The sequence below is a fragment of the Salicibibacter cibi genome (genome assembly GCF_016495865.1).
Classification (GTDB): domain Bacteria; phylum Bacillota; class Bacilli; order Bacillales; family Marinococcaceae; genus Salicibibacter; species Salicibibacter cibi.
The window spans coordinates 1,437,299-1,493,558 of the sequence record NZ_CP054706.1 but is presented as its reverse complement, the minus strand read 5'-3'; the positions used below and the strand labels follow the sequence as shown (position 1 = coordinate 1,493,558).

Genomic DNA, 56,260 nt, shown 5'->3' with positions numbered 1-56,260 from the left:
TCCCGTTCTTCACGCAAGCGATCCATTCGATACTGGCGAAACACCGGAAACTCCGAAAGATTATCCGGGATTTTATTATTTTCCAGCAAAATAATCTTTACCATGTTTTTATTTCTGGCCATATGGTAATGATCATCGTACTCATTCTCTTTCGTGAACTTCTTAAGGTTTTCATAGTCGTCTTCCTGAATCGATACCGGGTATGGATTGTCTTCAGAGGCTTCTTCTTCATACCCAATTTCAAATTCCACAATTTGTATATGGTCATTTTTCAAATTGCGGGTTTGTTCCAAAACGGCTTTGGCGCCTTCCGTCAAATCATTCCATTCCATGTAAAAGAACCTCTCCTTACTAAGTACGGTGCGTTAATTCCTGAGGTTAGACATCGGAAGCTTAGAAGATGAGTCCTCGCTTCCCGAAAAAAAGCTTTTTCGACTGTCACAGGACGTGACACTTTTAATATGAGGGATGAATCCCCTCAGATGGAAGTTCCACTTTATATGATTGATTATAGCACGTAGCGATATTCATTTCATCCTTTGAATGTGGATTCTTGCAACGGGAAAACCGTCATAGCGAACCCTTTCACCGTGAGCGGACCGTCATTGGAAAACCTAAACTGCCAAAAAAAGGACCCGCTGGCGGATCCCGAATAAGTCAACCTGTTTCATTTTCATCAAAATGATACCCTACAGAAACCGGGCGTTCACCCAGCTCCTCGCTGGCAATCCGGTTAATTTCCACGACTTCGGTTCTGGATAGTTCTTCCGATTCAACAAGAATTCTGACTTCATCTGCTTCACTCATGACAATCACATCGTTATAGCCTTGGGATTGGATGGTTTGCTCTAGCGTATGTTCTTGATCGGCAATTGATTGAAGCCTTTCCCGCTCTTCCTGCGCTTCATTTTTTTCTTCCGTTGTTGTATCGCTTGAAGCTAACACATCCGTGTACTGTTCTCTCGTCTCGCTACGATTTTCCTCGCGTTGAATTCGCAAGGCGCTGAACCAGTCGCTGCTATCCGAGGCGTCTGCGGATACTTCTGCATCTTCGTTTGTTTCTTCTTCGGATGGAGCATCTTCATCAGCCGGCGTTTCCTCATCTTCCTCTCCCTTGGCAGGCGCTTCTTCTGTGCTTTCTTCAGATTCGCCGTCTTCCTCTCCCCCGGCAGGCGCTTCTTCCGTACTTTCTTCAGATTCGCCGTCTTCTTCCCATTCTTCTACAACGACGGCGCTGTCAGGATTTTCTTCCAAAAATTGTTCCCATAGGTCGCCTTCAAATTCTTCCAAAGACGCTTCCTCATCACTGACAAGGTCCGTTTCGTGCTCCGCCGGGCCATCCGGTGTGAAGAAGTAAACACCGAGAACCGCAACTAAACTTAGCATCGTCAACAGCCAAACCGTTTGTTTTTTCAAAACCAAATCACTCATCCTTTCTTTACTGTTTAGGCAATACAGATACGCGATGGGCAGGGACATCCAGAGTACGGGTGACAGCCTCGATCACGGATTCTTTACGATCAAGATCATCTACACCTTCGGCAACGACGAGAACCCCGGTGACGTCCGGTTTCTCCGTACGAATGAGCAAAGGTTGTTCCGAATCTCCTTCTTGGACAAGGACGAGTGTTTCTTCGTCCGTTCCTTCCTCCAACGTGCGAGTGCCACCTTCCGTATCAGTCTCGTCCGTTATTTGTTCTCGGCTGGTCGTGTCTTTTTCATACACTTTGCTTTCCGAGGCTTCCAAATTCACAACGATGTCAACGCCGGATAATCCGCTCATCGATTCGAGCGCCCCTTCCAATTGATTGGCATATGCATGCTCAAGCTCCGAAATATCTCCAAGGGGGTGCTGCTGATCATCGTTTCCCCCTGTATCATTACCTGGAACGTCCGCTTCCTCCCGCTCCTCATTCATCCCGGTTGAGGAGGAAGGGGAGCCGCCGGGCTGTTCCTCTTCATCACCTCCGCTCGTGCCCAAAAACATAAATAGGATGCCAACGACAAGCAAGCCACCTAAATAATACCAACGAAATTTACGGGGACCATCGGCGGACGGAAACCACTTGGAGAATAATGGGTTTTTTTCTTCACTCATTCAGCCTCTCCTCCTCCAGGCTGACGTCAATACGCTCTTCATCGATTTGCCATACTTCAGCAAGACGTGCACGCACCTCCTCGGTCTCACGGTCTTCTCCTCGTCGTGGGGAATCAGCAGTTTCGGTTGTACGGTCCGTGGATATTTCTTCAACAGGTTGAACGGAAACCGTTTCAGTTTCCTGCTCGTCTATTTCTCCGACAACCAAAGCTACTTCCAGCTCGGCATCAGAGGAAACTGAAATTTCTTTTATGCCAAGATCGAAATCCTCTTCCAGGACCTGTTCAGCCTCACTGTCAAGACGAGCACCTACTTGTTCTGAAATATATGCATCATGGCTGGCTTGTATTTCACTTTTCTTCTCATCAATAGCAATCTCCATTTCATCGACACCTTCCGTCACTTGAAAATCCCCCCAATCGAACCATGTCTCCGGTTCCCTGTTCAGCAAATCAAACACCGGCTGCAAAATTAAAATCATCATAATTAAACCGAGGATCAAATCCGCATACCGTTTCATCGTTGATGTAGGCAACAATAATTCAAGAATGACGGCAATGAGCAAAAAAACGATTAACGTCGTTATCCATTCATTAAAATAGGCGATTGTCCCTCACCTCACCATTAGCGACAAGTTTCCGGATGTGATAATAATTGTGATCGCGAGAAAAAACATTAAACTAACGACGGCCACGGCCGCAAACATAAACAAAACGGTTTTTGCAAATAAACTTAGACACGTTGCGAGCGGACCGCCTCCAAGTGGTTGCATAACGGCTGCGGATAATTGGAAAATAATCGCTAGGGCAAGAATTTTAAGCGCCGGAAAGGCAATAATGACAAAAAGAATCGCCAGCCCAGCAACCCCGACTGTATTTTTTAATAGCAAGGACGCTCCAATCACGGTATCGGTCGCATCCGTGAACATACGGCCGACGACCGGCACGAAGTTTCCGGCGATATATTTTGCCGTCCGCACCGTGATCCCATCGGTAACGGCTGCTGTTGCCCCCTGAACGGAAATCGCTGCCAGAAATACCGTTAAAAAAGCACCTAGTATCGCCATCGCTGCATTGCGAATAAGACCAGCCAGTTTCGATAATTGAAATTTTTCACTCATCGTGCTGATGACGCTCAAAAGTGCCGATACGAATAATAAAGGCAGAACGAGACGATCGATTAACAACCCGCTCGTATTCACGAGGACGATGATTAACGGATGAAACAGGGCAGCAGATGTTGCGGCACCGGTGATGGCCAACAGAGACAGAAGCATCGGCAACAGGGCAATCAAGAAACTCACCATGCTTTGCACGGCTTCTTGTGCGTAAGACATGGCTACATAGAAACTGTTCATTGCAATAATGATGAGCACCGTAAACGTTACACTGTAGGCAATTTTGCTGATGGCTGCATGTTCGAATGCATTTTGTAAGGCTCGCAAAACCATCGTGAAAACGGTCAATAGCAGCAAAGTGCCAAGCAACGCCAAATTCGAGGTAATTTCATGGAAAATAAAGCGAACAAAAGCTTGTCCCCAATCAGCAGGATTGAACTGCCGCTCTCCCTGAATGAAATCGCTCAATTCTCCGCGTTGGCTTTCCGGCAAAAACGACTCGTATTCCGTGCGAATATCTTCCCAGAACGTTTCGATCTCCGAGAGACCAAGCCTGTCCATCTGCTCGTCCATTTGTTCATCGAGCATTTCTTCTGCCGAAGGGACTTCTTCTTCATCTTCGATGGGCAATCCCTGTTCCAATTCGCCATCCTCTTCTGCCGATACCACGAAGGGAACACTTAACAAGATGGCGATCAAAAACAAAATTGCCCATTGCTTTTTCATATCAACCCACTCTTTCACCCCGGAATCAAGGAAATGACCGTTTCTATCAAAACGTTAAAAATGGGGATCGCCATCACAACGATCAAAACCTTCCCGGCAAGCTCTATTTTTTGTGCAATTGCGCCTTGATCCGCATCCCTGGCAATTTGCGCCCCAAATTCGGCAATGTAAGCAATTCCGATAATTTTCAGCATCGTCTCAAGGTAAACCATGTTGATGTTTGCTTCATTTGCCAATGTTTCAATCAGTTGAAATGCGGTCACGATATGATCGAGCAAAAACAGAAAAATCATTGCACCGACAAATAGCGTTAACAAAAAAGCAAATGCCGGCTTTTGCTCTTTGATGATCATTGCCAGAAATACAGAAATCAAGCCGATTCCAACGATTTGAATCATTTCTGCGGACATTGGACTACCCTATGAAAAGAAAGATGCCGCGGATTCTTTGGAACAGGTCGTCCACAATGGTAGCGACCATGTAAAGCACCACCACAAACCCGATCAACGTTACCCATTGTGCCCAGTCCTCTTTGCCCATTTGCTTTAAAACAGTGTGAATCATGGCAACGACGATGCCAATTCCGGCAATTTGAAAAATCGTGTCCACATCATATCCCACCGCATTTCCCCCCTTCGAAGCGCCCTTATGCTCAAATCATGACAATGATGGCGAGTAACCCTCCGAGAAAACCTAATGATTTCGCCATTTTTTCATATTTTCGTTGTTCTTCAATTGCTTCAAATTCCTCGGCCCGCAAATGGGCAAGTGTGAGTTGAATATATTTACGCTGCTCTTCACGTCCGTGCCGGCCAAGCGTTTGCCCGAATTGTAAAAGCGCTTCTTTTTCTTTGTGGCGTAAAGCGGTTGATGGCCAATGCCATTCAAGGCTTCGATCCCAAGCCTCCTTCACATCCGTGCTTTCTGTCTCCAAAAAGTGCGCAAAGGTGGCAAAAAACCGGGAAAGTGGCGGCTCCAGTGTCTTTTCCAGCTTTCGGGATATAACCGGGAGCGGTGTATGGCCATACATCACTTCCGCTTCTAACATTTGTAAAGCAGTCGTAAACTGGCGGATTTGTCGCGAACGTCCGGACAGCCGCCGAGACCATTCAAACCCGACAGCCGTTAGGGAAGCCAAGACGAAAAAGGCGCCGATCCACCTCACGCTCTCACCTTCCTTGGCATGATGATCTTTCCGCGTTTGTCTTCATCGAGGAGCAGCAAGCGGTCAAAAAGCGGACGACCGGACGATGTTCGAAGGAGGTGCCGGTCTTCCATATCTTCAATCGTGCGCCCATGAGCGCTGCAAATAACGGAAACTCCGGCGTTCATCGCTTCCCGCAACGCGGATTTATCGCGTTCATTTCCGATTTCATCAACGATAAGAAGGTCGGGGCTCATCGCTCTGACGAGCATCATCATTCCTTCTGCTTTCGGACAACGATCCAACACATCGGTCCGTGGCCCGAGATCATGTTGCGGTACTCCTTCGAATGCAGCTGCAATTTCCGAACGCTCATCAGCGATAGCCACTTTTCGCGGAGGAATTTGTTTTGCTTGATGGCCGTAGCTGGCTGTACGCGCAATATCCCGCAAAAGCGTTGTTTTTCCTGACTGAGGCGGCCCAACAATTAAAACATTCCGCCATTTCTCGCGAAACAACTCCGTCAAATAACGACCGGCAACGCCGTTCATCTCCCGTGTGATCCGTATATTAAAGGAACGCACATGTTTTAATGTTTTCACCATTCCTGCTTCTACGATTGTCTCTCCGCCTAGTCCTACTCGATGACCTCCGGCCAACGTGAGAAAACCATTGCGCAATTCTTCTTCAAAGGCGTATACGGAATGTTGGCTTAATTGATTCATGACAAATTCTGCATCATGCTTTGTCAGCATTTCAGCACCTATAAAATAAGCGTCATTTCGATAAACAAGTTCAGGCGGGCGGTTCACGCGCAAACGAATTTCTTCTAAATCATTCGATCGTAACGCAGCGCTAATATTTTCTTTGAATCGCTTGGGAATAAGCGCAACAATCGTTTGTTTTGAAACGATGGTGCTCTCCTTTCGCGTGTAAGGCATTTTTCGCCACCCCCATCTATCAACTTAAGGGATCATCATCGATTTCCATTAAAAACCACATGGGAGTCTGCTTGTACAATGTATGATACTAGCTCTTTATTAGAACCATCGGTTGGAGTTGTTGAGTTGTTCATCCATCACTTATCGCCTTTACCCCCTTGGCAATGGAGCACTTCTGTTGTACATGTTTATGAAAGATTAGCCGGGTTCATGCGAAAGATTCTTCATCGATCGCCGCGGTTTGTTGTGATGGTAGATGATGATATTATTTCGGTACGTGAAATTTTAAGATGCAGTTCAAGTTTCCGCTGAAAGCAGTCATAGCGAAGTGCCCATGGAGACCATATCTTCGCTTGTTCCATGCTTTCGGGCTTTATGAAGCACTAAAAGAAAGACCCCTCATCGGAGTCTTTCTTCTCGCCGGTCTAGCTACTCTGCGCTAGGCTCTTTGCGAATACTCCCCTTTGCGGGTGTCGATGAGTAGCGTCTCGCCTTCGTTGATAAACAACGGCACTTGCACGGTGTACCCTGTTTCGAGTTTTGCCGGTTTTGATCCGCCGGACACCGTATTTCCTTTAATGCCGGGCTCTGTTTCAATCACCGTCAATTCAACGGTGTTCGGGAGCTCAATGCCAAGCGTTTCGTTTTCATAGGAAATCATTTGTACTTCCATGTTGTCTTTTAAAAAATTAAGTTCATATTTGAGCTGCTCGCCAGAGAGCTCGATTTGTTCAAACGTTTCCATGTTCATGAACGCGTGGCTGTCGCCATCTGCGTACAAATATTGCATGCGGTTTTTTTCAATATGTGCCCGGTTGACTTTCTCGCCGGCCCGAAATGTTTTCTCTTGGATGTTTCCCGTACGCAAGCTACGGAGTTTGGAGCGGACAAACGCTGCTCCTTTTCCCGGTTTTACATGCTGAAAGTCAACGACGGTCCAAATATCGTTGTCGACTTCTATTGTTAAGCCGGTGCTGAAATCATTTACCGATACCATTTCTTCCTCTCCCTTTTATGACTCAATCTTTTTCAATGTTTTTTCCGCTAACGTTAAGCGTTTATTTCCATCTTCGGTAATGACGATGTCATCTTCGATCCGGACGCCTCCCTTGCCCGGGAGGTAGATTCCCGGTTCAACGGTGACGACCATCCCGGGTTCCAATTGCAAATTTCCTTTCGGCGACAAACGGGGTTCTTCGTGAACGTCCATTCCGAGACCATGGCCAAGCCCATGTCCGAAATAGCCTTCATACCCTTCGGCATAGATGTAATCTCGGGCTATTCTATCGGCTTCCGCTCCCGTCATGCCGGCTTTAATGTGTTCCAAACTTTTGAGTTGCGCCTTTAAAACCGTATCATAGACATGTTGCAATTCATCACTCGGTTCCCCAACGGCCACGGTTCGGGTAGTATCGGAACAATACCCTTCATAATAAGCGCCAAAATCCATCGTGATCATGTCGCCATTTTCGATCTGTTTGTTGCTCGCGACCCCGTGCGGGCGTGCACCGCGCTCACCGGAAGCGACGATGATGTCGAATGATGAAGATACCGCTCCGAGATTGCGCATATAAAATTCAAGTTCGTTGGCAATCTCACGTTCACGAACACCGGGCTTTATGTACGTAACAATATGGTCAAAGGCCGCATCAGCGATTTCCGCCGCTTTTTGCATCGTTTTTAATTCATCCTCATTTTTAAACAAGCGAAGATTTTCAATGATGCCGGCAACCGGAACCAGCTCCGCGTGAAATGCCTCTTGATACGTATCATATTTCTCATACGTCGTGTACGCTTTTTCAAATCCGACGGAAGTTATTTTTTGGGTTTCCAGTAGCTTATTTATTTCTTTGCTCAGCCCGTTTTCATGCTGAACGACCGTAAAACCTTCGCATTGATTTTTCGCTTGTTCCACGTAACGAAAGTCGGTGACAAAGAAAGCTTCACGGGAGGTAATTAGTGCAGCACCTGCCGTTCCCGTAAAATTCGTTATATACCTTCGGTTTGTCGGACTTTCCACCAAAAGCCCGTCAATGCCTTCCTGTTCCAATTGCATACGAACCAGCTCGAGACGGTTCATTGTTTTTCCTCCTTTTGCTAACGATCAACATCCCCCATTTTAGCATATATTTGTTAACACTGCGATTTAATTGCTACCGTACTTTCGCTCAAATTGCAACAACTCGTATTCGTAGGAAATGGAGTACCCGATAAAAAGGCCATACATAATAAATAGGCAAAGGGTCGTAACAATCGTAATTCCTTCCATTTCGAGCAGTGGGTCCAAATCAACAAATAAGGGGTTGGCAACGAAAAATACGAGGATCCATAAAATCACCCCGAAAAAAAAGCCCATCCACATTCCTTTTATACGGGCAAAAACATACCGATAGAAAAACGCAACACCGATAGACAAGAGCGTAAAAATGCCGACGGCCGTCCATTGGCCAACCATCTGATCTTCCCAATCACCCAGTGACCAAGCCATCCAAAAGAGCGAAGGGCCCACATCGGTAAAATTGAAAAAGTAAGCGACATACCAAATCGATCCCCATAATAAGCCACCGAAAAGGCCTGTAAGCAACACTTTCAATGCAAAGGACATCCCTTTAGGTTCATTGCGATTTTCGCTCATGTGATCACCTCATCGCTTAGTATGATCGTTCATCGATAGAATCATGCTTAACAATTCTTTTTGCGAAAAGATGGAGGTTGAAGGGTCTTTCATGTAAAATGGGGGGCGATACTCCTGAATAGGCTGGTGAGCGTCTTGAGTCAACAATCCCAAAAGCCTGCGTATGGCGGACAAGCAATCATCGAAGGCGTAATGTTTGCCGGTAAGCGAATTACCGTTTCCGCCATTCGCAGAAAAAATAATGCGATTGAGTATTACGAAGAACGAAAAGTTAGTCGCCCTGTACTCCAAAAGCTTAAAAAAATCCCATTTGTAAGAGGAACCGTCGCCTTAATTGAAGCCGCTTCGGTTGGCAATAAGCATCTAAATTTTGCATCCGACCGCTTGGACGTCCATCCTGATGACGATGGAGAGATCGAATCGACGGAAAAAACTTCAAAAATGGCCATGATCTTCGGCGTTGCCGCTGTAGGCGTATTTGCCTTTCTGTTTGGCAACATTCTGTTTACCGCGATCCCTGTTTTTATCGCGGAATTGTTTTCCCCTATTTTTCCGGGGCACGTAGGCCAGAACTTGCTCGAAGGTTTCTTTAAATTTCTCATTCTCGTCGGCTACATTTACCTGATTACATTTTTGCCGTTAATCAAACGTGTTTTTCAATATCACGGGGCCGAACACAAAGTGATCAACACGTATGAAGCGGGAAAACCGTTAACCGTTGAAAATGTTCAGGAACACTCCCGGCTCCATTATCGCTGTGGCAGCAGCTTCATGCTTTTCACTGTCATTATCGGTGTGATGATCTACTTGCTTATCCCTTTTGACAATATCATTGAACGGGTGGTCCATCGTCTCCTGCTTATCCCCGTTGTATTGGGCGTTTCCTATGAAGTGCTGCAAGGAACGAACAAATTGAGAAACATACCCGTATTGAAATGGCTAGGCTTGCCCGGTTTATGGTTGCAACTCTTAACGACCAAACAGCCAAAAGACGATCAAGTCGAAGTCTCTATCGCTTCGTTTGAAAAAATGCTGGAACGTGAAAAGACACTGGAAGAGGAGGAAAAGGTTGGGGGTCGTATCGTCTAATCAGCACGGAGGTGAATGTATGGCTAATGTTATCCGGAATCCGGTGATCATCGTGATTTTGGGATTGGCGGTGCTCGGGCTTATTTACCGGCTCACCACCAATCCGGGCGGTTTTTTCCTTGGTCTCGTCATTACCGCATTGATAGCCGCCGGTCTCTTTCTTTTATTAACGCGTCTGGTATTGCCGAGGCAAAGAAGCGGCATGGACAGCAATTATCGCAAGGCGTTAAAACAGAGCAAGCAACGGCAAAAACAAAAAGAATCTGCGAAAAAAAAGAACAAAAAAAAGAAAAACCATTTAAAAGTGATCGACGGCAATCGTTAGAAAACTTGGCTTTTCGCCAAGCTTTTGTGGCGAAAAGCCTTAGTCGCACTTATGCAGGTAATAAAGTTGAGACTAGTCTCGCGTGTTTCTTTATTACCCGCTCCAGCTTTTTAAATACTTTTGTGTTGCATCCCTCCCGAGTTGAATGAGTCGCTTTCGATCTTCTTTTGTGAGGGAAAAGGAAGTTGTTTTTATACGATTCACGGGGATAAAAACGACATTTTCTTGCTTATGTTTTTCAACATAACGGGCATCATGGCCTTTTTGCATCGTCTCAAACACGGAACTGTACAGTTCCAGTGCATTGTTAATCGTATTTTTCATGTCATCGGGCTCGGGATTCAACTGAAAACCAAGGAGGGGACGCTTCACCCGCTCTTCTTTCCGAAAAAGCCACATGGGAAAATTGCTTAAAATTCCGCCATCTACAATGATTGCCGCTTCCCCGTTTTTATCGAAAAGTTTTACCGGCTGGAAAAAATACGGCAAGCTACAACTCATTCGCACCGCTCGCGCGATTGGGAACGTCTCGGGAATGATCCCGTACACATGCAGATCATCAGGGATAACGAGCAATTGCCCCCTCGTTAAATCCGAAGCCACAATCCGCAGCGATTTTGACGGCAAGTCGTTAAATGTGCGAATGCCTTTCGCTGCCAATTTTTCTCCGACCCACTCTTCCAAACGATTGCCTTTATATAAACCCAGCCCCCAATAGACACCGAGCCATTTCAGCAACAACGGAAAGTGTTGCGTCCAAGGGGTCGGATCCAATAAGGTTTGCGGATTCAATTCTTCCATCATGTCGTTTAATTCCTCGCTCGTATACCCGGCCATAATTAAGCTGGCAACCAAGGCCCCGGCACTCGTGCCAGCGATACGTTTAAAGCGATAATTTCGTTTTTCGAGTTCCTCCAAAGCACCAATAAAGGCGAAACCTTTTACACCTCCACCCGCAAATACACCGTCAATGAACACGTTTCAATCACCTGCCTCTACACATCTAGCCTATGCGAACCGTCGGATTTTGCGTGTTGTCCGATGGAAACCCCAACCGTATTAAAAAAAGCTATGCCAAACGCACAAAGTCCGGCATAGCGAATTCTGAATTCATTTTAGGTGTCCCGAGTGCTTTTTTAAAGTTAAAAAAGTTCCAATCGGGCATTTACCTGCATATCCTAGAGAATATCTAAGGTAACAACAAGGGCGACTAATATTTGCAACAAGAGTTGGATGTTAAGCGCCACTTGCACATCTGTAGAAGTCACATTCACATCACGGGAATTCTCAACAATGGTCTTTTGCGATGTTCTTTGTTTGATTTTCGATGTTTGGAAGAGTTCTTGTGTGACGTCTTCAGCATCATCCGAACCGGCTAGCGAGATTCGGACCACCAATACAATCGCGGCTTGCAGAGCTGCTTGCAAATTGACGGCAGCTTGAACGTCCGTAGTGGTAACATTAACATCACAAGAATCTTTAATCAGCATAAAATCTTCCGACACTTGCACCTCTTTATTGGATTGGGGGGCCTCTTGTGTGATGCCTTCATCACCTTCTGCGGGGCACGCCATGGGATGCTTCCCCCGGTCATCGCACAACGCGCTCCATTTTTGATCATCCTGATACGGTTTTGGATCATAGCAGCTTCGGCCTCGGTGTTGCCCTAAATGGATGGACATATGATTTTCCCTCCTTTTTGAAAGTCTACTACACGATATGACACTCACCTGTCATTTGCGTGGACAGAACGCCATGTTCATTCGTTGATTTTTATTTGAAACCTTAGCAAATCGTTATGAGCCGTTGTTCTCGTCCGCTTCTTCATCCGTTACGGTTGTCGTTTGGTTTTCTAAAAAGTCGTTTACTTCTTCCTGAATGCTTTCCACAACTTCGCGAATACGCGCTTTTTCTTCCTCCGTCATATCTACGGATTCTTTTGTAATATTGCGTTTTGCCAGCACTCGTTCTACCATTACATTCATCAGCTTTTGCATATCCATACAGATCCCTCCCTCAAAATCAAGATTCTCCACAATATATGTCACCGGACCACGATTCGTTTGGGGAGATGAGGAGGGACATGGAGAAATAGGCCTCTATATCACTGTATGAATCATCGGGTTAATAACGCTGCGAATTTTTTTGAGTCAACACCATAATTAATGGCTGAAACTTTGTTGTGCCTCTGATGGGGCTCGAACCTTTTTAAAGGGACAATATATGAATAAAAGTGGTAATGAAAACTAGCTAGTGCATATTGGTGAATTTCCCCGCTCCCACCATTGCTCATCGACTTACCCCATATATCAAACAATAGATTGCCAAGACACTGTATACGTCCAAAGCGCCCTTTACAGTTATGACCACTTATTTCAGCTGTTCTGCACTAGCGGAGGGAAAAACGGAGACTCCCGTGGGAAAGCGTAGTGTTTTTCCGCAGCAGGTGAAGAGCTAATTTTTTTCAATGGTTTTTTCAATCAACTACGTTTATATGTTAAGTTTGTTATAATAAAGCACGGTCGAGTACGAAGCCACATCATTTTCCCTGGAGGTTGTCATTGATAAACAAACCACTCGTTAAACGAATATTAATCATTATTGCGCTCATCCTCGTTGGACTATTCGTCTATTTTAACCTGTCTGCCTTTATGCCGGTGATGCTCGCGTTGCTGACGGCGATGATTTTTGAACCCTTTGTTCGTTTTTTAATGAAAAAGTTAAACATTCGCAAACGCCTTCTCTCCGTTTCCATTGTTTTCACCGTTTTTCTCATCGTAAGCACTTTTTTGATCTACATCATGTTGACCTACTTAATTGAAAGTTTGATTGATTGGTCCAGGCAAATCCCGGCATACATAAATGAGATCGAACTGGTTATAGATGAGCTTATTCAAGCATTCGATCAATTCATTGCTGAGTTCCCCCAAGGACCGCAAATTGTGCGTGCGGTAGATGAATTAGCCAACAATGCGATTAACACGGCACTGAACTGGTCTACCAACTTTGTTGCCTATTTATACGAGATCATCATGTCCGTCCCGAACATGCTCATTATCGGTCTCGTCTATTTAATTACCTTGTTTTTGTTCAGCTTGGACTTGCCGAGGTTATTGGGCAATTTCTTCAATATGTTTAAAAGGGAAACCTCCGATAAACTACGTTACGTTTTTCAGCGGATGGGGAGTGTTTTTCTCGGCTGGTGGAAAGCTCAATTTATTATGAGCCTGGGGATCTTCATTCTTTCTTATCTAAGTTTGCTCTACATCGCACCCGGGCCGGCATTAATTGTTTCCCTTCTCGTTTGGCTCGTTGATATTATTCCTCTCTATGTCGGCCCTGCCTTGATATTAGTGCCATGGGGCATCTTCGCAATGATCATCGGGGATATGACGATGGGGATTCAATTAACGGTTTTGGCTATCATTTTGCTTGTCATTCGCCGTATTGTGGAACCGAAAGTACTTGGAGATTCCATCGGTCTTCATGCGCTGCCAACGATTCTTTCCATGTATTTCGGCTTTGTATTTTTCGGCGTGATGGGATTGATTCTTGGACCATTCGTGTATATGGCGTTTAAATCAGCGAAAGAATCCGGATTGTTCGAGTTGAAAATGACAGAGGAAGAAGAAAAGCGAGACCAACCCTGATGAAGGGCGTCTCGCTTTTCTTGTTTTCGACATTTATTGGTTCATTCCGGGTTTTTGTGATGTTCCTGCAATGCTTTCAATCGATTTTCATCCTCTTGAAAATACTGAACGAGATCCCCAATTCGATCAATCGAGTCCCAGCTGAGATGGTGTTCAATGCCTTCAACATCTCGGTAAATATAGCTCTCATCAACACCGATCATATGTAAAAAATCTTCGAGCAATTCGTGCCGGTAAACCAAACGTTTGCCGATTTTATTTCCTTTTGCGGTGAGTACCAAACCTCGATATTTTTCATAAACGAGGTAGCCGCTTTTATCCAGTTTTTGAACCATTTTCGTCACTGAAGATGGATGAACCTCAAGTGTGTCCGCAATATCGGAAACGCGAGCATATCCTTTTTCTTCTATTAATTGATAAATACGCTCCAAATAATCTTCCATACTGGCCGTCGCCATTTAAGCCCCTCCAAATCTGCATATCGATAGCTGTGATATATTCTATTGTACATAAATCGATGACAAGCGGCAACAAAGGGCTCGCGAATCCCTTCGAAAAAATGTTATTATAAAGGAAAACTTTCGGGAAGCGGACTTCAGAGGCCAGATGCATGATAAATCGAAGAAGCAAAGGATTGTCCGGGAAATAACTTTCGTCTGCTTTCCGGCATCCGATGTCTGGCCTCCGGAATAGCGGTTGTTTACCACCGGGAGAAAAATAAATTTCTTCACTAACGTTGGTGAGAAAGGGATGGTGTACATGGAAAAAGTCCTTTTTAATGACAAAATGATTGATCGCGAGAACGCTCTCTTTTCATTCGATGACCGTAGCATGTATTTTGGCGATGGCGTTTATGAAGTGATTCGCGTTTACAGTGGGCACCCTTATAAGTTGGAGATGCATTTGCAACGACTGCAAAGAAGTGCGGATGAATTGGACATCCCTTACTCCATTAAAGAGAAGCAAACGTTAAAAAAAAGAGTGACTGAATTAATCGATACGAATGACCTTACCCATGACGGCTATGTCTACATTCAATTGTCACGTGGGGCTGCTGCCCGTGATCACTTGTATGAGCGGCATATTGATCCGTTTATTTTTGCTTTCACAAAAGAGATGGAAACCCCTGTAAACCAACAAGAACAAGGGATAGCGGTTTATTTAACCGAAGACATCCGTTGGTTGCGTTGTGATATCAAAACCGTAAACCTGCTCGGCAATGTGTTGGCGAAACGGCAAGCAGCCGACCATGACTGCTCGGAAGCGATTCAACACCGGGGGGACACGATCACGGAAGGTTCTTCGTCCAACTTATTTATCGTCAAAGATGGACGTTTGCAAACGCATCCTGCCGACAACCTGATCTTAAATGGCATCACCCGTCAAATCGTCGCCGATTTAGCGGAAGAACAAGGGCTGCCCGTTTCATTTACCCCGTTTACAACCGCGGAATTACTCGAAGCCGATGAAGCCTTCATCACAAGCACCATTAATGAAATTACGCCAATCATAGAATGGCGAGGAACCCGACACGGGATGCTGAACATTGGTCCAATTACGGCGCAATTGCAAAAAGCGCTGCAAGCAGATATCGAAAGAACTCGAAGCGGGGAGTGATGGGCACACTGAAAAGTCCCTATCGACGGTACGTCCATTCCTCATTTTCATAACGTGATTTAGCCAGCGCCCGCACATCTTTTTCCTGTGCGGGCGTTAAGGTGTAACGGGATAAGTTAATCTCCAAACCGCGTTCAAAGCCTTTCGTAAAAGCCGATCGTATATCGTCAACGTCCAATTTTTCATTCGTTAAGTCATTGATGGGCACGGCTTTCTCCGCAAACGCTTTTTGCATTCGTCTGCGCACGCGTTCACTCGGATACAAAAAGACATCAAAAAGCTGTTCTGTATCCAAGTCGATCAAGAGGACGCCATGCTGCATAATCACGCCCTTCTGGCGCGTTTGGGCACTGCCTGAAATTTTACGCCCTTCGACAACCATCTCATACCAGGAAGGCGCATCAAAACACACGGCAGACCTCGGTTGTTTCAGTTCCTCCCGCGCGCTTTCGGATGAGGGGACCGAAAAGGAAGCATCCAATCCCAAGGCTTTAAACCCTTCCAAAAGCCCTGTCGAAATTACGCGATAGGCCTCGGTAACAGTCGCGGGCATGTACGGGTGATCTTCGGACACGATCACGCTGTACGTTAATTCCTTATCATGCAAAACGCCTCGACCGCCCGTGGGACGCCTCACCAACCCCAGTCCATGCCGCTCCACCGCTTCCAGGTCGATTTCTTTATGTATCTTTTGAAAATAGCCGATGGAAAGCGTGGCCGGATTCCATTCATAAAATCGAATCACCGGCGGAATAAGCCCCTCGCTATGCCAATGTAAAAGCATTTCATCCAAAGCCATATTATACGAAGGAGAACAAGCTCCGGAGTCGATGAACAACCATTTTTCTTTTTCCATATTGTATTCACGCCCTTCTGTTCTCTTATTAGTTTATCAAATTCAGCCGTACATAAAAAATAATAAGGATATTGTTTTGCGTCTCGGCAGTAAGTTTCTTATAATATGAAGGGGAACGAAAAGGAGGAGCAATTTAGATGGATTTTTTGGAGATCTTATCATTCATTCTTTGGGGCGGGCTCATTGTTTTCGCCGCTACAATGCTTATACGCCGTTTACGAACGCCTTCATACCTCACACCACTTACCCAAGATGAATTTATCCAAGGGTACAGAAAAGCGCAATTGATCGATGTGCGTGAACCGAAGGACTATGATGGCGGCCACATATGGGGCGCACGGAACATCCCCATGTCACAACTCAAACAGCGCCTGCAGGAAGTGCGCAAAGACCAACAAGTCTATCTTTATGACAATTCAGGCGCGAAAAGCCGCCAAGCCGCACGCATTCTAAAGAAAAAAACCGGCAACGATAACCTTCACTATTTGAAAAACGGATTTAAAAAATGGACAGGCAAAATAAAGAAAAAGAAGAAATAGAGTTTGGAAACCCTTGTTGTTTTACTTGCTAAGGGTTTCCAAATACATCATGTTAACATAATGTATTTATTGTTTATTAAAAAAGCCTGCATTTTGAAAAGAGATGGATCTAAACGCGCATCATTCCACCAATGGAGAGGTTTACATTATGTTTAGTTACGATCAGCGTTGCTTCGTGTCATTGATTTTCACCACTGACCGGACACCAATAATACGGTTAGTGACCCTTTAACCGATCCCCTCGGCTATTCGGGTGTTAATTGCCTGATTAGTGACCCTTCGAGCATGTCTTTGCCTCTGTTCGGGTGCTAATTACTCGGTTAGTGACCCTTCATCCCGGTTTTAACTGCTGTTCGGGTCCTAACCCGCAATTATACATGTAGATAAACCGCCGGCGCAGGCACCTAGCGGTAATGGATCCTCCAAAAAAGGGTGGACAATCGCGAAATTTCCCCTTCTATAACCCCTGATGAGCTTTACTTTATAATTTCCCAGAACAACACCACCCTGTATGAATGATAGCCATAAATTGTCCAAATTCCAATTCGGTTTTATCCGCTGCATCTCGATCTACTTCAATTTGCCTGCCAAAGACATGTGAAACAATTGTTGAACCAACGTTTATATATTCTCCGTCTATTTTCTGTTCAATTTCTGCTTCATTAGGAAAAAGTTTAAACTTAATCCTTATTTGAGTATTTCCCCATTGGACAACAAGCCTAAGACGTAACATAGAGTATTCCACTTTCAGATGAGCAACTTTCCTATCCTTTTCGTCATAAACTCCCCATCCCTGTTTTTTAAAAAAGCCACCGTAGTCTTGGTTAATCATATATTCTCTGCTATTCAGATAATCCTTAATCATAAAATTTACATATTTTTGTTTCTGCCTCATTTGAACTTGGTTACTAGGACTACTACCAAAATACCTCGTCATTTCTGCAGCCAAGTTAGGCCCTAAATAAACATGTGATGGAGTTGTTGGCTTTAATGCAAATGGGAATTTATAAGTGATGGACATAAAACACAGCGTCTTCCCTTCCTTTATGTAATTAAAACTAAGCACTGATAGATCACACGATCACAAAAAGAATTATACCGCTTTTTACTATAAAAATACCCTTAAGACGAACTACCCAAACTACATCCAATGGTATAAAAGCGGCACATCTTTTTTATAAACAGGATTACATTTATTCCCAATAGCCTTCGCCCATTAAAAATGTTTCCTTTAAAAAACGGCCCACCATAGGATGATGAGCCGTTTCTAACTATTGATCCAAATATGTCAATACCGGCTTTCTCGCGGCCTGTGTTTCGTCAAGCCGAGAAATAACCGTTTCATGCGGCGCCTCCAGTACAAGATCCGGATCTTCCTCTGCTTCTTTGGCAATCGCGATCATTGCGTCCGCAAACTCATCGAGCGTTTCTTTCGCTTCCGTTTCGGTAGGTTCGATCATCATACACTCTTCCACATTGAGCGGAAAATAGATCGTTGGTGGATGCATCCCGTAATCGAGCAAACGCTTGGCGATATCAAGCGCGCGCACACCCAGTTTCTTTTGCCGTTTTGCCGATAAAACAAACTCATGCTTGCAATATTGCGGGTAAGGAATATCGTAATAAGGTTCCAGCCGTTTTCTTAAATAGTTGGCATTTAAAACGGCGTCTTCAGATACTTGGCGCAGGCCGTCCGGCCCCATGGAACGGATATACGCATAGGCACGGACATTAATGCCGTAATTGCCATAGAACGGTTTAATGCGCCCAATAGACTTCGGACGGTCATAATCCCATTTATACTGCCCGTCTTCTTTCACAAGCAATGGCCGGGGCAAATATGGAACAAGTTCCGTTTTCACGCCGACGGGGCCGCTTCCCGGGCCGCCACCGCCATGCGGGCCGGTAAACGTTTTATGCAAATTCATGTGAACGACGTCAAAGCCCATGTCTCCTGCCGTTGCTTTTCCTAAAATCGCGTTGGAATTGGCACCGTCGTAATATAACTTGCCGCCCGCGCCGTGAACGATTTCAGCCATTTCCGCAATGTCTTCTTCAAAGAGTCCGAGCGTATTCGGATTCGTAAGCATTAATGCTGCTGTATCCTCACCGGTCACTTCCCGCAAATGGTCCATATCAACGAGTCCTCGTTCATCCGTCTTAACCGTCACCGGGTCAAAGCCAGCCACACTTGCCGAAGCCGGATTCGTACCGTGCGCAGAGTCCGGGACGATCACTTTCGTACGGTTAAAATCTCCGTTCGCTTCATGGAAGGAGCGAATCATCATGAGCCCGGTCCATTCCCCGTGGGCACCGGCTGCCGATTGTAACGTAACTTCTTTCATGCCGGTGATCGCAGCGAGCGACTCCTGCAACTCGTGCATTAATTGCAGTGCCCCTTGCACGTGCGATTCCGGCTGATAAGGATGAAGGTGGGCAAGGCCCGGCATCCGGGCGATCACTTCATTGATTTTCGGATTATATTTCATCGTGCAGGAACCGAGTGGATAAAAGCCGGAATCCACACCGAAATTTCGTTTTGACAGTGCCGTGTAATGGCGCATCAGCTGTAGCTCCGACACTTCCGGAAGTTCAGGTTCCGTTTTTCGCACATAATCATCCGGTAATAACGCTTCCACATCGACCTCCGGAACGTCATTTTCAGGCAACGATGCTCCGCTGCGGCCTTCTCTGCTTAATTCAAAGATGAGCGCTTGTCCTTTCCTTTTCATAAGGGATGTCACTTCCTTTCCGTCTTATTGGGTTGCCGTTTCTTTTAACGCTTCCACAAACTGATCGATTTCCGCTTTCGTGCGCAGTTCCGTCACGCAAACGAGCATGTGATGATCTTGTTCCCCATTAAAGCGACCCAAGTCCAATCCGCCGATCATTCCCTTGGAAAATAACGCTTGATTTACGTCTTTTACCGAAGAACCAACGTCGATGACAAATTCGTTAAAATGCGGACCGTCATACACGAGGCTAAAGCCGGCGGCCTGCAAAGACGTTTTTGCGTAATGGGCCTTTTGCATATTTTGCACAGCCATGTCTTTAATGCCATGTTTCCCGAATGCAGCCAAGGCTACCGACGAAGCGAGTGCGTTTAATGCTTGGTTGGAACATATATTAGAGGTGGCTTTGTCCCGTCGAATATGCTGCTCGCGTGCTTGGAGCGTTAACACATATCCGCGTTGCCCTTCTTCATCGACCGATTCACCGACAAGTCGGCCCGGCACCTTTCTCATAAAAGCTTTTTTCGTGGCAAAATAACCGCAGTGCGGACCGCCGTACTGCCCCATAATGCCAAACGGTTGGGTGTCGCCTACGACGATATCCGCTCCAAATTCACCGGGTGGAGCGAGGACACCGAGCGCAAGCGGGTTGCTTTTTACGATCAGCAACGCATCCACGGCATCTGCCGCTTCACGAAGTGCTTTCAAATCTTCGATCGTTCCGTAAAAGTTCGGATACTGCACAACAACACCGGCAACATCATCATGAAGCATATCTTTTAACGATTGGACATCTGTTTTTCCTGCATTGCTTGGGATCGTATTCAAGGTAAGCCTCGGACCGTTCACAAACGTTTGCACCACGTCTCTTGCTTCCGGATGCACGGTTTCGGAGATCAATATCGTCTGCTTTTTCATTCTCTTCTGGGTGGCGGCCATCAATGCTCCTTCGGCAAGGGCGGTGTGGCCATCGTACATCGATGAATTCGCAATTTCCATGCCGGTGAGGGTTGCAATCATGCTTTGAAACTCAAAAATCGCTTGCAATTCTCCTTGCGAAATTTCAGGTTGATACGGCGTATATGCCGTGTAAAATTCGGATCGTGAAATGACCGCGTCCACCGTCGACGGGATATGATGGTCATATACGCCGGCACCGAGAAAGGAAGGGTAATCTTTCACCGCTTCATTTTTAGAAGCCAACGATTGGAAATGCTCGACAAGTGCTCGCTCCGACAAAGCCTGTCGTATGTTCAATTCCGACCGGGAACGGACGTTGTCCGGTATATCGGAAAATAATTCGGGAACGTCACTCGCTCCCACCGTCTCCAACATTTCCCGGCGATCATTTTTTGTCATCGGTAGATAGCGATGGGTTTTTTCCATCTTGAATCCCTCCAGTTATCTTTTATCCATCTGCATCCCAACACTTATCATCGGGAATAAAACGGCGTCAGTACCACTTTGGCTCTTCGTTTGCGTTTTCGGACATCTACGATAATTTCGGTATCGTTGGAAGCATACTCCGTTTTCACGATCGCAAGACCGAGATTTTTTCCGAGCGTCGGTGACTGCGTCCCGGAAGTAACATGTCCGATTTCATTATCGTTGTCATCAAAAATGGGATAATTCGTGCGCGGAATCCCTTTGTCTATCATCTCAATGCCAACAATCTTACGAGCCGGTCCATGTTCTTTTTCTGCTGCCAGCGCTTTCTTCCCTATAAAATCAGCGTCTTTGTTTACTTTCACCGCAAAGCCGAGCTTTGCTTCCAAAGGGCTGATCGTCTCCGTAAGTTCTTGGCCGTACAACGGCAAGCGAGCCTCAAAACGAAGCGTATCCCTGGCACCTAACCCGCAAGGTTTAATGCCAACGCTTTCACCGGCGGTAAGCAACGCGTCCCAAATAGCGCCGGCATCTTTCGTCCCGCAGTAGATTTCATACCCGTCTTCCCCGGTGTAACCGCTACGGGACACGATTGCACTTCGGCCGTCAACAGCTACGTCCGTCTGAAAGCGAAACGTACCGATCGCCCCCACGTCTTCATCTGTTAATGATTGCAATACCTCAACCGCTTTCGGGCCTTGCAGCGCAAGCAACGCGTAATCATCGGAAACATCCGTCACCGTCGTACCCGCTTGCGCGTGTTGCTTGAGCCAAGCGATATCTGTCTCGCGATTGGCGGCATTGGGGATGACCATGTATTTTTCGGGTCCCATTTGATAGACGAGAAAATCGTCCACTATTCCGCCATTTTCATTGCACATCAATGAATACTGAGCTTTGCCCACTTCCAATTTGGAAGCATCGTTCGTCAAGATTGTTTGTACGGTGTTAAATGCAGATTCCCCTGCAATCAATGCCTCCCCCATATGGGAAACATCAAAAAGGCCAACCGCCTCCCGCACCGCACGGTGTTCCGCTTTGATGGAATCGTATTGGACAGGCATTTCAAAGCCTCCGAACGGAACCATCTTCGCCCCCAACGCCACATGCCTATCATAAAGAATGGTGCGCCGCTTTTCTGTCAAGTCAATCTCCCCTTTTTATATTTATTAGAAAACTTGGTCTTCACAAAGCTTTTATGACGAAAGCCTTCGTTGCACCATGCAGATAAAAAAAGACAGAACTCTCCAACGTTTATCGTTGAAAAGCTCTGTCGGTCTACCAGAAAGTTTCTTTTTCGCCGCATTTGGCAAAAATTGTCCTCGTTGGTGGCCGCGAGGGCGCTCTCCAGAGTCGCGTCAAACAGAAGTACATGTGCCTGAGAGATTCACCATTCCGGTTTGCTCCTTCGGCGCCGTTCTGGGAAGAACGGTCTCTCCCTCTGTCATCATTCGCTTATTCCAATGTATAAAAACGCTCCACATTCACACACTAACATAGTTAGGAAAGCCTGTTGCATTTAGTGTAGCACGTCATTTATCCATTGCCAATCTTTTTTATACTTTAAAATAAAAATAAAGGGAAAAAGGGGTAATTATGTACATAGATATCCATTTCTCCGCCGACTGGGAGGACCAATTTAAACAAGCATTGCATCATGAAGGCCCATGGTCTTCATGGGAAATGTATCAACTTGCTTATGAAGCACAAACGCACAAAGCGGTCCCATCCTTCGACGGACTCGTCGCTCCCACGCATTTGCCGGAACTTTCCTTGTATGATCATCAATTTGAGACAGCAAGGCGTGTCGTTGAAGATATGAACGGGAAAGCCATCCTCGCTGACGAAGTAGGGCTTGGGAAGACGATAGAGGCCGGTCTTGTTTTAAAGGAATACATGATACGAGGCCTCGTCAAAAAGGCGCTTATTCTATCCCCGGCGTCCCTGGTGAATCAATGGACGCAAGAGCTTAATGAAAAATTTTACATTCCTGCCGTCTCCCAAAAGAAAACGTATGTATGGGATCGGTGCGATGTCGTCGTCGCTTCGATGGACACCGCCAAACATTCCCCCCATCGGGAAATCGTACTCGAGCAACCTTATGACATGATCATTATTGATGAAGCACATAAGTTAAAAAATGCCAACACGAAAAACTATGCATTCATCAAAGCGCTGAAAAAACGCTTTTGTTTACTATGTACCGCCACCCCTGTGCAAAACCGGATCGAAGAACTGTTTCACCTCGTTTCGATTTTGAAACCCGGACATCTTGGCGATGAAAAAAGCTTTAAAGCCAAGTACAAAAACGATACAGAAGCAACCGAAGACATTCAGAAACTCGTGCAAAACGTGATGGTCCGCAACCGCCGCGACAATACGAACGTGTCCTGGACTCATCGGCATGTTGAAAATGTAAACGTGGAAATGTCGAAAGAAGAACGCGCCATGTATGATGCCGTGTGCGATTTAAAACAAACAGTGCAAGACCTCCACGGTTTTTCATTAACGACGTTACAAAGGGAAGCATGTTCCAGCAAAGAAGCCTTGGGGGTGACAATTTCAAACATGATGAAAAACGGGATGTTAAACGAAGCACAAGCTACTCCCGTTGTTCACGCCATGCATGAAATCCAAACAAATGCAAAAGCGGAGCAAATGTTGAAACAACTCCGGGCTTCTTCGGAAAAAACGATTATTTTCACGGAATACCGGGCAACCCAACTCTACCTGCAGTGGTTTCTTGCCCAACATAAAATAAAATCGGTCCCGTTTAGAGGCGGATTTAAACGCAGCAAAAAAGACTGGATGCGCATGCTCTTTCGTGATCACGTCCCGGTCATGATTGCCACTGAAGCCGGCGGCGAAGGGTTAAACTTACAATTTTGCCACCATATGATTAATTATGACCTTCCCTGGAATCCGATGCGCGTGGAACAACGCATTGGAAGGATTCACCGCCTCGGCCAAGAACATGATGTACACATTACGAATTACGCAATTGAAAATACAGTAGAAGCACGCATCCTCAACCTCCTTTATGAAAAAATCAATATGTTCGAAGGCGTCATCGGGCGTTTGGACGACATTTTGGAACGCTATTCCGGACAGGAATTGGAAAGATACGTAGAGGATGCTCTGGATTCCGGCACAGAAGGCGAGGCACGGCTCAAATTTCATCATTTAACCGAGCTCATGAATCAGGAGGGAGATCAACATGGAACAGGCAGAAGTTCATAACTACCTTCGCCGTTTTTTTCACGCCGGAGGAGCAGGGCTGTTACAAAACACACCGTCCAAACTGGAAGTTCAACTCAATAAAATGCTCGATCTCGAGCTCATGAACCGCCCATTTTACTGGCATTATTTAGAAAAAACCGGCGGGGAACCGAAACCATTGAAATTGAACTTGTCTACGGATATAAGGGCTGATACACCTTCTGCAGAAAAAGTGCATTTCGGCTCTCCCCGTCTTCATCAAATTTTTTCTTCCGCTGCTGAAAAGGGCGCAGTCACACGGCTTTACGAAAATCATCATGAAAAAAACCAGACGCCCCTATACCCTTGGCTCGGGTTAAACGTGCGCATTTCCTACACTTGCCACCGCAGACGCGATATCATCCGCAGCTTTGGCATTCAATTAATTAGCGGGGAAACCATTGATCTTTTCATGAAACGACTGGCGCCACTCCCGCTCGTTTCTGCGATCCCCGATTATACGTTTACAATGGCCCATTTGATTCAACCGATGAGCGCCGTACAAAGAATCAAAAAATACCTTCTCAATGATATTCGCAACCAAAAACACGCTTGGGCTAATGAAGCCACCAATCGAATGGAAGACGATTTAGCCTTGCTCGATCGCTTTTATGAAACGTCCGATAAGGAAAACGATGATGCATATAGCTTGGAAAAAGAAGCGATCCATCAACAATATCAACCGGCGATCGAGCTAACCTTTATTAACGGTGGCATCTTTTATTTGCGAAAGGATACATACTAGTACAGCATGGCTGAAATAAAAGGTCGCACCTGCAAAGGCCACTGAGGCACGGGTTGATTTGGGTTGCCCTTCTTTGCACAGGCTTCTATCGTTCTGAAATCTGGGTGATCGCCGAAAATAGATCGATGGGCGGCTGCTTGCGGTCGATTGACACGGACCTTGCCCGATACTGGGTGACCGAGTAATTCAACCACTCAACACTAGATGAGAGTTTGGAAGTTAGAAGTGAGAAAAACCCTCTCTGTCCAGCCTCTAACTTCTAACTCTCCAATCTTTAGAAAAGAACACCCGTCATTGCGACGAGTGTTCCTCTACATTTCCGGTGCTCCACTTACAAGCAAAGTCATTAAACCAAAAAAACCAAAGACAAGAATGCTGAGTGCCGAAAATCCGACCCCGATAAAGTTTCTTCGTTTTAACTCACGGAAAAAAGCAAAAACCGAAAGAACAGCCACTGCCGTAACGATTGATCCCACTGCCATATCCATTCTCTCCTTTTCGTATCAATGATGTCCATACATACGCTTTGCTTATGTTTCGTTTCTTTCATTTTTTCATGTACAATGGTTTATAGATTTAAGAAGGAGTTGATTTTCATGATGAATTGGAAGCAAGCCCCGTTGGGCCCTGTACAAACCAACGCCTTTGTCCTTTACAACGAAGAAAGGGAAGCGGTTATCTTTGATCCGGGCGGGGACGGCGAGTCCTTTGCAGCTGCCTTGAAAAAAGAAAACCTAAAAGCCCTTGCCATTCTTTTAACCCATGCACATTTTGACCACATCGGTGCCGTTGACCATATCCGCGATACGTTTAACATCCCGGTTTACCTTCACCAACGTGAAGCGCACTGGTTACAAGATCCCGCGAAAAATCTTTCGGTCAACATGAGTCCCGAAGGTATAACCGCGCGTCCTGCCGAGCATTTAATCGACAGCGAGCAAAGCTTAACCGTAGGCCCTTTTGCTTTTCGGATATTTGAAACCCCGGGCCATTCACCGGGAAGTGTCTCATACTATCACGAACCTACCGACACGGTTTTCTCCGGCGACGTCCTCTTTCAAAGCGGCATCGGACGCACCGATCTCCCCGGCGCCGATGAAACCACCCTTCTCAGCAGCATCCATCAAAAACTTTTGGAACTCCCGGAAGATACAACTGTTGCTTGTGGCCACGGACCGGTTACAACGATTTCCGCCGAAATGGACGGCAATCCGTTCCTTAATGGTTTATAGGGAGAAGGCGGTTAAAGAAGCCGCCTTTCATGGTCATGCTTTAATGACCAAGGGTTGGTTCCATGAGAAAAATCGTATAGTAAGAAAAGCCAACCATAAATAAAGTTAAGTAAGCACCGAATATGTATAAATATGTGCGTTCGGTAAGCCCCATAAAACCAAGCCCTACGAATGCCGCCGTATTAGCAAAGAATAACAGGGACACTTCATACATTTCTCCCACAAAAAATAATACGGCGAAGACCCCTGTCCAAAAAGCCATCACACGGTACATGCGACTCATCTTATTTTCCTCCTCCACTTCTCATCATGTTCCTGTTCTTATTATATATGAGTGATGGATCAATTGTAAATTACTTTCTCCTGTTTCACGTGACAAAACGACAAATATTTGTCACCTTGATTTGCGCATACTAATTTTTATCGCAGTGGGAATTGCTCCGAATACAGTGAATAACCGCGATTTTTCTTTTTTCTTTAACTTCCGCCGCTGTTTTCGGCTCATCTCTTTTGGAGCGGCAAATCGGTCAAGCCTGCGTAAAAAGGATTCAACGAGGTATTTAAAATAAGGGTTTGGATTCATGAGATGGGCACTCCTTCCATTCCTTTTGGTATATAGCTTGCCCGTTTATTTCTTATTTTATCCGGATCATGAATGCAACACTTTCCATGCGAAATTGGCTAAGGTTTTGTACGGCGCGGGCAATAGCGCAAATAAACGTACAGCGCTGACCTTGATCAGCGCCGTCATTTATTTCATTCGTCCTTTTTTCCATTTTCACTATCGGTTTTTTTTACGTAGTAGTAATGCTGCACATTCCCGCCCCCGTCGACTTCCGCATTCAATATCACCACTTCATAATCGCTTCCGTTTACCGAGGACAAGCGATAATCAACGGTACCCTCTTCAAACTCCCAAAAGCCACTGTCCGACGTACGATCGTCTCTATATGCTTCCCACCATTGCTCTTCCCCTTTCTCCAACAACAGATTTGCGACCATAAACATTCGCTGGGCCTCTAAGCCTTCCCGTTCGAATGTGAGCAACACAGCCTGATGACCGACCATGCCGGCTATTACAAGGCATAGAACGAGAACAAACGGCATTATAGCTCCCTTTTGATCCAAATGTCTTCCTCCTCGGGTGCCCTGGTCGGACGCAACCACTTCTTATATTGCTTCTCGTTCGCGTCAACGGTAATCATCACCCCGTCCGATACAAGTTGGGCATGAAATCCGTCGATATTTTGCAAAACCGAATGGCCGCCGATTCTTCCGCTTCTGATCAAACTGCTTCCGCTTCTTCTGTAGCTGCGTTCTACACCGTCGATATCCGTGATGATCAACCTGTTTTGTTCGACTGCATAGCCACGCGCATATTTTGTCTCTTTTGAGATTTCTTGAAACCAGGTCTGGATTTCCTGATCATTGCGCGACAAGTCTGAACCCGGGGAAGTCGCCGTTTGCAAAAAGACAGGGACTACCGCGATCACAATGAAGAACAAAAACATAGCAATGACCATTTCCAAAAGTGTAAAGCCCCGGTCGTTTACAGAGGAAACTCGAGACATAAATCCTTTTCCCTCCCTGCCGGCCCTTGCCAATAAATACAGGTCATTCCGTTTTCATTACGAACAACATAAGACGTATCGGCAACCGTAACAGTTTCAATGTCGTGATCCTCAAGCTCGTAGCCCACTCGCTCGATGATGCGATAAGCGTCGCGCTCCGCTTGCACTTCCGCCCGTTCGGTATACAAAATCGATACTAAAGGAATGATGCCGGCCGTTGCTACGGATAAAAGCAAAAGAGCCGTTATGACCTCCATTAACGTAAATCCTCCATCAGCTATTTTTTTCAACTTTTTCAACGTAAAACCTCCCGGAACCAACGAGAAACATCGCACGGTAAAATTGATCGCTGCTTCGTATTGCGATTTCACCGGAATCGTCCGTATTCCCACTCGGTCGAAAACGAATGGTTTCCGGGGACATCGACACGCCTTGAAAATAAACATGCTTCGGAAACGGGACACGCTTCATGGTTTCTCCATCTACCACAACTTGATAACTGCCCGTGGCATTCTGGATATCGAGCCGAGCATTAACCGTTTTCCCCATCGCCTGTTGTTGGGCATAATGGAGATCTTGCTCAAATTCGGAAACAAACGCCTCCATTTCCCGCCCTTCGTCTTGCTGAACATAGGAGAGTGTCGGTATGCCTAAGCAGATCGAGAAAATAAGCAAAACGACGACGAGTTCCATGAGCGTGTGGCCATACTCGTTGTTATTCATTAGCGCTGACATTTCCATTATCATCGAGGTTCAAACGGCTTCCATCCGGACATGTAACGCTGTCCACATAATCGTTGTCGACTAAAACACTTAAACTGCTGGGATAATCGCCCGTTTCTACCATGTAACTTCCGACTTGCGCCTGCACCAAATCAACGGTTGCTTCACAGCCTTTGCTTTGGGCGACGTTGCTGTTTTGCACCATGTTTGGGATTGCGACAAGCAGTAATATGGAAATTATTAACAAAACGATCATCATCTCGATCAGCGTAAAGCCGTCATCCTTTTTTTTCACCGTGTGCCTCCTCCTTTGCGGTTGTACACGAGTGTGACCAGTTTTTTGGTATCGTCATGTTGTTGATATTCCAAGCAATTGATACATTTTTCCAAATAAATCATGCGGGCTTCCATCTTGTCGCATTTTCGTTCCAAGCGTTGGATTCGCCGCAATAGATTCTGTTCGTTTGTAGCCATTGTTTTACACTCCATCCAATGATGAAATTAACTGAAAAATCGGCACGAATATGGACAGGAATAGCAATAACATAAACCCGCCGATAGCAAGAAACAAAATCGGTTGAATCATGACCGTCGTTTTTGTTGTGCGTTCGTTAAGCTCTTCCCAAAGCATCTCGCTGTATTGGACGAGATCTTCAGCCAATTGGCCTGCCGCTTGTCCGTGACGGATAACGTCGGCAAATTCTTTTTGATAGTAAGACGCGTTTTCAATCGCTGCGTGTAAGCTTTTGCCTTCGTTTAATTCTGCTTGTAAACGTTCTCCTTCCGCTTGCAAAAACGGCATTTGCGTCTGTTTGACAAACACTTGCAATGCATCATGCGCACTCAACCCGCCTTTTAAAAGTTGGCTCATTTGCAAGCTGACCGTGTACGTAATATACAAGTTGATCCAAGGCTTGACACCGGGAATTTGCCGGATTCTATTCATTTGTTGAAAAGCTTTTAGTTTTTTAAACCTCCGTTGATAATAAACATAGAAAAGAAACGCTAACATGATCAGAACTGCAAAAACATATGGAAGGACTCGAAAAACGGCAAAAGCAAACGTCGTGATCGCCGGGTAATCCATGTCCATCGTCATGAATAATTCTTCGAATTGGGGGAAAACAAACAACGTCATAAAGAGGAAAAGCGTGGCGATAATCCAGATAAGAAGAATCGGGTATCTTGCGAGGTTACGCGCTTTATCTTTGAAGCGCTCTCTTTGCTGAAGCATGCGGCCCGCGTAGTAAAAACCTTGGGATAGCATGCCGTAGCGTTCGGAAAAGTACAAGTAGGCACGAATATCTGAGGGGATATTTAAGAGATCTAACGACTCTGCCCACGGCCGCCCTTCTTGCAACGTTGCAACCCATGAGGAAACCGTCGCTCGCGCTTCCGGACGCTCTCCGTACATCATCAATTGCGCCCCGTGATTTAACGTGTACCCTCTTTGCAACAAGCGTCCTACGTTCAGGAAAAAACGGGCTTTATTGATCGCTTTCCATTTATCTTTGCGTTTAAGCATGATTGAGACGCCCCGCTTCCTTTGGCAAATAGCCGAGTGCGATCCCTTCCATGCGTTGGTTCTCCAAACCGTCATCATAGAAAAGCGGGATGTTTTGCACGCAATCATCGAGTAACGATTGCAACGGTTCATTCGCCAAAAAGCCGAAGATCGCCTTTCGCTGTTCGCGCTCGTCATGCACAAGGCGCTGGGCAACGACGGCAGCTATGCTTTCATATAAATAATTCGCCGGCACGCCAAACTCCAATAATCGCACGAGAGCGCCACTCGTGTTGCGTGTGTGAAGGGTCGTTAGCACGAGATGACCGGTCATCGCCGCGCGCACCGCTATCTTTGCTGTTTGTTCATCCCGGATCTCTCCAATCATTAATACATCCGGGTCATGGCGAAGCGCTGCTTTTAATGCCTCTGCATAATAAAGACCCGCTTGTTCATTCACTTGCATTTGCGTAAACTTATGGCGTGGTTTTTCAATCGGATCTTCCACGGAAATGACATGGCGATTCGTTTGTTTGGTAATTTCATGCAGGAGGGCATACAACGTCGTGGTTTTTCCCGAACCTGTAGGACCGGTAAAAATAATTAACCCATGCTCGCGTTCAGCCAACGCATGTAGGTCCCGGGAAGTCGTTTCCAAAAGCGGGAGTTGCGCCAATGCAACATCTTCATTGGCAGGAAGGAGACGGGCGACGAGGCGCTCCCCTTCCCCAATCGGTACGGTTGATAACCGTACGGATAACCGCCCGATCTGTTGAAGCATCAGCGAACCATTTTGAGGTAGACGGCGTTCACCAATATCCATCCCGGATTGAAATTTCAGGTGCGCCACCATTTTATCCGCATCTGCGCGGGGAATACGGCGTATCTCCTTTAAGTCGCCTTCCATCCGGAACAAAATTATAGTGTAGGCGGGATAGGGATGGAAATGAATATCTGTGGCGTAACTTTCGTAGGCAAAGCGGAAGAGTTTCGTACATTCTCCTTGTGTGGTCGTCAATCGGGCACCTCCCTGATTATCGTCAAGGGGCTCTCTCACAATAACACTATTCGACAACAAAAATTTTTTTCCTTCTTTTTTCGCAAAAAAAGTATAAACTTTTTTTTGCTGCCTATAATAATGTATGTAGACTGGGATGTAGCCAAGTGGTAAGGCAATGGACTTTGACTCCATGATGCGTAGGTTCGAATCCTGCCATCCCAACCATTATTACTGCTATATATGATAAAATATAGATGTATGTAAGAAGGTGAGGGAGCTTGCGGAGGCTCCCTCTTTTTATTTACACTATCAGAAAGTATAAATGTTCGTATGTAGGAAAGACCTTTGACTTTCGCCATCCTTGGCGAAATGCCAAGTTTTCTAAAATAATTTGAGCGATTGGTGACTAGATTTCATTTAATAATCGTTGAGGTCGTTTCAGTGACCTCTGTATAAAATGGTTATATGCACAAACGCTATGATGGAGACGAAATCGTATTTACGTTCGAGGTGGCTTCATTGTTCATTGTTGAAATTATTGTCCTATTCCTTTTAACCCTATTCATCATTCGCATGTTTGGCCATTCCGCTTTTTCACAAATCACTCCTCATGACTTAGTCGCTGTCTTTTTTTTGGTTATCATTGCTACATCTCCCATTGAAATAAATACCCTGGGCCAGGCAATCTTGGGGTTATCACTGTGGGGAGCTTGCACTACTTTATGGCGAGATTAAGCCTACTTCGAAAATTTCATTACTTAGTAGTAGGAGAGCCTGTGATTTTCATCAAGCATGGAAAAATCATCAAGTCAAATTTAAAAAAAACCCGTTATTCCTTAATTGAGTTGCTTTCAAGTCTCAGAAGCAAAGGATATTTAAACATAAAAAACATTCAATATGCTATTCTTGAGCCTTTTGGAGACCTTAGTGTTGTGCTCAAGGAAGAATCCCACCCTGTTACACGCAAGGATTTACATTTGAATGTTGAAAAAGCGGGATTCCCCATCACTGTTGTGGTGGAAGGGAATATTCAACATGAAAATTTAAAACTCCTTCACCGAGATGAACAATGGCTAAGATCCCGATTGAAAGAAAAAGGGTATAAAAAACTGGAAGATGTCTTTTTTTCATCCGTGTGGGATAAAAATCATCAAGTTATGGTTGACGACGGAAAAGGAGACAACGCTTAAAATAAAGAAGAGATAAGACTATATCGGATGTGAAATGTAGTGGAAAATTGTTTGCAAGGTTGTGTCAAAGGAAAGAGGCGGCGCCAACACATTTGGTATCGCCTCTTTTTCTAATACATTTCATGAGACAAGGAGACACGTTCATTGTGCGAATAAAAATTTATATTGTTTTTTTATTGTTCTTTGTGTTCATCCTGACAGGCATTTGGATTGTGAAAATAGTAAATGGTACGGTTCCTTATGTTGATCAGTGGACAAGAGATCTTGTTGCACACCTAGATAATACCTTTGTATATACGTTTTTCCGGGGAGTTACGGAATTAGGCTCTGGGACTTTTCTTGTTCCGTTGAACATTGTGATGGCCATCATTCTCTGGGTGCTTTTTAGGGACTGGTTGCCGGCACTCATCCTTTCTGGAGGTTCGCTCAGCAGTCACTGGATTAATTTACTTATTAAAGAACTTGTCGAAAGGGAGCGCCCAAGCATACTGGTTGCTGCAAATGCAGAAGGGTATAGTTTTCCATCCGGTCATGCAATGATATCCATGGTGTGTTACGGGTTATCCGCCTATTTTATTGTTAAAAAAATAAACTCTTCCAAGGCTATTTTTTTCACACAATTGTTTTTTTCCATGCTTATTTTGCTTATCGGTATGAGCCGCTATTTTATTAATGTTCATTATTTAACGGATGTCACTGCCGGATTTTTCTTCGGATTTATCTACCTTGTTGCACTGATCTATTTGTACAGGGATATTCAAAAGCGGAGATCGCCGACCTAATCTACCGAAGATAACAGAGCTATACATTTCTGTTTTTGAACATATCCTCTAGAAGTGCTCGCAGTCGGAAAAATGTATAAAAATGGTATTTATTGTTGTTACGTAGGGAATGCTGAACAACTTGCAGCTATCAGTTGAAGCCGGGATGCCGCTTCCATGGCTTCGCTTTCCGCGGACGAACGGTCAAGCCTCCTCGCGCAAAACCGGCGCTGCGGGGGCTTGACGCGTCCGTTTTTCCGCTGGAGTCTCGCCATTGCAGCACCGTCCCTCCGTACGTTGCCAGAAGTGCAAGGTTTTTTTTGCTTATAGGATGGATTTCCTTGCATCTAGTTTTGACAACACCAACGGAAAACGCTTATGTGAAGCAATCCCTACGTAGCCGCACCCGATCGTATTGCTTAAAATTGTTTTGCCTTAATTTACACCACCCGATTGAATCTAATCGGGTAGTGTAATAGCCTTTATTTTCATCGGTTAACAAAACACCATTTATCATCGGCCTTTCTATACGGAACTTTTGTCAATCACTCGCCGTTTCGCTAATGACCCACCAGAAATTTTCATGGTCATCCATTCCCGGGAATGGCGGATCGCTAAAAGACGGATCCTCTCCGCCTTGACCTGCATGATTCATCCACGTATGCAAGTAATAAACATCAACCTCATCGGCACCATCCGGCAACTGCGCGGATACCGCGCCCTCATATCCGTAAACGTCATTTTCCTCCATACGGTTCGGGAATTCAAAAATCAAACCATCCTCAACTGCCGTGCCTTCACCTTCATAAATGACTTCTCCATCTTGCCTGAGTTCCAGTTGCCGTTGATCAAATTCATCGCCCGATAAAATTTCCCCATTCTCGTAGGCGATAATACCAATATAGTCTTCGCCTATCAATTCTCCTTCCGGCAAGGCCGTCCAATTCCAACCGGCACTAAGGCCTCCGTTATCCATATTGGCATTGATTTGCGTATAATCCCCGAGATCCTCGTGTTGGATCGTATCCTCTTCGGTAACATAAAACCATCCACCAATAAAAAGGGAAATCATCAAAAATCCGGGGATAATGACCATCCATGCGTTGCCGTTCTTAAACATCTCTCTCCCTCGTCTCCGTCAATATTTTCGTGAAGTGCCTGCATGTATCCTCGATATGTTCACTCATTACGACTTCACTAATGACCGCTAGCCCGCTTACACCTGTAGCAGCCACTTTTTCGGCGTTGTTCAATTTGACACCACCGATGGCAACGGTAGGAATCGATACATGACCGACAATCTCTTTTAATCCGGCCACCCCGATTTCTTTTTCCGTATCGTCTTTAGAGTCTGTAGCAAAAACCGGTCCGACTCCAATGTAATCGGCGCCATGTTGTTCCGCTTCGATCGCCTCATCTTTCGTGTGCGTAGATATGCCGATGACTTTGTCTTCTCCCAACAACTTTCGTGCTTCCATAAGCGGAAAATCATCTTGGCCAACATGGACACCATCGGCATCAATCGCCAGCGCAACATCTAAATGATCGTTCATAAGAAAGGGGACACGATAACGGCGTGCCAATTGCTGTAACGCGCGCCCCTTCTCAATCAGCACTCTTTTATCGCTTCCCTTATCCCGCAGTTGTATCGCGGTTGCGCCCCCTTTTAAGGCAGGTTCCATGACTGACAACAACGAGCGGTGCGGATGTAAGTTCTCAGCAGATATGACATAAAGACCTGATGACCACACAACGATTCCTCCTAAATCATTCCATATGACACTTGAAACCTCTTACCCATTCTGTAAAAATTGTAGAAGATTAAGAAGCAAGGCGCAACAAAAAGGAGAGATTGCTTAGTGAGCACAAGCCAAACATTGATCGACTGGCATGATAACTACGGCGTCAACAATTATTCCCCATTGCCTGTCGTCATCACCAAAGGCGAGGGGTCCTGGGTGGAGGACACGGACGGATACCGTTATTTGGATATGTTAGCCGCTTATTCTGCGCTCAATCAAGGGCACCGGCATCCGGCCATCATCGAAGCATTGCATAAACAGACCGAACGCATAACCCTAACGTCAAGGGCCTTTCATAACGACCAAATCGGACCTTTTTATAAAAAACTTTCCGAACTGACGGGGATGGATAAAATATTGCCGATGAACACCGGCACCGAAGCAGTGGAAACAGCACTAAAAGCAGCAAGACGATGGGGATATCGTGTAAAGGGCATCCCGGAAAACAAGGCTGAAGTCATCGTTTGCACGGATAATTTCCACGGACGAACGCTCGCTCCCGTTTCTTTGTCATCGAACCGTGCGTACCAGTCGGACTTCGGCCCGTTGCTTCCGGGCATAACCATCGTTCCTTACGGAGATATTCAAGCACTGAAAAGCGCAATCACACCCAACACAGCCGCATTTTTATTTGAGCCGATCCAAGGAGAAGCAGGCATCCGCATTCCTCCGTACGGCTATGTACGCGATGTTCGCACGCTCTGCGACGAAATGAATGTCCTCATGATTGCCGATGAAATTCAGTGCGGTCTTGGGAGAAGCGGGCGCATGTTCGCCTGTGACCACGAAGACGTGACGCCCGACATGTTTATTCTCGGCAAAGCTTTGGGCGGAGGGGTAATACCGATCTCGGCGGTCGCTGCCAACGCAAACATTCTCGGTTTGTTTGAACCGGGGTCCCACGGGTCAACGTTCGGCGGCAACCCATTGGCATGTGCAGTCGGAAGCGCCGCCCTTGATGTCATCGTTAACGAAAACCTGCCGGTTCGGGCTGAAAAACTTGGGCGCTCTTTTTTGGAACGTTGTCAAACCATCAACTACCCCGCCATTAAAGACGTCCGCGGCAAAGGATTATTCATCGGCATCGAGCTCCATGAACGGGCACGCCCTTATTGTGAACAACTGATGAAAGCCGGATTGTTGTGCAAGGAAACCCATGAAAATGTTCTCAGGCTTGCTCCCCCACTTACGATTTCACAAGAAGATTTGGATTGGGCGTTCGATCGAATCGAAAGCATTTTTTCCTAGGAAACTTGGCTTTTCGCCAAGCTTTTATGGCGAAAGCGTTCATTGCACATATGCAAAAAAATCCGCCGTGATAAAGTTATATCACAGCGGATTTTGCTTATGGGGACCCTTTTCTATTATTCCATAAACCTCGCTCCCGCGATGCCGGGGTTGGTCATCTCCTGAGGGTCGAGAATCTCTTCCAACTCTTCCTCGGATAAAATTCCGCGTTCAACGCAAATCTCTTTCACTGAACGGTCGGATTCAAGGGCTTCTTTTGCTACCCGGGAAGCGACTTCATAGCCTACGTGGGGATTGATGGCTGTAATAATCCCGACGCTTTTGTGCACCATTTCTTTCGCTTCTTCCCGATTGGCCGTGATACCTTCCAGGGCATGGTTTCTGAAAACGTTCAACCCGTTTTCCAATACGGATAACGATTGTAATAGATTAAACACGAGCACGGGTCCCATCACATTGATCTCTAATTGCCCGGATTCAGAGGCCAAGCTAATGGTATGGTCATTTCCGATAACTTGAAAAGAAATTTGATTAACGACTTCACACATGACGGGATTCACTTTACCGGGCATAATCGATGATCCCGGTTGGCGAGGGGGAAGATTGATTTCATTTAATCCTGTCCTCGGTCCCGAGCTCATCAAACGTAAATCATTCGACATTTTTGAGAGATTAATCGCCAATACTTTCAAAGAACCGGAAAGTTCTGTGTATGCATCGGTACTTTGCGTAGCATCGACAAGGTCTTCGGCACTTTTTAATTTGAGTCCCGTCAAATCGGCCAAGTATTTTGCTACCGTTTCAATGTATTCGGGCTCGGCATTCAATCCCGTACCGACAGCTGTTGCGCCCATATTGACGACATTTAAGTTATCCACTGCCCGTTCAATTCTGTGAAGATCCCTTTCTAGCATGCGTCGATAGGCGCCCATTTCCTGTCCAAGGCGAATCGGAACAGCATCTTGAAGGTGGGTGCGCCCCATTTTTATCACATCATCGAAGGACTTTTCTTTCTTTTTCAGTGTGTCAATCACTTCTTCAAGAACATTTTGTAATCCTACGGAAAGCTTTAATGCCGCGATATGAATGGCTGTCGGAAAGGCGTCATTCGTCGATTGCGCCATGTTCACGTGCGTGTTAGGGCTCAACCGGTTATAATCCCCTTTTTCATATCCCATTATCTCAATCGCCCGATTCGCGATGACTTCATTTGCATTCATGTTAAACGAGGTCCCGGCCCCTCCCTGAATGGCATCCACGACAAACGCGTCGTTAAGATCGCCTGCGATGACCTCTTCTGCTGCCTTTATAATCGCGCTTGCAAGTGTTTCGTTCAATCCGCCAACGTCCCTATTCGCCATTGCAGCCGCTTTTTTCACGAAGCCGAACGCTTGAATCAATGATTTGTGAGGCGGGTAGCCCGTGATCGGAAAATTTTCTTGTGCACGCACCGTTTGGATCCCATAGTAGGCTTCCTTCGGCACTTGTTTCTCTCCCAAATAATCCCGTTCTATGCGATATTCCATGGCTTTGTATCCTCCAATTCTAGATGTGAAAGACTAAAAACGCTCACCGTATCTTTTCACCAAATAATGACCCAATAAGTGCAACAGCCGCTTCTGCCGTTTTGTTTTTTTCATCAAGGATCGGATTCACCTCCACAAACTCGCACGAGGTCACGTTTCCCGTTTCCTCCAACATTTCCATGGCTAAATGGCTTTCCCTGTAAGATAAACCGCCGACGACCGGGGTCCCCACTCCAGGGGCATCAATGGGGTCAAGGCCATCCAAATCCAAGCTTACATGAATGCCGTCACAATCGCTCAAATAAGCGTTTGTCTGATTAATCACTTCACTCATCCCCAAACGGTCGACTTCATGCATGGTAAATACCTTGATTTTGTAGTCTTGAATGAGCGCTTTTTCCGCATCATCCAATGCACGCGCTCCGATAATCACGATGTTTTCGGGCTTAATCGCCGGTGCCTGTCCGGCAATGGCCGTTAGGGATTTGTGGCCAAGCCCTAAACTAACGGCCAATGGCATTCCGTGAATATTTCCGGAAGGGGAAGTTTCCATCGTGTTCAAATCTCCGTGGGCATCGTACCAAATCACACCCAGATTTTGATAATGCCGAGTGATTCCCGCGAGGCTTCCGATGGCAATGCTATGGTCCCCGCCAAGCACAAGCGGAATAGCATTTTCTGTTGTGATGTCCCCCATTTTTTTCGCCAATGTTCGATTCGTCTCGACAACGGCGTGCAAATGCTTCAAATGGTCTTCGGATTCATGCCCATAGCGATTCGGAACCGTCAAGTCCCCATGGTCGCAGACATCGTAACCGAGCGCTTCCAGACGCTCGCGCAACCCTGCATAGCGAATCGCGCTCGGCCCCATATCAACACCCCTACGGTTTTGCCCCAAATCCAAAGGCACTCCCAACATCGAAATGTTTTTCTTTCGCAAATTATGTACCCCTCTATTTTAACGACCAACTTCAGCCATCAAAATAACCAAGCCGTTTCATCACGAGCCATGCTGCCCCGTAATACTTGCATCATTGCCGATTTGGGCAACTTTCAACGCTAATTTTCGATCGGCTTCTTTTAAAACAACCGGTGCCAATCGTTACAAAAAAAGTTGACGTATCCTTTTTTCCGGCGGTTTGCCAATGTTCGTCCGCAACCCCAAGATTCGCGTCATTATTGATACAGGCACATGAAGCGCACCCGCGAGGACGGAATGAAATGGATAATTTCCCCATCCAATATTAGGGGCTGATACAACCGCTTCGTACTCATCGATACACCCCGGAACACCGACCACTACACTGAACAATTGATTTTTCGAGATTCCATGCTTCCCTAAACGCTCTTCGATGCCAACAATGATTTGGGGCGGAAAGCCGTTGCCGCCATTTTCTTTGTCCGTAGGGATCTTCCGTTGATCCCGACATTCGCCCTTGTTCGTCAACAGTCCGAATTTCGTTGTTGTGTCTCCGACGTCAGCACCTACAATGTACGATGCCATGCTGACACGCTCCCATTTTCCGGCTATTTGCGATTGTTTTGTTCCAACATTCGTTGCTCCGCTTGCAAAACAAATTTGCATGCATAATAGTCCTTCGCTTCCAATAGCCGCGCTTCTTTTAACATCGACAATTCTTCTTCCATCAGGATAATATCCGCTTCCGGATCTCTTGTGTAGATGACCGAATGATAGCTTAACAACAGTTTGCGTATATCATGGATTGAATCAATTTTCATCGTTTTTTCGGCAACTCCTCCGTTTTCATTTCACTAATCGTCTATAATAATAGTAGTGCAAGGTGGTCATCACCGTTGTAACTGACATTGACCGCGAAAATAAAAATCAATCCTGTTAAGACTCATACGTGCCTATCGGGAAGCCTGCAACGTGGTATCCGATGATATCATCTCTGATGTTGTTGAGGACCGGTGTGCGAACCGCAACAAAAAAAGTTCGTGTCAACGACCGTTCTCAAACGGTATCGTGGTCCTGCTATGACCTAAGGGGAAAAATGAATATAAAATAAAACTTTCCATCAGAAGGTGTGTTTCCCCTCTAATGGTTAGTTGAACCAATCGGGGTGTTAGTCGCCCGCTTTCCCGTAAATCGGAAGATCATTCTTTGCTTACTGAAAAAGATCTTTTCCAACCTCTGGTATTGCGGGCGCTCCTGCTCCAATGTGACACCATGCTAAGATAGTAGATCGCTAGATCGCTCGCACTACTGGGCTGTCACAAACCCTCCCGCTTTAATACCTATTAGGGTTTAAGTGATGTAGTTGATAGCAGTATTATTATAGCAACTTTCCCGCGGAAACAAAAATGAGTACGAGCAACGGCACGTAAGGAAGCCATTCAAATCTTGGCCAGTAGGAATACAAATAACTTTGCGCCAAAAAACCGATCAATAACCCTGCCGCAAATACAAGAACGGAAAAGATATACGTGAAGACTGCGGATATCCATACGTTCACAAGTGCACCACTCAAAAAAAACAAGGCAATCACACTTGCCCACATACGAAAATCATAACGCCCGAAAAAACCATGCCTTGGACGGTAAGCCATGATTGCCGACACCATAAAAGCAAGCACACCCACAAACCAAAATGCGCGGACCCAAGCCTCCGTAACGAAACTTAAATAACCGTTGCTTAGTGAGAAGCCCAAATAGCCCATACCCGCGAAAATCACGAGCATAATCAGCATCCATCTCTCCCACTCGCCAAGACGTTGGTAAAAAAGCAATGCTCCGGTCACAGCCCCGATGACAAAAACAGCCAGCATCCTTTCCCACCTCCAATTTAGCCGGTACAACCTTAACATTAACGTATGCGAAACCTAGGTTTTCCATGAGCTTAAAGGTGGGAATAGGAGCCGGGGTTAAGCGTTCAAGAAGCGTTCAAGTCCCCTGAAGTTCTTCCAGCAACTCTTCGTATTGTTCATTATCGGGTTCTAATTCAAGGGCGCGTTCCGCGTATTCAAGCGCCTGTTCATCTTCTCCCATTTCTCCGTATACAAGCGCAAGATTATAGGCAGCCTCGTGAAAATCCGCATTCTCGGCCAATGCTTCTTGATAAAAACCTTCGGCTTCCTCATAATCCTCGCGTCCAAACGCTGCATTGCCGATCATGAAATATGCCTCGGGCATTTCCGCCCTCTCGATCACACTTGCCATCGTTTCATAGGCTTCATCATACGCTTCTTCTTCCATGAGCTCCTGGGCCAGTTGAATTTCTACGATCGGTTCCGCCGAATCGTTCCCCTCGCCATAATAGCCGTAGGCGAATAAAATTGCGATAAGGGCGGCAATCGCGGGAACCACGCAGAGCTGTCTTAATTTGTACGTCTTATCAGGCATGCCCACCGTTGCGGCAGCAAGAAATCCTCCGACTAAACCTCCCATGTGGGCACCGTTGTCAACCATTGGAACGACCGTCCCGAAAATAACATTAATCAACAGAATGACAATGACACTTCTTCCGATCGTTCGGAAAAAAAGACGGCGGTGATTGATCCCGAAGAAAACCAGCGCACCGAAACAGCCAAAAATCGCGCCTGATGCCCCCGCTGAAACTTGTTCGGTGAACGCATAACTGGCCGTCGAGCCAACGATGCCGGCAACCATGTAGATCCAAATAAACCGTGTTGTTCCAAAAATACGTTCGACTGCCGTTCCCAGAAAAAGAAGCGCCAATGAATTCATAAATAAGTGAAAGATGCCGATATGCAGAAACATCGACGTAAAAATACGCCACCACTCGCCATCATCGATGAATGGATTGTATTTTGCGCCAAATTCGATTAGCGCCAACATATCCGTCGAGTCTGCGACCGCTTCCATCCAGACAAAAACCATTAAAATCAATGCGAGCAAGATATAGGTGAAACGAGACTTCCCATATGTAAAAACCTTGACGGCTTCCTCTTGCTCTCGTTCAATATTTCTTACAATGCGTTGTCGTTGATTTGCCGTCTTTTGGCCACGCAAATCGTCATCATCTTGGAGCATTTCTTCTTTGCTCGGCCAATTATCATCCGCATGCAACCAACCCAAAAACTTTTCGATGTCATCCCCGTGCTGAGCACCGATCGATGCGGCAAAAAGCCACGTTTGCATCGGCTTGCGTCTCGCCGCATCTGTATAAATAATTTCACTCGTTTTGCTTTTCCAATCGTCTGCAGGTGCCATCGAAGTGATGTACACATTATGATAGACCGTGTTTTTACGGGGAGAGCCCCTTTTAATCGACTGGAACTCACGGGCGTTATCCTTCATTAATTGGTCAAGTCCCCGACTCCAAGCCATATCAATTTTGGAAAGGGATATCAAGAACTGTTCCTTGTCCGTTTCCTTTTCTAACCATAGTTGTTTTCGATCATTCGTCACATGAACGGCTTGGAATCCATTTTTCGCTACGAGATGATGCGCGAGCTCCCAAAAGAGCACATCTTGATCTCTAACCTCCATCGCATTCATCCTTTTTCATTCTTTGATGGCATCCTCCTACTATCATAAACGACAGGTGCGTGCCAATGCGAATATTTGCCATTGTAACCGCCGAAAATAATAATCAGAAATGCTCCATGCAACTCGTGGAGCGGCCATTTGGGACGCTCTAGGTGGCGAACGGGGAATATTTTTTTAACAGCCGCCGCCGCAAAGGTGGGATCGCCAGTACACTTTTGACGAGCAAGCGTCTGCTTATTTTATACCTGAGTACATAATAGCGATAGCGATATACAAGAAAGCCAATCATTGCCAAGCCAATGAACATCATGAGTTTTTTCAAAAAAACCTCCTCCTTCCGCTATTTAGCTTGGCTAAATCCAGCAGCGGCTATACGAGGAGAAAAATAATCAGGACAACAATTGGCGACACAATGGTACACGCAGTGTTCACCTTATTATTGTCAAATCCCGGAACGCCCCGGATGATTCGGGTGTTATGGCCGCAATGGCTTTTTTCTTCCGTAAGGGTGTTGCAATACCCGCATAGGCGCTCTTCCTGAAGATACGCGCCCATAACAGTATCTGCTATCGCTCCTGCAAAACCGGCGATCAATATCAAAACCATCCAATCTCCATTCAAAAGCAGGAGGCTTCCGAAGATTGCGATAAGGCCACTTCCGAGAAAAGCAAACAACGTACCGATTGGAGAAATCGCTCCTGACCGGCCGGTGGCCGTACGGTTATTCATCCTAATATGGTAAGGGCGTCCGCCCCAGCGCTTGCCACCTTCCGTAGCCCAAGTGTCACTGTTGGCAGCCGCGAGCGAGCTGATGAACATCATACGGACAAGTTCATCGTCCGCAAACAGCAGCGCCGAGATAGCAAGAAGAGCCGCGACTCCGCCATTGGCGAACACTTGCCCGGCTGTACGCATTTCCTGCTCCCGTTCAAACGTACGCGCAGGTAATCGGCCGAAAATTGTACTGCCGATAAAAAATAACGCCAAGATGATGAGCCCCTCGTAAGAAAAAGATACGGCAATTCCCGCACCGACAAGAAAAGCCGTCCATGCACCGCCAACGGTCAGCGTTTGATGCCGATAGGCCAAATAAGCGATAAGGACAACAGCTATGAGAAGGAGAACGACCATTATGTTTTCTCCGTTACTACATGATGAACGGGAATATCATGTGCCTCAGTCGGCAAAGTGGGAAAAAGTTGAAAAGAAAAGGCGAGAGCGGCAGTCTTTCCTTGATAATGTTCGAGGTACCGATCATAGTAGCCGCCGCCAAATCCGATGCGATATCCTGCCTGATCAAATGCCAATCCCGGCACGATCACGACGTCGATGTTTTCCTTTGTGATTTGCTCACATTTGGAAGGCACAGGTTCCGGCAGTCCACGGTTTTCCTCCAACTGCAAAAACGACGTAAGCGCATAAAAATCCAACGTATGGCGCTCGCGGGCTACTTTGGGCACAACGACCGTTTTCCCTTCGCGCCAAGCTTTCTCTATTATTGGTATTGTTGGCACTTCCCGATATGTAGCAACGGTTACGGCAACGATTTTCGCTTGTTTCCAGAACAACTGGCAATACAATTCTTCATGCAACTTCCGACCACGCTGCTCCCGCTCCCCGCTTGTTAGCATGGAGAACTGTTCTCGTACATACGTGCGAACCTCTTGCTTATGCATCACTGCCATCCCTCCCAACATAAGAAAAGTAAGCAGCATACGCATCTGCTGCTTACTTTGTTTCACGGTGAAGCGTATAACGGTTAAGCCGCGGACTAAATTTGTTTAGCTCCATACGCTCCGGATGGGTTCGTTTATTTTTAGATGTGATATAGTTTCTGTCTCCAGTTTCCGTACACGCAAGTGTTACTTGAACACGCATGGCTATCCCTCCAATCTTTTAGCAATCGTACTCGATAATATTATCAGGTTTTATTACATAAATCAACGCTCACATCATTTCAAAAGCCAAAATAGGAGGCAAGCCTTTATTCCAGATCATCTTCCGGATCCCTAAAAACCTCATCGTCGTCGTCGGATTCGTCCGGTTCAGCTCCGTCCTCTTCCAAGTCAAAATAAGCATCCAGGGCATCACGTGTGATCGAGTTCGCCAACCCTGAATCCTCATCACTCGTCGAGGTGACTGGAACAAGCACAGCGATCGCGACTTCGGGATCATCGTAAGGAGCGTAGGCCACCATTGCCTGATTGTAACCTTCATTCCCATCCTCGTCAAAGGCCTGCGCCGTTCCTGTCTTGCCCGCTGGATTATAATCGGCATCATCGAAGTCATCGTACGCGGTCCCGCCGTTTGAACCGGATTGTTGCATCACCTGCCTCATGCCTTCTTGCATCCGGTCAAAATCCCCATCTGTATTGTCAACCGTATTCAGCACTTCGGGGCTATGTTGGCGCACGACAGATCCGGATTCTTCATCCCCCGTCGCGGGATCGAGAATTTCTCTCACGAGCGTTGGCTCCATCCGCTCCCCACCATTCGCTATGGTTGCAGCGTACTGGCCCATTTGCATCGGCGTGTACGTATCAAACTGGCCAAAACTCATGTACAAAAGGTTTTGGGATTCGTAGCCGCCATCCATGCCCGTCACTTCTCTAGGGAGGTCAATCCCCGTCTCGATGCCGAGGCCAAATTGGGCGTAATGGTTGCGCAAAATATCAAAAGCCTGGTCAGCCCCAGACCAGTCGGTGCCGCTCACGCCGAGTTCATAGTCGGCCATCGCCATCGCTATTCTTGCCATATAAATGTTTGACGAGCGGCGGATGGCGTCAATATCATTCACGGCCCCCATATTTTGCCATGAAGATATGGACGGGGAAGCGGGCAAATTGATAGGCGTGTCTTCAAAGACCGTGCCGTGATCGATGACGCCGCTATCGAAACCTGCCAGTACAGTCGCCATTTTGATCGTGGACCCGATTGCATAGGCGTTCTCCATCAAGCCGAAATCTTCATCATAGGACGCCATGCTAAGAATTTCGCCGGTGTCCGGCTCCATCATGACGACGTGGGCTTCCGGGTCTTCGAGAAAAGTAGCCCCGCTTTCGCTGCCGATGTTATCATCAATCACATCTTCTATCTCTTGTTGCAAGGCCATGTCGATCGTCAAAACGAGATCGTTACCCCGTGCGCCGGGGTCCGTTGATTCATTCCCGTCGGCATCAGTCGTTATTTCTGCCTTTTCCCCACGCATCACGTTTTCATATTCTGCTTCCAAATGAGTCGTTCCGACAATATCGGTCCGCTCGTAACCTTCACCCAAATATTGATCGAGCTCATCCTCGGGAATTTGCCCCGTACTCCCCAAAAAGGTCGGGAAGCTGTCGCCATAAGGATACATTCGAACAGAATCCCGCATGATATCAATGCCGGGAAGTTCATGCATTAACTCGCTGAGCGCGTGGGCCGCTTCCTCATCAATCCCTCTCGCGACCCGATGAGGCGAGTAATTATAACCGCCCATCATCTCTGCCCAAATCGCAACCGTCTCATGCTCGTCCGCATCGATCGCTTCCATCGCTTCCTCTGCGGAAAACCTGTCAAGTTGCAGTTGATAGACTTCATCATCTTCCAAGTCTGCTTCTTCCTCTTCGCTCACCAGTTGATCTGCTTCCTCTTCTCTCGTTTGCAACCAATAGTCTTGCCATTCCCGTTCATTAATATCTTCAATGTCATCTTCGTCTATATCCAAAAATTCCGGCAAACGGTCGGCAATTTCAAGCATCTCTTCTTCGTTGCCCGGGCGATTGGTATAGGTAAGGGTCAGTTGCAATTCATTATCGACAACCGTGTTCCCGTTGCGATCCAGCATTAATCCTCGCGGCGAATCAACGTTCGCCGTCTGTTCCCCATCATTATTGACCATCGATTCATATTCTTCCCCTTGGACAATTTGAATATAGCCAAGGCGTAAGATCAAAATGGAAAATAAAATAAATACGGCAAAAAAAAGGATATTTAAACGTAACGGAATATGATTTTTCCGTTTTTCTCTTGCCATATGGTTTCTCCTCCCCCTACTAAAAAACATGTGCGTTTATCCTCACTCGTCTATTGTAGCACAGCCTCTCCTGGATTCCCATTAGAAAACTGAGCTTTTTGCCAAGCTTTTATAGCGAAAGCCTTCGCCCACCTTATGCAGGTAATAAAGGTGATTTATACTTTCTTACCTGCATAAGAAACTATGAACTACGTTTGGCGTTCCTGATCGCCGAGGCTTTTATTGGCGTAATCATCGTCCGAAATCCTTCCCCCGCAAGGGCTAATGTGCCGTATCGCCAAATACAGAAAAAGATGTCCTGCGCCAAACACAAGTAATGTAAACAAAATCCCCTGTTTATCTCCCAGTACGCGAATGAAGATCAAAAAAGAAATGATGGAGACAGCCCTTCCCCCATTAACGAACCACTCCCTCACAATTAAATACTCCACTCGCATTGAAGCTGCCTTGTATGCTTTTCCGATAATATCATACGTCATCGACACAAACGGCACAAATATCAACGGATAGGCGGCCGAAATGATAATGCCATAAGCAATCAAACGAGGATACGTTGGATCGGGAACGATAAAGAAAATGGCAACGTAAAGCAGCAAAGCGCCGATAAAAATCGAACGCCTGCGAAAACGAACGGGCAGAAACCGTCCCACCGCAAAATAACAGCAAAATGAAACGGCTGACGTAATGAAACCATAGGTGCCCAATGCCAATTCACTTTGCGTCGCCGTATAGACCCACAAAACGATTAAAAACGTAAAAACCCCTTCACGCAACCCTTGGAAAAAATGGGCATATAGAATGCGGCGCCAATCCAAGTCTTCATGGCGCCGCTGCCAAACTTTGCTGATCCGAAAAATCCCGGCAGAGGAACGCTTTTTAAATTTAAAACTGACAACCACCGCTGCTGCAAAAAACAACAACGATACGGTAAAAATAGACTGATAGCCACTGTACCCCGGAAACCAAGCAATAATGATTCCGGCAGTCATCGGTCCAATCATACCGGCGAGTGATGTGAACAATCCTAGATAACCGTTAAAGACATCCCTTGTCTCCGGCGACGTTATTTCAAATGTGAGCACGTTAAAAGCAAGCCAATATACGCCAAAGCCCAACCCCAACAGCAACCCTAACAAAAAGAGAACATCTTCAACTCTTGTTCCGGCAAAAAGAACGGCAAAATAAAAAAGGGCAAGCAGCACAACACCGATCCTTAACACAATCGTTCGATCCATGCGTTTCACCAATCGACCGGCGTAAAAGAACGCCAATGGCGAAAATAGGACGGTCGCCAATTGATAAAGGGCAATTGCCGTGATGCTCCCGGATTGTTTCCATATGTACACGTTAACAAACGTATTCGAAAGCGCCGTGCTTAAAGCATACAAACCCCCGATCAATAGCAAGAGTTTAAAATCTTTCGTTGCCTCCACATTATCGGGAAGCAACCGTTTGAAAATCGCGGAAACCATCGCACACACCTACCTCATCTTCAGTTAGCGTGTGCAACCTAAGCGCGTGCTATTCCACGAATTAAAAATCCCCCCTGAAACGTTCAGGGGGGTTGTTTCATTTATTATGCTTCTTTGTAACGTCTTTCAACCTCTTGCCAATTCACGACATTCCAGAATGCTTTCACGTATTCCGGACGACGGTTTTGATATTTAAGGTAATACGCGTGCTCCCATACATCAATGCCAAGAACCGGTGTTTTTCCTTCGGTTAAGGGAGAATCCTGGTTTAACGTGTCCTGAATCGCCAAATTTTTGCCATCGACGACGAGCCATGCCCAACCTGAACCGAAACGACCGAGTGCGGCGTTTGTAAATTCCTCTTGGAACTGATCAAAACTGCCCCACTTGTTTTCGATCGCGGACAACAAGTCACCGGATGGCTTGCCTCCTCCATTCGGAGAAAGAATCGTCCAAAACAGCTTGTGGTTCGCGTGACCGCCTCCGTTGTTACGAACTGCGGTACGAATATTTTCTGGGACTTTATCCAAATTCGTCACCAAATCTTCAACGCTTTGATTGGCGAGGTCATCATGACCGGAAAGCGCATCATTTAACTTTGTTACATAAGTATTATGGTGCTTGTCATGATGAATGTTCATTGTTTCTTCATCAATGTGCGGTTCCAATGCATTTGCTGCATATGGAAGATCCGGAAGTTGATAGTTAGCCATGTGAATCTCCTCCAATGTTTAATTTAATACAGGGTGAGCAACCTCTCGACATTACTCTACCCTGCCCCTATTAACTTTAAACCTATTTTATGTTATTTACAAATATTTTATCTTTAATCCCATTAAAAAAACCCCTTTAAATCCGGGGTTGTATTTTCTATATGGTGGACCCTGTAGGACTCGAACCTACGACCGGACGGTTATGAGCCGTCTGCTCTGACCAACTGAGCTAAGGGTCCGGTGGATGGGGCGGTTGATGGGGATCGAACCCACGAATGCCGGAACCACAATCCGGTGCGTTAACCACTTCGCCACAACCGCCATATGCTTTAAAATGGTAGCGGCGGAGGGAATCGAACCCCCGACCTTACGGGTATGAACCGTACGCTCTAGCCAGCTGAGCTACACCGCCATCCGCAAGAAAATTGTTTAAGACAATGGATAATATATCATAGAATCAGAAAGACGGCAAGCCTTTTTAATACAAACCCCCTCATATCCACCAGCTAAAACCAGCAAGTAACAGGCCGATAAACAGCAAAATAAACTTGATCACCGCTCCCGCCAAATAACCGACCAATGAACCTAATCCTATGCGCCCGAGTGATTTTAGGTGATGTCCGCCGGCTAACAGTTCCCCGATGATCGCGCCGGCGACGGCACCTATGATAATTCCAAGTACAGGGATAATGAACGGTCCGATGATCAAACCAATCATGCTTCCCCATACCGCCCCCTTTGAGCCGCCGACCCGTGTGATGCCATAATAACTCGTGATAAAGTCAAGCCCAAAAAGGAGGGCAACAATGAGTGTCTGTCCAATCCAAAAACCAAATCCAAAGTCCCCAAAACCCACATACAATCCGAAGAAAACTATCGCGAGAATATAGGCGGGACCGCTTGGGATAATGGGATAGATCACCCCGATAATTGCAAGTGCGTAGGCGGCAAACGCCAACCCTATCCATAATACTTCCATCGATGCCATCCCTCCCGGTGCGGTGTGTTCGGTTCTTTGCCGTAGAGACAACGGCAAATGGTTTATTGCTCATTTAAAACTGCTTGGGCAATATTAACGGAATGGTCCCCGATGCGCTCCAGATTGCTGACAATATCGACAAAGATAACACCTGCCGATCCAGAACAACGCCCGTCATTCATACGATCAATGTGTTTTCTGCGCAATTTCCTTTCCATCCTATCAATTTCTTCCTCTTGCTTTTCCGTCGCCTTCGCGGCCTCCAAGTCATGGTGTTCAAGGGCATAGATGGCATCTTGAAGCGTGTGGAGCGTAAGGGACACCATTTCATCAAGATCTTCTTTCGCTTCCGCCGAGATATTGACCTTGTTTCTCATTTGAAAATCAACGAGTTCCATGATGTTTTCAAAATGGTCGCCAATTCTTTCAATATCCCGGATCGTGTCTAAGAGCATCGTATGCACATAAGAGTTTTCCGTAGACAAAGATCGATTGGAAATTTGCATTAAATAGTTCGTGATCTCATGGTCCAAATTGTTGATCGCTTCTTCATACCGGCCGGCCATCTCCGCATTTTTACGCTGATGATGCTTAATGTATTTATTGACTTCATGCAATCCTTGTTGCGCATAATCGGCCATGCGCAACACTTCCGCCCGTGCTTGTCCAAGTGCGATGGCCGGGGCGCGTTGGATAAAAGATGGATCCAAATGCTTTGCCTTATAATCAATTTCTGTATCTTTTCCGGGAATAAGCTTCGTTACAATTGTTGCCAAGGCCCCGATAAATGATACTTGAATAAGTAAGTTCGCGACGTTAAACGCCCCGTGGGCAACAGCAATGGTCATAGGAGGACCGAGATTAAAAATGTCCTCGATCATAGCCATGAAAGCCGTAAATGGTTGTAAAAAGATGAGAATGATTACTGCGCCTACCAAATTAAAAATGACATGGCTGAGCGCCGTTCGCTTCGCGGCCACCGATGCGCCGATGGAGGCCAATACAGCCGTAATTGTCGTTCCGATATTATCACCGAACAACACTGGGAGAGCAGCGGTTAAACCGATCGCATTTGCGTCATAAAGCTGTTGTAACAGGCCGATTGCCGCGGTCGAACTTTGAACAATAACCGTGAATGCTCCTCCGATAATAACCCCCAAAAGTGGATTATCACTCATACCAATGGTAAGTTCTTCAAATACCGGACTGTCCGCTAACGGGGAAACGCCGTTACCCATGACGGAAAGGCCCAAAAACAGAGCGCCAAATCCAAATATCACTTGCCCATAATTGTTTGCTTTTCTGTTTTTAAAGAAAAAGATGAGGAATGTACCGATAAAAATAATCGGTAACGCGTATTCCGTGATGTCAATTCCAATAATGAAGGCGGTAGCGGTCGTCCCCACATTTGCGCCCATTATGACGCCAATTGCCTGACGCAATGTCATAAAACCGGCATTGACCAATCCGACGGTTAGAACAGTCGTACTGCTGCTTGATTGTAACAAGACCGTTACGGCTATCCCTGTAATCACACCTTTAATCGGATTAGAAGTGAACCGATCCAACAACTCGCGCAAGCGGTCACCGGCGATTTTCGTAAGGCCGTCACTCATATACTTAAGGCCAAACAAAAAGATCCCCAGCCCCCCGAAAAACATAAACAGGAGCTCTTGCAGGTCCAAAATTGCTCATCCCTTCACAAAGAAAATCATGCCGTAATTGTTCATCCTCATCTATTATTCATCAACTTCACTGCTTTGTAAAGAATAAGTTTCGTTTTTCTGATATAATCGACAACGTACGCACCGCTTTACCCTTACATAATAGAGGAGCATCATCACGTTGAATATTTGGAAATCATTATTTTACAGCTTATTTTCCCCTACCATGATCGGCCAGTTTCGCAGACAAAAAATTGGCAGAACGATTTTATATGTTTTTCTGCTCGTGCTCTTAACCAATATACCTGCCGCCATTTCCATTAGCTCGTTCGCCGTCAACGCCGGCGAACGTCTGCAACAAGTCCTCTCCGAGGATATGCCGGATTACGAAGTTGAATCGGGAACATTGATCGCGGAAGGAGAGCAAATGCCGTTTACAACCCATATCGATGATACCCTGATCATCCTTGATGATTCGGGTCAAGTCACTCCAAACGATTTTGCAGGCGAAGCAAATGTCACCGCCCTTTTAGAGGACCGTGCCTTCATCGTGACCGATGGGGACGTGGAACAAATGGAGTATGGAACGTTTAGTTTTACAAAAGCTGAACTCCAGGAAGCAACCGGCAGCTTTTTGGAACTCCTTCCCGCGTTTATCGTCTTAATATTGATCCTCTTATATTTATTTGCCTCCGGGATGAAGTTTATCGGCGTGTTCGCAATCTCAGGTATAGGGTTGTTACTTAAAAAAATCTATCCCGCCCGCTTGCAATATCGGCATATTTGGGTAATGGGCGCTTATACCGCCACGCTTCCTTCGGTGGTCGGAACGTTTCTTGACGTCATTGGCCGTAATGGCAATGCCTCATTCTGGATTTATTGGCTGCTTGCAATCGGAATATCCGTCCTTGTCTACCGAACGCTTCCCATCCCTAAACGGCGGCAATGAAACGAGCGCCTGTAAGGGCGCTCGTTTACTCTGTTCTTCATTTAGTATGAAAGTATTGATTAACCACTGAAAATAGGGCGTTTTTTCATGGAGGTGGGTATTATTGAGGGCTCACAACAATCCTGGTACCATCCACCGATGTCACTTTGACTTCGGTGTTTTTTTCAAGCCAAGATGCACCTGTTGTCGCACTGTAAGTTTGCCCTTCGATTTCAACCGTGCCGATCGGACGAAAGTCCGTCAGCGTTGTGCCTTCTTTTCCGATCAGCTCATTATACCCTTCATTCATGGAATTGTACCCTTCTTCACTCGACATCGTTTCTTTCAACGTCATTTTCGACCATAGATCACGACGCGGAAACACTTTCGTAAAGAAAAAGGATGCCAGTCCCCCCAAAATCACTGCGAATCCGACGAGGAAGGCGTACATTAAACCCGGCGCGGGAACCGCCAAGCCGATAATCATTAAGACGCCGCCGATAAAGGACAACGTCCCGTCTCCGAGTAATTTTCCGTCTATAACAATCGATAACAAGCCGGCTACATAGAGAATGATGACCCATGATCCGGACGCATCTCCGACATGGTAAGCAAAATACAGCGAGATCAATGAAAATCCGATGATACCGAATATCCCTTTTGCTTTTACAAGCAGTTCCCCAAGAAAAAACATTGTTGCCAAAAACACGACGAGAAAGCCGAAAATCTCAATTTCAAGCCACTCCATTGATTGAGCACTCCTTCCCAAAATCCGGTTCTCTCCAGTACGTTCCCTAGATGATCATCTATCTATATTGTAGCAGAAGTTCTTTGTTTATAAAACGCTTTAATATTGGGGTGGGCGCATCAACAAAACGAACCTCACGTCAATCGTATCGTGAGGTTCGTTAGCAAACTGAACAACTTGCAGCTATCAGCTGGAGCCGGGATGCTGCTTCCATGGCTTCGCCTTCCGCGGACGAACGGTCAAGCCTCCTCGCGCAAAACCGGCGTGCGGGGGATTGACGCGTCCGTTTTGATGTCTACGCCATTGCAGCACCGTCCCTCCATGCGTTGCCAGAAGTGCAAGGTTTTTTTGTTTATAGGATGGATTTCCTTGCATCCAGTTTTGACAACACCAACGGAAAATGCTTATGGGCCAGTCTTTTTCCGTTATTCAGCAGTCCCTATTTAAGAGCCTGATCCGAGTCGCCGCTTCCTTCAAACCAACCGCGAACCGTATCGATTAATTCGCTGAAGAAGTCGAGGACGGATTGCACAAAGCCTTGCGCTTCATCGGAGCTCATCCAGTCATCGATATTATCGCGAATTTGACCAATCTGATTTTGCACTTGATCCCAGTCAATGTCCATGTTTTGCATGCGTTCAAACAATGACACAAGCCCGTCCATTTCTTCATCCGTTAACGTAATTCCAAGTTCATCGGCGATGCGTTCAATGAGGTCTCGCAAGTCTTCTTCCGTTTCCACATCTTCTTCCGCAATCGCTTCTTTAATTCTTGCCATTAATTCCGTTGCTTCTTCTGTCCCGTGATTTTCACTTAGCTCACCGGTCTGTACAAGCTCTTCGTTGGCGATCCGTTTTTGGTCTTCTGGAATCTCTATGTCTGTTTCAATTTCATAAGCTTTAATGATCCCTGTTAGCGCCCCGGTGCCGGAAACTTCAAACGGTGCGGTAACGTAAATTTCGGCGTCTTCGACACCTGCGGTGACGAGCGCGTTGGCGTACATGCCTTCCGTTACGTAATTGATTCGATTCGTTTCTACATCTATCCCGGAACCTGCTTCAGCAATGGTGATTTGTGAAGAAGAAATCGCGTTGTTTCCGATCTGTCCCGCCGGGATAAACTCACCCAAATATTCATGCTCTTCTTCATTAGTTACTTCTACAATCGGGTCTTGTTCACCGCCATCATCCATTTCCGATAAAACCGTTTCTCTTTCTTCATCGCTTAAATCTTCGCCAAGGGTAATAATAATATCACCCGGCGCCGCATCGGCCGCTGCACTGGTTGGTGAGGATATAACACCTGCGCCTACCAGTGCGGCCGCTGTTATCCCTGCAACGATTTTTTTCATTTTTGTGCTCCCCCTCATAATGTCTTACCCTTTTTTCTTACCATATCCAAACCGAAAAGAAAAGCCAATTAGAGAGTTTTTGTTATTTCATCAGCATTTTTTCATGGGACAAGCATACCGTTTTATTAAGGAGGTATTTTTCATGAAAAAATGGTTTTGGATTCTCGCAATTGCTACCGTAATTTTTGCTATATATTATGACGTCTCGCGCGGCACGCTTCCGGTCGCTGATTCCTCGCCGGAAACCGCCGGGGAAACAGTGGAAGTCACGGAAACGCATTTTGACCACACCGTCGACGTTGAAATTGAAGCCGGCCAAACATTATTGTCCATCGTTGAACAACTCCATGATGAAGGCATGCCGATGGACATGGCAGCCATCGAAAACGATTTTCAGTACTTAAATGACGGCCAATCGCCCGAACAATTAAACGAGGGCCAAATGTACACATTTCCCCTTTATGAAAGCTAACCTTCCCGAATACTTGCCAGTTTTGCCGTTTCATTGCTACAATAATATACATGCACAGTATAAATGAGCCAAATGCGTTTTTTATAAAATAAGCTCATGCAAAGGGGCGGAAAACGAATATGAGCGAAATCATCCACCGAACGAAAACGAGACCGGTTCGTGTCGGCAATCTAGTCATCGGCGGCAATGATGAAGTTATCATTCAAAGCATGACGACAACGAAAACGGAGGATGTCGAAGCGACGGTTGCGGAAATTCTACGTCTTGAAGAAGCAGGATGTCACATCGTTCGGGTAGCCTGCCCTAACGATAAAGCTGCGGACGCCCTTCCCGAAATTAAATCACGCATAAATATTCCCTTAGTCGTTGATATTCATTTTGACCACCGCAAAGCTTTAAAAGCGATTGAAGCCGGTGCGGATAAAATCCGGATCAACCCCGGAAACATAGGGTCACGTGAAAAAGTAGAGATGGTTGTTGAGGCTGCCAAAGAAAAAGGGATTCCCATACGCATCGGTGTGAATGCCGGGTCTCTCGAGCGTCATCTTCTTGAAAAATACGGATACCCTACCGCCGACGCTATGGTCGAAAGCGCGTTGCACCATATCGCGATTCTTGAAGAATTGGATTTTCATGACATTATCGTCTCCATGAAAGCATCCAATGTTGACCTGGCGATTGAAGCTTATACAAAAGCGGCACAAGCGTTTAGTTACCCCCTTCATCTTGGCATTACCGAATCCGGAACATTATTTGCCGGCACGGTCAAAAGTGCGGCCGGACTTGGCGCGATTTTGGATAAAGGCATTGGCAATACGATGCGCATTTCCCTCAGTGCCGATCCTGTTGAGGAAGTGAAAGTCGCCCGCGAACTTACAAAAACATTCGGTTTGGCTTCGGATGCAGCCACCTTAATTGCTTGCCCAACATGCGGACGCATTGAGATCGATCTGATTAGCATCGCCAACGACGTCGAAGCCTACATCGCTAAAATTAAAGCTCCGATTAAAGTCGCCGTTCTCGGCTGTGCCGTCAACGGTCCCGGAGAGGCCCGGGAAGCTGATATCGGCATTGCGGGAGCAAAAGGGGAAGGACTCCTTTTCCGCCACGGCGAAATCATTCGCAAAGTTCCCGAGGAGACGATGGTCGAGGAATTGAAAAAAGAAGTCGATAAATTGGCGGAAGAACACTACGCCAAACTAGAAACATCCCAGTAAAAAGCACAACTGCCCGCTCTTAAAATGGTGAGCGGGCAGTTGTTTGTTACGGTCACATAAATGGTGCGAAAAAAACCGATATGAGGATGGAAGCAGCCCCGATACCAATGGCCCACCAACCAAGTGCAGAAGCACCTTTTTGACGAGCGAAAAAGCCGGTAATAATCCCTGCGGCACCTAAAATGACCGGCAAGAAAAAGAGCGATACAAGCGAAATAATAATCGCAGCTGTACCTAATCCCATCCCTAGGGAATCATCATTGACCGTTGGCTCTTCTCCTTGCATTGGTTCATCTGATCGATCCGAGGCTTCATTCGTCTGCTCGGTATCCACGCTCGGGGAAGCGATTTCTGCTGAGGTTTCTTCCATATACTCCCCATTGTAACTTTCAATGAGCGGGTCAACCATCACGGGTCTTTCTTCCGGTTGATCTTCCCGGTTCGTTTGTTCCCGATCCGGTTGCTGACGCTCGTGACCTTCGTCCGCCAACCTGATCTCCCCCTTACCCGGTTTTTCTCCCGGGTATTTATAGTTTGGCTGGCTTCTCAAGGAATTATCGGATGAAAGTATTGGTTAATGCGTCATTTATATCTGAATATCGATTTGGCACAAAGTATAGCGACCTTGCCGGACGGAGATTGAGCTTTTCGAGCGTCATGAACGTTGGCAAGGGGTACAGTAACCAAAAATTTCAAATTTATGGCTCGTTATTTTAAAATCATCTTCCCTTGCGTTTAAGTGTTCCATCGGACAAACGGGAATATGCTTTGTTGTTCCGCACGTTAAACAAATCATGTGATGATGATGGTCTT

69 protein-coding genes, 4 tRNA genes and 1 riboswitch (2 of these 74 cut by a window edge) are annotated in these 56,260 nt (G+C 46.2%); of the genes, 15 read left to right on the top strand and 58 right to left on the bottom strand.

Going from position 1 to position 56,260, the window contains the following annotated elements; translation table 11 throughout:
- The 12 genes from HUG20_RS07670 to HUG20_RS07615 form a co-directional block, all read right to left on the bottom strand.
- Positions 1–332 carry the 5' portion of a hypothetical protein gene (locus HUG20_RS07670; RefSeq protein ID WP_246476572.1) on the bottom strand. 97 nt of this gene lie to the left of the window's left edge, so only the first 332 of its 429 coding nucleotides appear in the window; it begins with the start codon at positions 330–332; its stop codon lies beyond the left edge, outside the window.
- 325 nt (positions 333–657) lie between these two features.
- Complete coding sequence (locus tag HUG20_RS07665; protein ID WP_200089768.1) at positions 658–1,422, bottom strand: SpoIIIAH-like family protein; 765 nt, start codon at positions 1,420–1,422, stop codon at positions 658–660.
- 16 nt (positions 1,423–1,438) lie between these two features.
- Positions 1,439–2,098 (bottom strand): stage III sporulation protein AG, encoded by a 660-nt coding sequence (gene spoIIIAG / locus HUG20_RS07660; RefSeq protein WP_200089766.1) that lies wholly within the window; start codon positions 2,096–2,098, stop codon positions 1,439–1,441.
- Entirely contained in the window at positions 2,091–2,684 is a 594-nt protein-coding gene (gene spoIIIAF / locus HUG20_RS07655; protein ID WP_281392561.1) for a stage III sporulation protein AF, read from the bottom strand. The genes spoIIIAG and spoIIIAF overlap by 8 nt, the downstream gene beginning before the upstream one ends.
- A 27-nt stretch (positions 2,685–2,711) precedes the next feature.
- A complete protein-coding gene (gene spoIIIAE, locus HUG20_RS07650) occupies positions 2,712–3,941 on the bottom strand; it encodes a stage III sporulation protein AE (protein ID WP_200089756.1) in 1,230 nt (409 codons plus the stop codon).
- A 14-nt stretch (positions 3,942–3,955) separates the two neighbouring features.
- On the bottom strand, positions 3,956–4,351 hold the full coding sequence (gene spoIIIAD, locus HUG20_RS07645; protein WP_142086441.1) for a stage III sporulation protein AD: 396 nt from the start codon (positions 4,349–4,351) through the stop codon (positions 3,956–3,958).
- A gap of 4 nt (positions 4,352–4,355) precedes the next feature.
- Complete coding sequence (gene spoIIIAC / locus HUG20_RS07640) at positions 4,356–4,562, bottom strand: stage III sporulation protein AC (protein ID WP_114370173.1); 207 nt, start codon at positions 4,560–4,562, stop codon at positions 4,356–4,358.
- Positions 4,563–4,593: 31 nt separating this feature from the next.
- A complete protein-coding gene (gene spoIIIAB / locus HUG20_RS07635; protein ID WP_200089753.1) occupies positions 4,594–5,106 on the bottom strand; it encodes a stage III sporulation protein SpoIIIAB in 513 nt (170 codons plus the stop codon).
- Positions 5,103–6,026, bottom strand: a complete 924-nt coding sequence (spoIIIAA, locus tag HUG20_RS07630) for a stage III sporulation protein AA (protein ID WP_200089752.1) — start codon at positions 6,024–6,026, stop codon at positions 5,103–5,105. Before spoIIIAA ends, spoIIIAB begins: the two co-directional genes overlap by 4 nt.
- Before the next feature lie 439 nt (positions 6,027–6,465).
- Entirely contained in the window at positions 6,466–7,023 is a 558-nt protein-coding gene (gene efp / locus HUG20_RS07625; protein ID WP_200089751.1) for an elongation factor P, read from the bottom strand.
- A 15-nt stretch (positions 7,024–7,038) separates the two neighbouring features.
- Positions 7,039–8,106, bottom strand: coding sequence for a M24 family metallopeptidase (locus tag HUG20_RS07620; RefSeq protein WP_200089750.1), 1,068 nt, complete (start codon positions 8,104–8,106; stop codon positions 7,039–7,041).
- A gap of 66 nt (positions 8,107–8,172) precedes the next feature.
- The gene (locus HUG20_RS07615; RefSeq protein WP_200089749.1) at positions 8,173–8,661 is read right to left on the bottom strand and encodes a YqhR family membrane protein; all 489 of its coding nucleotides are present in this window, start codon (positions 8,659–8,661) and stop codon (positions 8,173–8,175) included.
- Between the two features lie 135 nt (positions 8,662–8,796).
- Between HUG20_RS07615 and HUG20_RS07610 the strand changes: the two genes are divergently transcribed.
- Positions 8,797–9,750: a DUF1385 domain-containing protein gene (locus HUG20_RS07610; protein ID WP_246476571.1), complete on the top strand. Its 954-nt coding sequence runs from the start codon at positions 8,797–8,799 to the stop codon at positions 9,748–9,750.
- Positions 9,751–9,769: 19 nt separating this feature from the next.
- Positions 9,770–10,075 (top strand): SA1362 family protein, encoded by a 306-nt coding sequence (locus HUG20_RS07605; RefSeq protein ID WP_200089747.1) that lies wholly within the window; start codon positions 9,770–9,772, stop codon positions 10,073–10,075.
- Between the two features lie 93 nt (positions 10,076–10,168).
- Here HUG20_RS07605 and HUG20_RS07600 read toward each other — a convergent pair whose 3' ends face one another.
- The 3 genes from HUG20_RS07600 to HUG20_RS07590 form a co-directional block, all read right to left on the bottom strand.
- Entirely contained in the window at positions 10,169–11,053 is an 885-nt protein-coding gene (locus tag HUG20_RS07600; protein WP_200089745.1) for a patatin-like phospholipase family protein, read from the bottom strand.
- A gap of 200 nt (positions 11,054–11,253) precedes the next feature.
- Positions 11,254–11,757 carry a spore coat protein gene (locus tag HUG20_RS07595; RefSeq protein ID WP_200089743.1) on the bottom strand — a complete coding sequence of 168 codons (504 nt, stop codon included), beginning with the start codon at positions 11,755–11,757 and terminating at the stop codon, positions 11,254–11,256.
- Positions 11,758–11,871: 114 nt separating this feature from the next.
- A complete protein-coding gene (locus HUG20_RS07590; protein WP_200089740.1) occupies positions 11,872–12,078 on the bottom strand; it encodes a hypothetical protein in 207 nt (68 codons plus the stop codon).
- A 558-nt stretch (positions 12,079–12,636) separates the two neighbouring features.
- Here HUG20_RS07590 and ytvI point away from each other — a divergent pair.
- Positions 12,637–13,725, top strand: coding sequence for a sporulation integral membrane protein YtvI (gene ytvI / locus HUG20_RS07585; protein ID WP_246476570.1), 1,089 nt, complete (start codon positions 12,637–12,639; stop codon positions 13,723–13,725).
- A gap of 41 nt (positions 13,726–13,766) precedes the next feature.
- Here the strand turns inward: ytvI and mntR are convergent, their stop codons facing one another.
- Positions 13,767–14,183, bottom strand: a complete 417-nt coding sequence (mntR, locus tag HUG20_RS07580; RefSeq protein WP_200089738.1) for a transcriptional regulator MntR — start codon at positions 14,181–14,183, stop codon at positions 13,767–13,769.
- A 301-nt stretch (positions 14,184–14,484) separates the two neighbouring features.
- Here mntR and dat point away from each other — a divergent pair, with 301 nt between their 5' ends.
- Entirely contained in the window at positions 14,485–15,342 is an 858-nt protein-coding gene (gene dat, locus HUG20_RS07575) for a D-amino-acid transaminase (protein WP_200089735.1), read from the top strand.
- Between the two features lie 19 nt (positions 15,343–15,361).
- Here the strand turns inward: dat and HUG20_RS07570 are convergent, their stop codons facing one another.
- On the bottom strand, positions 15,362–16,198 hold the full coding sequence (locus HUG20_RS07570) for a lipoate--protein ligase family protein (RefSeq protein ID WP_200089733.1): 837 nt from the start codon (positions 16,196–16,198) through the stop codon (positions 15,362–15,364).
- A 137-nt stretch (positions 16,199–16,335) separates the two neighbouring features.
- On the opposite strand from HUG20_RS07570, the gene HUG20_RS07565 reads away from it, so the two are divergent.
- On the top strand, positions 16,336–16,737 hold the full coding sequence (locus HUG20_RS07565; RefSeq protein ID WP_200089731.1) for a rhodanese-like domain-containing protein: 402 nt from the start codon (positions 16,336–16,338) through the stop codon (positions 16,735–16,737).
- A 481-nt stretch (positions 16,738–17,218) separates the two neighbouring features.
- Here HUG20_RS07565 and HUG20_RS07560 read toward each other — a convergent pair whose 3' ends face one another.
- From HUG20_RS07560 to gcvT, 4 genes are all read right to left on the bottom strand, one after another.
- A complete protein-coding gene (locus tag HUG20_RS07560) occupies positions 17,219–17,758 on the bottom strand; it encodes a hypothetical protein (RefSeq protein WP_200089730.1) in 540 nt (179 codons plus the stop codon).
- Positions 17,759–18,008: 250 nt separating this feature from the next.
- Positions 18,009–19,469: an aminomethyl-transferring glycine dehydrogenase subunit GcvPB gene (gene gcvPB, locus HUG20_RS07555; protein ID WP_200089728.1), complete on the bottom strand. Its 1,461-nt coding sequence runs from the start codon at positions 19,467–19,469 to the stop codon at positions 18,009–18,011.
- A gap of 24 nt (positions 19,470–19,493) precedes the next feature.
- Positions 19,494–20,855, bottom strand: a complete 1,362-nt coding sequence (gene gcvPA, locus HUG20_RS07550) for an aminomethyl-transferring glycine dehydrogenase subunit GcvPA (RefSeq protein WP_200089726.1) — start codon at positions 20,853–20,855, stop codon at positions 19,494–19,496.
- A gap of 47 nt (positions 20,856–20,902) precedes the next feature.
- Positions 20,903–22,000, bottom strand: a complete 1,098-nt coding sequence (gene gcvT / locus HUG20_RS07545; RefSeq protein WP_200089724.1) for a glycine cleavage system aminomethyltransferase GcvT — start codon at positions 21,998–22,000, stop codon at positions 20,903–20,905.
- 211 nt (positions 22,001–22,211) lie between these two features.
- A riboswitch (glycine riboswitch) is annotated at positions 22,212–22,306 on the bottom strand.
- Positions 22,307–22,451: 145 nt separating this feature from the next.
- Between gcvT and HUG20_RS07540 the strand changes: the two genes are divergently transcribed.
- Entirely contained in the window at positions 22,452–24,095 is a 1,644-nt protein-coding gene (locus HUG20_RS07540) for a DEAD/DEAH box helicase (RefSeq protein ID WP_200089722.1), read from the top strand.
- Complete coding sequence (locus HUG20_RS07535; RefSeq protein WP_200089721.1) at positions 24,073–24,858, top strand: YqhG family protein; 786 nt, start codon at positions 24,073–24,075, stop codon at positions 24,856–24,858. The genes HUG20_RS07540 and HUG20_RS07535 overlap by 23 nt, the downstream gene beginning before the upstream one ends.
- Before the next feature lie 311 nt (positions 24,859–25,169).
- Here the strand turns inward: HUG20_RS07535 and HUG20_RS07530 are convergent, their stop codons facing one another.
- Positions 25,170–25,340 (bottom strand): DUF2759 family protein, encoded by a 171-nt coding sequence (locus tag HUG20_RS07530; RefSeq protein WP_200089720.1) that lies wholly within the window; start codon positions 25,338–25,340, stop codon positions 25,170–25,172.
- A gap of 117 nt (positions 25,341–25,457) precedes the next feature.
- Between HUG20_RS07530 and HUG20_RS07525 the strand changes: the two genes are divergently transcribed.
- Positions 25,458–26,090 carry an MBL fold metallo-hydrolase gene (locus HUG20_RS07525; RefSeq protein ID WP_200090424.1) on the top strand — a complete coding sequence of 211 codons (633 nt, stop codon included), beginning with the start codon at positions 25,458–25,460 and terminating at the stop codon, positions 26,088–26,090.
- Between the two features lie 40 nt (positions 26,091–26,130).
- Here the strand turns inward: HUG20_RS07525 and HUG20_RS07520 are convergent, their stop codons facing one another.
- The 10 genes from HUG20_RS07520 to comGA form a co-directional block, all read right to left on the bottom strand.
- The gene (locus tag HUG20_RS07520; protein ID WP_200089719.1) at positions 26,131–26,373 is read right to left on the bottom strand and encodes a DUF2626 family protein; all 243 of its coding nucleotides are present in this window, start codon (positions 26,371–26,373) and stop codon (positions 26,131–26,133) included.
- Positions 26,374–26,484: 111 nt separating this feature from the next.
- On the bottom strand, positions 26,485–26,673 hold the full coding sequence (locus HUG20_RS19960; RefSeq protein ID WP_200089718.1) for a YqzE family protein: 189 nt from the start codon (positions 26,671–26,673) through the stop codon (positions 26,485–26,487).
- Positions 26,674–26,846: 173 nt separating this feature from the next.
- Complete coding sequence (locus tag HUG20_RS07510; protein WP_200089717.1) at positions 26,847–27,218, bottom strand: hypothetical protein; 372 nt, start codon at positions 27,216–27,218, stop codon at positions 26,847–26,849.
- Positions 27,197–27,661, bottom strand: coding sequence for a prepilin-type N-terminal cleavage/methylation domain-containing protein (locus HUG20_RS07505; RefSeq protein WP_200089716.1), 465 nt, complete (start codon positions 27,659–27,661; stop codon positions 27,197–27,199). The genes HUG20_RS07510 and HUG20_RS07505 overlap by 22 nt, the downstream gene beginning before the upstream one ends.
- Positions 27,640–27,960, bottom strand: a complete 321-nt coding sequence (locus HUG20_RS07500) for a type II secretion system protein (protein WP_200089715.1) — start codon at positions 27,958–27,960, stop codon at positions 27,640–27,642. The genes HUG20_RS07505 and HUG20_RS07500 overlap by 22 nt, the downstream gene beginning before the upstream one ends.
- Positions 27,935–28,396 carry a competence type IV pilus minor pilin ComGD gene (gene comGD, locus HUG20_RS07495; protein ID WP_200089713.1) on the bottom strand — a complete coding sequence of 154 codons (462 nt, stop codon included), beginning with the start codon at positions 28,394–28,396 and terminating at the stop codon, positions 27,935–27,937. Before comGD ends, HUG20_RS07500 begins: the two co-directional genes overlap by 26 nt.
- Entirely contained in the window at positions 28,377–28,679 is a 303-nt protein-coding gene (gene comGC / locus HUG20_RS07490; protein WP_200089711.1) for a competence type IV pilus major pilin ComGC, read from the bottom strand. The genes comGD and comGC overlap by 20 nt, the downstream gene beginning before the upstream one ends.
- On the bottom strand, positions 28,676–28,858 hold the full coding sequence (locus HUG20_RS07485) for a hypothetical protein (protein ID WP_200089709.1): 183 nt from the start codon (positions 28,856–28,858) through the stop codon (positions 28,676–28,678). Before HUG20_RS07485 ends, comGC begins: the two co-directional genes overlap by 4 nt.
- 4 nt (positions 28,859–28,862) lie before the next feature.
- Positions 28,863–29,909 (bottom strand): competence type IV pilus assembly protein ComGB, encoded by a 1,047-nt coding sequence (gene comGB / locus HUG20_RS07480; RefSeq protein ID WP_200089707.1) that lies wholly within the window; start codon positions 29,907–29,909, stop codon positions 28,863–28,865.
- Entirely contained in the window at positions 29,902–30,906 is a 1,005-nt protein-coding gene (gene comGA, locus HUG20_RS07475; protein ID WP_200089705.1) for a competence type IV pilus ATPase ComGA, read from the bottom strand. The genes comGB and comGA overlap by 8 nt, the downstream gene beginning before the upstream one ends.
- A gap of 132 nt (positions 30,907–31,038) precedes the next feature.
- Between comGA and HUG20_RS07470 the strand changes: the two genes are divergently transcribed.
- The 3 genes from HUG20_RS07470 (at position 31,039) to HUG20_RS07460 (ending at position 32,860) form a co-directional block, all read left to right on the top strand.
- Positions 31,039–31,113 (top strand) — tRNA-Gln (locus HUG20_RS07470).
- Positions 31,114–31,610: 497 nt separating this feature from the next.
- Complete coding sequence (locus HUG20_RS07465; RefSeq protein WP_200089701.1) at positions 31,611–32,078, top strand: DUF421 domain-containing protein; 468 nt, start codon at positions 31,611–31,613, stop codon at positions 32,076–32,078.
- A gap of 146 nt (positions 32,079–32,224) precedes the next feature.
- The gene (locus HUG20_RS07460; protein ID WP_246476569.1) at positions 32,225–32,860 is read left to right on the top strand and encodes a phosphatase PAP2 family protein; all 636 of its coding nucleotides are present in this window, start codon (positions 32,225–32,227) and stop codon (positions 32,858–32,860) included.
- Positions 32,861–32,990: 130 nt separating this feature from the next.
- On the opposite strand, the gene HUG20_RS19435 is transcribed toward HUG20_RS07460, so the two are convergent.
- The 3 genes from HUG20_RS19435 to thiE all read right to left on the bottom strand — a co-directional run bounded on the left by HUG20_RS19435 (position 32,991) and on the right by thiE (position 34,590).
- The gene (locus HUG20_RS19435) at positions 32,991–33,122 is read right to left on the bottom strand and encodes a hypothetical protein (RefSeq protein WP_281392424.1); all 132 of its coding nucleotides are present in this window, start codon (positions 33,120–33,122) and stop codon (positions 32,991–32,993) included.
- A 258-nt stretch (positions 33,123–33,380) separates the two neighbouring features.
- Entirely contained in the window at positions 33,381–33,959 is a 579-nt protein-coding gene (locus HUG20_RS07455; RefSeq protein WP_200089697.1) for a hypothetical protein, read from the bottom strand.
- Positions 33,952–34,590: a thiamine phosphate synthase gene (gene thiE, locus HUG20_RS07450; RefSeq protein ID WP_200089695.1), complete on the bottom strand. Its 639-nt coding sequence runs from the start codon at positions 34,588–34,590 to the stop codon at positions 33,952–33,954. The genes HUG20_RS07455 and thiE overlap by 8 nt, the downstream gene beginning before the upstream one ends.
- Before the next feature lie 108 nt (positions 34,591–34,698).
- Here thiE and HUG20_RS07445 point away from each other — a divergent pair, with 108 nt between their 5' ends.
- Positions 34,699–35,889, top strand: a complete 1,191-nt coding sequence (locus tag HUG20_RS07445; protein ID WP_200089693.1) for an ornithine--oxo-acid transaminase — start codon at positions 34,699–34,701, stop codon at positions 35,887–35,889.
- Between the two features lie 116 nt (positions 35,890–36,005).
- Here HUG20_RS07445 and aspA read toward each other — a convergent pair whose 3' ends face one another.
- The 18 genes from aspA to HUG20_RS07355 form a co-directional block, all read right to left on the bottom strand.
- Entirely contained in the window at positions 36,006–37,415 is a 1,410-nt protein-coding gene (gene aspA, locus HUG20_RS07440; RefSeq protein WP_200089691.1) for an aspartate ammonia-lyase, read from the bottom strand.
- Positions 37,416–37,458: 43 nt separating this feature from the next.
- On the bottom strand, positions 37,459–38,334 hold the full coding sequence (rocF, locus tag HUG20_RS07435; protein WP_200090423.1) for an arginase: 876 nt from the start codon (positions 38,332–38,334) through the stop codon (positions 37,459–37,461).
- A 183-nt stretch (positions 38,335–38,517) separates the two neighbouring features.
- Entirely contained in the window at positions 38,518–38,919 is a 402-nt protein-coding gene (locus tag HUG20_RS07430) for an ROK family protein (protein WP_200089689.1), read from the bottom strand.
- A 23-nt stretch (positions 38,920–38,942) separates the two neighbouring features.
- Positions 38,943–39,155 (bottom strand): YqgQ family protein, encoded by a 213-nt coding sequence (locus tag HUG20_RS07425; protein WP_200089682.1) that lies wholly within the window; start codon positions 39,153–39,155, stop codon positions 38,943–38,945.
- A 557-nt stretch (positions 39,156–39,712) separates the two neighbouring features.
- Positions 39,713–40,204, bottom strand: coding sequence for a hypothetical protein (locus tag HUG20_RS07420; RefSeq protein ID WP_200089680.1), 492 nt, complete (start codon positions 40,202–40,204; stop codon positions 39,713–39,715).
- Positions 40,205–40,319: 115 nt separating this feature from the next.
- Positions 40,320–41,888 carry a rhomboid family intramembrane serine protease gene (locus HUG20_RS07415; protein WP_200089678.1) on the bottom strand — a complete coding sequence of 523 codons (1,569 nt, stop codon included), beginning with the start codon at positions 41,886–41,888 and terminating at the stop codon, positions 40,320–40,322.
- Positions 41,889–42,036: 148 nt separating this feature from the next.
- Complete coding sequence (locus HUG20_RS07410; protein ID WP_200089670.1) at positions 42,037–42,210, bottom strand: hypothetical protein; 174 nt, start codon at positions 42,208–42,210, stop codon at positions 42,037–42,039.
- A 47-nt stretch (positions 42,211–42,257) separates the two neighbouring features.
- A complete protein-coding gene (locus HUG20_RS07405; RefSeq protein ID WP_200089668.1) occupies positions 42,258–43,019 on the bottom strand; it encodes a DUF92 domain-containing protein in 762 nt (253 codons plus the stop codon).
- Positions 43,019–43,564 (bottom strand): 5-formyltetrahydrofolate cyclo-ligase, encoded by a 546-nt coding sequence (locus tag HUG20_RS07400; RefSeq protein ID WP_246476678.1) that lies wholly within the window; start codon positions 43,562–43,564, stop codon positions 43,019–43,021. The genes HUG20_RS07405 and HUG20_RS07400 overlap by 1 nt, the downstream gene beginning before the upstream one ends.
- 52 nt (positions 43,565–43,616) lie before the next feature.
- Entirely contained in the window at positions 43,617–43,766 is a 150-nt protein-coding gene (gene rpmG / locus HUG20_RS07395) for a 50S ribosomal protein L33 (RefSeq protein ID WP_200089664.1), read from the bottom strand.
- Positions 43,767–43,872: 106 nt separating this feature from the next.
- A complete protein-coding gene (locus tag HUG20_RS07390) occupies positions 43,873–45,903 on the bottom strand; it encodes a penicillin-binding transpeptidase domain-containing protein (protein ID WP_200089662.1) in 2,031 nt (676 codons plus the stop codon).
- 188 nt (positions 45,904–46,091) lie between these two features.
- Positions 46,092–47,375, bottom strand: a complete 1,284-nt coding sequence (locus tag HUG20_RS07385; protein WP_200089661.1) for an MFS transporter — start codon at positions 47,373–47,375, stop codon at positions 46,092–46,094.
- Between the two features lie 104 nt (positions 47,376–47,479).
- Positions 47,480–48,088: a superoxide dismutase gene (locus HUG20_RS07380; protein WP_200089660.1), complete on the bottom strand. Its 609-nt coding sequence runs from the start codon at positions 48,086–48,088 to the stop codon at positions 47,480–47,482.
- 162 nt (positions 48,089–48,250) lie between these two features.
- Positions 48,251–48,327: transfer RNA gene (locus tag HUG20_RS07375), tRNA-Ile, on the bottom strand.
- Positions 48,328–48,333: 6 nt separating this feature from the next.
- Positions 48,334–48,409 (bottom strand) — tRNA-His (locus tag HUG20_RS07370).
- Positions 48,410–48,423: 14 nt separating this feature from the next.
- Positions 48,424–48,500: transfer RNA gene (locus HUG20_RS07365), tRNA-Met, on the bottom strand.
- 81 nt (positions 48,501–48,581) lie between these two features.
- A complete protein-coding gene (locus HUG20_RS07360) occupies positions 48,582–49,067 on the bottom strand; it encodes a DUF456 domain-containing protein (protein WP_200089659.1) in 486 nt (161 codons plus the stop codon).
- 62 nt (positions 49,068–49,129) lie between these two features.
- Positions 49,130–50,752 (bottom strand): Na/Pi cotransporter family protein, encoded by a 1,623-nt coding sequence (locus HUG20_RS07355; RefSeq protein ID WP_200089658.1) that lies wholly within the window; start codon positions 50,750–50,752, stop codon positions 49,130–49,132.
- Positions 50,753–50,912: 160 nt separating this feature from the next.
- Between HUG20_RS07355 and HUG20_RS07350 the strand changes: the two genes are divergently transcribed.
- On the top strand, positions 50,913–51,680 hold the full coding sequence (locus tag HUG20_RS07350) for a DUF1189 domain-containing protein (protein ID WP_200089657.1): 768 nt from the start codon (positions 50,913–50,915) through the stop codon (positions 51,678–51,680).
- Positions 51,681–51,780: 100 nt separating this feature from the next.
- Here HUG20_RS07350 and HUG20_RS07345 read toward each other — a convergent pair whose 3' ends face one another.
- The 3 genes from HUG20_RS07345 to HUG20_RS07335 form a co-directional block, all read right to left on the bottom strand.
- Entirely contained in the window at positions 51,781–52,407 is a 627-nt protein-coding gene (locus tag HUG20_RS07345; RefSeq protein ID WP_200089656.1) for an NfeD family protein, read from the bottom strand.
- A 186-nt stretch (positions 52,408–52,593) separates the two neighbouring features.
- Positions 52,594–52,782, bottom strand: a complete 189-nt coding sequence (locus HUG20_RS07340; RefSeq protein ID WP_200089655.1) for a hypothetical protein — start codon at positions 52,780–52,782, stop codon at positions 52,594–52,596.
- 64 nt (positions 52,783–52,846) lie between these two features.
- Complete coding sequence (locus HUG20_RS07335; protein WP_246476568.1) at positions 52,847–53,758, bottom strand: DUF1002 domain-containing protein; 912 nt, start codon at positions 53,756–53,758, stop codon at positions 52,847–52,849.
- A 142-nt stretch (positions 53,759–53,900) separates the two neighbouring features.
- Here HUG20_RS07335 and HUG20_RS07330 point away from each other — a divergent pair, with 142 nt between their 5' ends.
- Both HUG20_RS07330 and ispG read left to right on the top strand, forming a co-directional pair.
- On the top strand, positions 53,901–54,230 hold the full coding sequence (locus tag HUG20_RS07330; RefSeq protein WP_200089651.1) for a hypothetical protein: 330 nt from the start codon (positions 53,901–53,903) through the stop codon (positions 54,228–54,230).
- A gap of 119 nt (positions 54,231–54,349) precedes the next feature.
- On the top strand, positions 54,350–55,447 hold the full coding sequence (ispG, locus tag HUG20_RS07325) for a flavodoxin-dependent (E)-4-hydroxy-3-methylbut-2-enyl-diphosphate synthase (protein ID WP_200089649.1): 1,098 nt from the start codon (positions 54,350–54,352) through the stop codon (positions 55,445–55,447).
- A gap of 52 nt (positions 55,448–55,499) precedes the next feature.
- Here ispG and HUG20_RS07320 read toward each other — a convergent pair whose 3' ends face one another.
- Positions 55,500–55,937 (bottom strand): DUF308 domain-containing protein, encoded by a 438-nt coding sequence (locus HUG20_RS07320; RefSeq protein WP_200089647.1) that lies wholly within the window; start codon positions 55,935–55,937, stop codon positions 55,500–55,502.
- Positions 55,938–56,102: 165 nt separating this feature from the next.
- On the bottom strand, positions 56,103–56,260 hold the 3' portion of the coding sequence (locus HUG20_RS07315; RefSeq protein WP_200089645.1) for a Fur family transcriptional regulator. 256 nt of this gene lie beyond the right edge of the window; only the last 158 of its 414 coding nucleotides appear in the window; the start codon falls outside the window, past its right edge; the stop codon is at positions 56,103–56,105.

Bases quoted from the DNA above. Each gene is read 5' to 3' on its own strand.
- spoIIIAG (WP_200089766.1), bottom strand. From the start codon at position 2,098: ATGAGTGAAGAAAAAAACCCATTATTCTCCAAGTGGTTTCCGTCCGCC.
- spoIIIAE (WP_200089756.1), bottom strand. From the start codon at position 3,941: ATGAAAAAGCAATGGGCAATTTTGTTTTTGATCGCCATCTTGTTAAGT.
- spoIIIAD (WP_142086441.1), bottom strand. From the start codon at position 4,351: ATGTCCGCAGAAATGATTCAAATCGTTGGAATCGGCTTGATTTCTGTA.
- spoIIIAA (WP_200089752.1), bottom strand. From the start codon at position 6,026: ATGCCTTACACGCGAAAGGAGAGCACCATCGTTTCAAAACAAACGATT.
- efp (WP_200089751.1), bottom strand. From the start codon at position 7,023: ATGGTATCGGTAAATGATTTCAGCACCGGCTTAACAATAGAAGTCGAC.
- HUG20_RS07620 (WP_200089750.1), bottom strand. From the start codon at position 8,106: ATGAACCGTCTCGAGCTGGTTCGTATGCAATTGGAACAGGAAGGCATT.
- HUG20_RS07615 (WP_200089749.1), bottom strand. From the start codon at position 8,661: ATGAGCGAAAATCGCAATGAACCTAAAGGGATGTCCTTTGCATTGAAA.
- HUG20_RS07605 (WP_200089747.1), top strand. From the start codon at position 9,770: ATGGCTAATGTTATCCGGAATCCGGTGATCATCGTGATTTTGGGATTG.
- HUG20_RS07595 (WP_200089743.1), bottom strand. From the start codon at position 11,757: ATGTCCATCCATTTAGGGCAACACCGAGGCCGAAGCTGCTATGATCCA.
- HUG20_RS07590 (WP_200089740.1), bottom strand. From the start codon at position 12,078: ATGGATATGCAAAAGCTGATGAATGTAATGGTAGAACGAGTGCTGGCA.
- mntR (WP_200089738.1), bottom strand. From the start codon at position 14,183: ATGGCGACGGCCAGTATGGAAGATTATTTGGAGCGTATTTATCAATTA.
- dat (WP_200089735.1), top strand. From the start codon at position 14,485: ATGGAAAAAGTCCTTTTTAATGACAAAATGATTGATCGCGAGAACGCT.
- HUG20_RS07570 (WP_200089733.1), bottom strand. From the start codon at position 16,198: ATGGAAAAAGAAAAATGGTTGTTCATCGACTCCGGAGCTTGTTCTCCT.
- HUG20_RS07565 (WP_200089731.1), top strand. From the start codon at position 16,336: ATGGATTTTTTGGAGATCTTATCATTCATTCTTTGGGGCGGGCTCATT.
- HUG20_RS07560 (WP_200089730.1), bottom strand. From the start codon at position 17,758: ATGTCCATCACTTATAAATTCCCATTTGCATTAAAGCCAACAACTCCA.
- gcvPB (WP_200089728.1), bottom strand. From the start codon at position 19,469: ATGAAAAGGAAAGGACAAGCGCTCATCTTTGAATTAAGCAGAGAAGGC.
- gcvPA (WP_200089726.1), bottom strand. From the start codon at position 20,855: ATGGAAAAAACCCATCGCTATCTACCGATGACAAAAAATGATCGCCGG.
- HUG20_RS07540 (WP_200089722.1), top strand. From the start codon at position 22,452: ATGTACATAGATATCCATTTCTCCGCCGACTGGGAGGACCAATTTAAA.
- HUG20_RS07535 (WP_200089721.1), top strand. From the start codon at position 24,073: ATGGAACAGGCAGAAGTTCATAACTACCTTCGCCGTTTTTTTCACGCC.
- HUG20_RS07530 (WP_200089720.1), bottom strand. From the start codon at position 25,340: ATGGCAGTGGGATCAATCGTTACGGCAGTGGCTGTTCTTTCGGTTTTT.
- HUG20_RS07525 (WP_200090424.1), top strand. From the start codon at position 25,458: ATGAATTGGAAGCAAGCCCCGTTGGGCCCTGTACAAACCAACGCCTTT.
- HUG20_RS07520 (WP_200089719.1), bottom strand. From the start codon at position 26,373: ATGAGTCGCATGTACCGTGTGATGGCTTTTTGGACAGGGGTCTTCGCC.
- HUG20_RS19960 (WP_200089718.1), bottom strand. From the start codon at position 26,673: ATGAATCCAAACCCTTATTTTAAATACCTCGTTGAATCCTTTTTACGC.
- HUG20_RS07505 (WP_200089716.1), bottom strand. From the start codon at position 27,661: ATGTCTCGAGTTTCCTCTGTAAACGACCGGGGCTTTACACTTTTGGAA.
- comGD (WP_200089713.1), bottom strand. From the start codon at position 28,396: ATGTCAGCGCTAATGAATAACAACGAGTATGGCCACACGCTCATGGAA.
- HUG20_RS07485 (WP_200089709.1), bottom strand. From the start codon at position 28,858: ATGGCTACAAACGAACAGAATCTATTGCGGCGAATCCAACGCTTGGAA.
- comGB (WP_200089707.1), bottom strand. From the start codon at position 29,909: ATGCTTAAACGCAAAGATAAATGGAAAGCGATCAATAAAGCCCGTTTT.
- HUG20_RS07465 (WP_200089701.1), top strand. From the start codon at position 31,611: ATGGCGAGATTAAGCCTACTTCGAAAATTTCATTACTTAGTAGTAGGA.
- HUG20_RS07455 (WP_200089697.1), bottom strand. From the start codon at position 33,959: ATGTTTAAGAACGGCAACGCATGGATGGTCATTATCCCCGGATTTTTG.
- aspA (WP_200089691.1), bottom strand. From the start codon at position 37,415: ATGGAATATCGCATAGAACGGGATTATTTGGGAGAGAAACAAGTGCCG.
- rocF (WP_200090423.1), bottom strand. From the start codon at position 38,334: ATGTTGGGAGTGCCTTTGGATTTGGGGCAAAACCGTAGGGGTGTTGAT.
- HUG20_RS07430 (WP_200089689.1), bottom strand. From the start codon at position 38,919: ATGGCATCGTACATTGTAGGTGCTGACGTCGGAGACACAACAACGAAA.
- HUG20_RS07425 (WP_200089682.1), bottom strand. From the start codon at position 39,155: ATGAAAATTGATTCAATCCATGATATACGCAAACTGTTGTTAAGCTAT.
- HUG20_RS07420 (WP_200089680.1), bottom strand. From the start codon at position 40,204: ATGCTGGCTGTTTTTGTCATCGGGGCTGTGACCGGAGCATTGCTTTTT.
- HUG20_RS07415 (WP_200089678.1), bottom strand. From the start codon at position 41,888: ATGGAGGTTAGAGATCAAGATGTGCTCTTTTGGGAGCTCGCGCATCAT.
- HUG20_RS07405 (WP_200089668.1), bottom strand. From the start codon at position 43,019: ATGGTCGTTCTCCTTCTCATAGCTGTTGTCCTTATCGCTTATTTGGCC.
- HUG20_RS07400 (WP_246476678.1), bottom strand. From the start codon at position 43,564: ATGCATAAGCAAGAGGTTCGCACGTATGTACGAGAACAGTTCTCCATG.
- rpmG (WP_200089664.1), bottom strand. From the start codon at position 43,766: ATGCGTGTTCAAGTAACACTTGCGTGTACGGAAACTGGAGACAGAAAC.
- HUG20_RS07390 (WP_200089662.1), bottom strand. From the start codon at position 45,903: ATGGCAAGAGAAAAACGGAAAAATCATATTCCGTTACGTTTAAATATC.
- HUG20_RS07385 (WP_200089661.1), bottom strand. From the start codon at position 47,375: ATGGTTTCCGCGATTTTCAAACGGTTGCTTCCCGATAATGTGGAGGCA.
- HUG20_RS07380 (WP_200089660.1), bottom strand. From the start codon at position 48,088: ATGGCTAACTATCAACTTCCGGATCTTCCATATGCAGCAAATGCATTG.
- HUG20_RS07360 (WP_200089659.1), bottom strand. From the start codon at position 49,067: ATGGAAGTATTATGGATAGGGTTGGCGTTTGCCGCCTACGCACTTGCA.
- HUG20_RS07345 (WP_200089656.1), bottom strand. From the start codon at position 52,407: ATGGAGTGGCTTGAAATTGAGATTTTCGGCTTTCTCGTCGTGTTTTTG.
- HUG20_RS07340 (WP_200089655.1), bottom strand. From the start codon at position 52,782: ATGCAAGGAAATCCATCCTATAAACAAAAAAACCTTGCACTTCTGGCA.
- HUG20_RS07335 (WP_246476568.1), bottom strand. From the start codon at position 53,758: ATGAAAAAAATCGTTGCAGGGATAACAGCGGCCGCACTGGTAGGCGCA.
- HUG20_RS07330 (WP_200089651.1), top strand. From the start codon at position 53,901: ATGAAAAAATGGTTTTGGATTCTCGCAATTGCTACCGTAATTTTTGCT.
- ispG (WP_200089649.1), top strand. From the start codon at position 54,350: ATGAGCGAAATCATCCACCGAACGAAAACGAGACCGGTTCGTGTCGGC.